The 57,671-nt window shown below is 32.6% G+C and carries 43 protein-coding genes (1 of these 43 running past the window's edge); 42 read left to right on the forward strand and 1 reads right to left on the reverse strand.

Annotated features, from left to right (window positions below):
- Nucleotides 1–805 precede the first annotated feature (805 nt).
- From Q0828_RS16915 to Q0828_RS16930, 4 genes are all read left to right on the forward strand, one after another.
- Complete coding sequence (locus Q0828_RS16915; protein ID WP_298423761.1) at nt 806–1,732, forward strand: hypothetical protein; 927 nt, start codon at nt 806–808, stop codon at nt 1,730–1,732.
- Nucleotides 1,733–2,028: 296 nt separating this feature from the next.
- Nucleotides 2,029–2,205: a hypothetical protein gene (locus Q0828_RS16920; RefSeq protein ID WP_298423764.1), complete on the forward strand. Its 177-nt coding sequence runs from the start codon at nt 2,029–2,031 to the stop codon at nt 2,203–2,205.
- A 429-nt stretch (nt 2,206–2,634) separates the two neighbouring features.
- Nucleotides 2,635–3,306, forward strand: coding sequence for a helix-turn-helix domain-containing protein (locus tag Q0828_RS16925; protein ID WP_298423767.1), 672 nt, complete (start codon nt 2,635–2,637; stop codon nt 3,304–3,306).
- A gap of 553 nt (nt 3,307–3,859) precedes the next feature.
- Entirely contained in the window at nt 3,860–4,039 is a 180-nt protein-coding gene (locus tag Q0828_RS16930; RefSeq protein WP_298423770.1) for a hypothetical protein, read from the forward strand.
- 691 nt (nt 4,040–4,730) lie between these two features.
- Here Q0828_RS16930 and hflX read toward each other — a convergent pair.
- Nucleotides 4,731–5,942, reverse strand: coding sequence for a GTPase HflX (gene hflX, locus Q0828_RS16935; RefSeq protein ID WP_298423773.1), 1,212 nt, complete (start codon nt 5,940–5,942; stop codon nt 4,731–4,733).
- 80 nt (nt 5,943–6,022) lie between these two features.
- Here hflX and Q0828_RS16940 point away from each other — a divergent pair, with 80 nt between their 5' ends.
- From Q0828_RS16940 to vgrG, 38 genes are all read left to right on the forward strand, one after another.
- Nucleotides 6,023–6,988 carry an endonuclease gene (locus Q0828_RS16940; RefSeq protein WP_366523605.1) on the forward strand — a complete coding sequence of 322 codons (966 nt, stop codon included), beginning with the start codon at nt 6,023–6,025 and terminating at the stop codon, nt 6,986–6,988.
- Between the two features lie 91 nt (nt 6,989–7,079).
- The gene (locus Q0828_RS16945) at nt 7,080–11,360 is read left to right on the forward strand and encodes a gliding motility-associated C-terminal domain-containing protein (RefSeq protein WP_298423776.1); all 4,281 of its coding nucleotides are present in this window, start codon (nt 7,080–7,082) and stop codon (nt 11,358–11,360) included.
- A 49-nt stretch (nt 11,361–11,409) separates the two neighbouring features.
- Nucleotides 11,410–12,327, forward strand: a complete 918-nt coding sequence (locus Q0828_RS16950; RefSeq protein WP_298423779.1) for a type IX secretion system membrane protein PorP/SprF — start codon at nt 11,410–11,412, stop codon at nt 12,325–12,327.
- A gap of 18 nt (nt 12,328–12,345) precedes the next feature.
- Nucleotides 12,346–14,223, forward strand: a complete 1,878-nt coding sequence (locus Q0828_RS16955; RefSeq protein WP_298423782.1) for an OmpA family protein — start codon at nt 12,346–12,348, stop codon at nt 14,221–14,223.
- 115 nt (nt 14,224–14,338) lie between these two features.
- Entirely contained in the window at nt 14,339–14,767 is a 429-nt protein-coding gene (locus tag Q0828_RS16960; protein ID WP_298423785.1) for a hypothetical protein, read from the forward strand.
- 6 nt (nt 14,768–14,773) lie between these two features.
- Nucleotides 14,774–15,304 carry a hypothetical protein gene (locus Q0828_RS16965; RefSeq protein WP_298423788.1) on the forward strand — a complete coding sequence of 177 codons (531 nt, stop codon included), beginning with the start codon at nt 14,774–14,776 and terminating at the stop codon, nt 15,302–15,304.
- 163 nt (nt 15,305–15,467) lie between these two features.
- Entirely contained in the window at nt 15,468–15,881 is a 414-nt protein-coding gene (locus Q0828_RS16970) for a hypothetical protein (RefSeq protein ID WP_298423791.1), read from the forward strand.
- Between the two features lie 197 nt (nt 15,882–16,078).
- Nucleotides 16,079–16,660 (forward strand): hypothetical protein, encoded by a 582-nt coding sequence (locus Q0828_RS16975; protein WP_298423794.1) that lies wholly within the window; start codon nt 16,079–16,081, stop codon nt 16,658–16,660.
- Entirely contained in the window at nt 16,644–17,870 is a 1,227-nt protein-coding gene (locus Q0828_RS16980) for a hypothetical protein (RefSeq protein ID WP_298423797.1), read from the forward strand. The genes Q0828_RS16975 and Q0828_RS16980 overlap by 17 nt, the downstream gene beginning before the upstream one ends.
- Complete coding sequence (locus Q0828_RS16985) at nt 17,848–18,213, forward strand: hypothetical protein (RefSeq protein ID WP_298423800.1); 366 nt, start codon at nt 17,848–17,850, stop codon at nt 18,211–18,213. The genes Q0828_RS16980 and Q0828_RS16985 overlap by 23 nt, the downstream gene beginning before the upstream one ends.
- Nucleotides 18,200–18,682: a hypothetical protein gene (locus Q0828_RS16990; RefSeq protein WP_298423803.1), complete on the forward strand. Its 483-nt coding sequence runs from the start codon at nt 18,200–18,202 to the stop codon at nt 18,680–18,682. The genes Q0828_RS16985 and Q0828_RS16990 overlap by 14 nt, the downstream gene beginning before the upstream one ends.
- A complete protein-coding gene (locus Q0828_RS16995) occupies nt 18,666–19,790 on the forward strand; it encodes a type II secretion system F family protein (RefSeq protein ID WP_298423808.1) in 1,125 nt (374 codons plus the stop codon). The genes Q0828_RS16990 and Q0828_RS16995 overlap by 17 nt, the downstream gene beginning before the upstream one ends.
- Before the next feature lie 301 nt (nt 19,791–20,091).
- Nucleotides 20,092–20,520: a type II secretion system protein gene (locus tag Q0828_RS17000; RefSeq protein ID WP_298423811.1), complete on the forward strand. Its 429-nt coding sequence runs from the start codon at nt 20,092–20,094 to the stop codon at nt 20,518–20,520.
- A gap of 4 nt (nt 20,521–20,524) precedes the next feature.
- A complete protein-coding gene (locus tag Q0828_RS17005; RefSeq protein WP_298423814.1) occupies nt 20,525–21,013 on the forward strand; it encodes a hypothetical protein in 489 nt (162 codons plus the stop codon).
- Nucleotides 21,003–22,424 (forward strand): GspE/PulE family protein, encoded by a 1,422-nt coding sequence (locus Q0828_RS17010; RefSeq protein WP_298423816.1) that lies wholly within the window; start codon nt 21,003–21,005, stop codon nt 22,422–22,424. The genes Q0828_RS17005 and Q0828_RS17010 overlap by 11 nt, the downstream gene beginning before the upstream one ends.
- 3 nt (nt 22,425–22,427) lie before the next feature.
- Nucleotides 22,428–24,341, forward strand: a complete 1,914-nt coding sequence (locus Q0828_RS17015; RefSeq protein WP_298423818.1) for a type II secretion system protein GspD — start codon at nt 22,428–22,430, stop codon at nt 24,339–24,341.
- A gap of 1 nt (nt 24,342) precedes the next feature.
- The gene (locus tag Q0828_RS17020; protein ID WP_298423820.1) at nt 24,343–25,533 is read left to right on the forward strand and encodes a hypothetical protein; all 1,191 of its coding nucleotides are present in this window, start codon (nt 24,343–24,345) and stop codon (nt 25,531–25,533) included.
- 50 nt (nt 25,534–25,583) lie between these two features.
- Nucleotides 25,584–26,051 (forward strand): hypothetical protein, encoded by a 468-nt coding sequence (locus tag Q0828_RS17025; protein WP_298423822.1) that lies wholly within the window; start codon nt 25,584–25,586, stop codon nt 26,049–26,051.
- Complete coding sequence (locus tag Q0828_RS17030; RefSeq protein ID WP_298423826.1) at nt 26,041–27,003, forward strand: hypothetical protein; 963 nt, start codon at nt 26,041–26,043, stop codon at nt 27,001–27,003. Before Q0828_RS17025 ends, Q0828_RS17030 begins: the two co-directional genes overlap by 11 nt.
- Before the next feature lie 11 nt (nt 27,004–27,014).
- Nucleotides 27,015–27,503, forward strand: a complete 489-nt coding sequence (locus Q0828_RS17035; RefSeq protein ID WP_298423829.1) for a hypothetical protein — start codon at nt 27,015–27,017, stop codon at nt 27,501–27,503.
- Nucleotides 27,504–27,511: 8 nt separating this feature from the next.
- Nucleotides 27,512–28,009 (forward strand): hypothetical protein, encoded by a 498-nt coding sequence (locus Q0828_RS17040; RefSeq protein ID WP_298423832.1) that lies wholly within the window; start codon nt 27,512–27,514, stop codon nt 28,007–28,009.
- An 11-nt stretch (nt 28,010–28,020) separates the two neighbouring features.
- On the forward strand, nt 28,021–28,608 hold the full coding sequence (locus Q0828_RS17045) for a hypothetical protein (protein WP_298423835.1): 588 nt from the start codon (nt 28,021–28,023) through the stop codon (nt 28,606–28,608).
- A gap of 277 nt (nt 28,609–28,885) precedes the next feature.
- Nucleotides 28,886–34,978 (forward strand): hypothetical protein, encoded by a 6,093-nt coding sequence (locus Q0828_RS17050; protein ID WP_298423838.1) that lies wholly within the window; start codon nt 28,886–28,888, stop codon nt 34,976–34,978.
- Between the two features lie 22 nt (nt 34,979–35,000).
- The gene (locus Q0828_RS17055) at nt 35,001–35,636 is read left to right on the forward strand and encodes a hypothetical protein (protein WP_298423841.1); all 636 of its coding nucleotides are present in this window, start codon (nt 35,001–35,003) and stop codon (nt 35,634–35,636) included.
- A gap of 2 nt (nt 35,637–35,638) precedes the next feature.
- Nucleotides 35,639–36,388, forward strand: coding sequence for a hypothetical protein (locus tag Q0828_RS17060; protein ID WP_298423843.1), 750 nt, complete (start codon nt 35,639–35,641; stop codon nt 36,386–36,388).
- 92 nt (nt 36,389–36,480) lie between these two features.
- The gene (locus Q0828_RS17065) at nt 36,481–48,243 is read left to right on the forward strand and encodes a polymorphic toxin-type HINT domain-containing protein (RefSeq protein ID WP_298424362.1); all 11,763 of its coding nucleotides are present in this window, start codon (nt 36,481–36,483) and stop codon (nt 48,241–48,243) included.
- Nucleotides 48,240–48,641: a hypothetical protein gene (locus Q0828_RS17070; protein ID WP_298423846.1), complete on the forward strand. Its 402-nt coding sequence runs from the start codon at nt 48,240–48,242 to the stop codon at nt 48,639–48,641. Before Q0828_RS17065 ends, Q0828_RS17070 begins: the two co-directional genes overlap by 4 nt.
- A 485-nt stretch (nt 48,642–49,126) precedes the next feature.
- Nucleotides 49,127–49,603: a hypothetical protein gene (locus Q0828_RS17075; protein WP_298423849.1), complete on the forward strand. Its 477-nt coding sequence runs from the start codon at nt 49,127–49,129 to the stop codon at nt 49,601–49,603.
- Nucleotides 49,604–49,915: 312 nt separating this feature from the next.
- Nucleotides 49,916–50,269: a LytTR family DNA-binding domain-containing protein gene (locus Q0828_RS17080; RefSeq protein ID WP_298423851.1), complete on the forward strand. Its 354-nt coding sequence runs from the start codon at nt 49,916–49,918 to the stop codon at nt 50,267–50,269.
- A gap of 222 nt (nt 50,270–50,491) precedes the next feature.
- A complete protein-coding gene (locus Q0828_RS17085; protein ID WP_298423855.1) occupies nt 50,492–51,340 on the forward strand; it encodes a hypothetical protein in 849 nt (282 codons plus the stop codon).
- A 329-nt stretch (nt 51,341–51,669) separates the two neighbouring features.
- Nucleotides 51,670–52,248 carry a DUF4255 domain-containing protein gene (locus Q0828_RS17090; protein WP_298423858.1) on the forward strand — a complete coding sequence of 193 codons (579 nt, stop codon included), beginning with the start codon at nt 51,670–51,672 and terminating at the stop codon, nt 52,246–52,248.
- Nucleotides 52,245–53,054, forward strand: coding sequence for a hypothetical protein (locus Q0828_RS17095; protein ID WP_298423861.1), 810 nt, complete (start codon nt 52,245–52,247; stop codon nt 53,052–53,054). The genes Q0828_RS17090 and Q0828_RS17095 overlap by 4 nt, the downstream gene beginning before the upstream one ends.
- 49 nt (nt 53,055–53,103) lie before the next feature.
- Nucleotides 53,104–54,684, forward strand: coding sequence for a phage tail sheath C-terminal domain-containing protein (locus Q0828_RS17100; RefSeq protein ID WP_298423864.1), 1,581 nt, complete (start codon nt 53,104–53,106; stop codon nt 54,682–54,684).
- A 100-nt stretch (nt 54,685–54,784) separates the two neighbouring features.
- Entirely contained in the window at nt 54,785–55,246 is a 462-nt protein-coding gene (locus tag Q0828_RS17105; protein ID WP_298423867.1) for a phage tail protein, read from the forward strand.
- The gene (locus Q0828_RS17110) at nt 55,239–55,685 is read left to right on the forward strand and encodes a phage tail protein (RefSeq protein ID WP_298423870.1); all 447 of its coding nucleotides are present in this window, start codon (nt 55,239–55,241) and stop codon (nt 55,683–55,685) included. Before Q0828_RS17105 ends, Q0828_RS17110 begins: the two co-directional genes overlap by 8 nt.
- Nucleotides 55,686–55,708: 23 nt before the next feature.
- Nucleotides 55,709–55,879, forward strand: coding sequence for a DUF5908 family protein (locus tag Q0828_RS17115; protein WP_298423874.1), 171 nt, complete (start codon nt 55,709–55,711; stop codon nt 55,877–55,879).
- Between the two features lie 9 nt (nt 55,880–55,888).
- The gene (locus tag Q0828_RS17120; protein ID WP_298423877.1) at nt 55,889–56,560 is read left to right on the forward strand and encodes a hypothetical protein; all 672 of its coding nucleotides are present in this window, start codon (nt 55,889–55,891) and stop codon (nt 56,558–56,560) included.
- Nucleotides 56,561–56,566: 6 nt separating this feature from the next.
- Nucleotides 56,567–57,671, forward strand: the 5' portion of a protein-coding gene (vgrG, locus tag Q0828_RS17125; RefSeq protein ID WP_298423880.1) for a type VI secretion system tip protein VgrG. 692 nt of this gene lie beyond the right edge of the window; only the first 1,105 of its 1,797 coding nucleotides appear in the window; the start codon lies at nt 56,567–56,569; the stop codon falls past the right edge of the window.

Below are 57,671 nucleotides of genomic sequence, written 5' to 3' on the forward strand. Positions count from 1 at the left end.
CTAACCAATGCTTGAAGTTCATTCATCATTAGTTGGGGTTATATAATGAATAATTGGGGTTTGGTAATGGTGCAATGGAGGTTATGTAACCAATAATTGAGGTTCTGTAATGGTTCGACGGGGTTCCAAACCTAAAAAAAGGGGTTCCTTTAGGGGGTAAACCCCTTACAGAACCTACTAAAAAGGGTACTGAAGCACTTGTAATGGGTAAATAACCACATCAAAACAGTTCCTAGAGGGGTAACAAATAGTAATGAACCGCTTCAAACCTATGTAAAACCGAAAAAAGACTGTAAATAACCTAAAAAAAGAGAATATAGAACGTCATTCTGAACTTGATTCAGAATCACACAAAACATAAAACGTACAAACTCCGTTCTGAAATGAAATCATTTTCAACTCAAAACGAGCTAAAATAAAAAAACTCCCACCAGTGGTGAGAGTTCTAAGTAAACAAATAAACATTTGCCTACGATCTGCACATCAAAGATAGGTATTTTTTATGAACTCATCTTGATTTTTAATTTTTAACCGAAATTTAGAAGCAATTTGTTCAGACAAGGCACTTTTTGAAAGTCATAACAGCGATACGGCTAAAAAAAGTTGAGAAGAGTTCAAGATACACATCGCGGCAAATGTTTTTTATAAGGATACTATTCCTTTGGTAGTAGTGAGGTATTAGTATTGAGTGGTGAGACTTAAAAACGATCTCAATACTCATATCTAAATACTAACTACTATGAAACAAACAGTCGTGGATGCCGAAAAACGAATGAGTAGGCGTATTTAAAAAACCAATAAAATTATGAGTAATGTAACGCAAAGAGTAGGAAAAGGAATGTTAGCTATTTTTTTAATAAAACTATCATTAGTAGCTATTGTATTTATATTTCAAGCATGTCAAACAGATAGTACAGATTATAAACAAGAAGACGAAGCTAAAGATAATTTTTTAGCAGCCTTACATGAAAGTAATGCCAGACTTAATGAAATTGTTATTAATCCATCATCTACTAAAGGAAGTATTAAAATTAATGGAATCGCAGAAGAAAATAATAATGAAATTACTACTTTTAAAATGTGTTTATTATTAAATCAAGACGATGAACCATCTAATACAGGTGTTATTGATCCCACTAGTGTGAATACATTGGGAGATGTTATTAATGCAGGGAATCAGTCAGGAGAGCGACCTGTAGTTGTGGATGATGAGACTAATGAACCTATAGATGGTACATCCACTGAATTTGGATTTAGTATGTGTTTTGATATCCCAATCGAACCAACACAAGAAGCATTAGACCCAGCAATTACTGCTGCGAGAAACTTCCTATTGTCAAGAGATTTGACAGAAGCAGATATCATTGAAGCATTAGACGGTGCAGATGAATCAATTATGATTCCATTTGTAAATGCTGTTTTATCTGTAGAAGCGGAAGCGGAAGGAATTGCTATGAATTCTGAGTTAAATTTAATGTCATCATTACTTGGAGCACAAACTGTACATGCTCAAAATTGGAATACAATCGGAGGATGTGCAATAGCTGCTCTTGGACTAGATTCTTTAGGAGCATTAAGAGATGCATTACAGGGTAAAAAAATTAAAGGAAAAGTATTAAAGAAAGCATTCAAAAAAGTAGCAAAGAAATTTATAGCCGGTTTAAGCGGCTGGGGAACAGTTTTATTAGTAGCAGAATTTGGACTTTGCGTAGCACTAAGCAATGCATTTTAAACAAATCATATGGAAAAGTATACAGGAATTATTATTGGAATTATCGGGTTAATCGTTTTTAGGTTTACAATTGGACGTTATTTACGAAAAAAAATAAAAGAGCATAAGGAAAAAAAGAATCAATCATGAAAAAAAATGTACTATATATTCCGTTAGTCTTAATTTTTATCGTTCAATTTTTAGATAAAGAACATAATTATTTTTGGATACAGATCCTATTACTTATTATAACTATTGTATATGCAGGTTACTTGTATTTTGATTCAAAAAAGAAAAAGGATAAACAAAACTAAACCATGGAAACAACCATAGATTCATTCAGTTTTGTATTAGTGCTTTGGCAATTTGTATCCATAGCTATATTAATAACAGTTATTGTTTTTGGAATAAAACTCGTTTTAAAACTATTTAAATTGATGGACTCACAAACACAATTGAATAGAGAAAAACTAAAAAAACTTCAAAGCGAATAACAGACACCATTTTATAATAATGTCTGTTCAACTTACACTAGTGTGTACGCCTTCGGCTTCGCAAGAGTGAGTTTCACTAATTTTTTCATAATTACCCAAAAGCCATGCTTATAAAATAGCATAGCCTGCTATACGCATGGCTTTTTTTAAACCAAAATTGATTGTTATTAATAGCCATTAACACTAATAACATCAATAACAATGGGATTCAATAAAACAATTTTAATATGCGTCATTATCGCAGAAGTAGTACTTATCATTTTTGTTGCTATGCTATTTATACGAATGTTTCTAAAACTGAAAGAGAAACCAACAATTACTAATCAAGTGGATATAGAGCTTGAAAAGGAACTCAGGAATAATTCCTGAGTTATAAGTTAAAGAAATGATGAATTAGATAACAGTATTGAATTTTTTAAATTAAAAAACATGAAAACAACATATATACTATTCGCTATTATTTACCTGTGTATACCTACTAATATGTATGCAACTGCAATACAAATAGATAAAACGCAACAATTAGTTAATAACTTGCTTGAAAAACAACAAGAGTTTGAAATACATGTATATGTACTAGCGGCAATTATTGTAGTATTGATCCTAGTGTTTGGCTTGTTATGTTTTCTGAATAAGAAAGGAGAGATCCGTTTGCAGAAGATAATGCGTTTGTTGGAAAGTCAGCAAGTTACTAGCAAAGAAACTTCAGATACAAATGATCATCAGTTAGATATTGACCCAGCAATTGTAGCAACTATTTTACAAGAATTGAAACAATTTGAAAAGGAAAGAGGTTTTTTACTATCCAAAATCACACTACATGAATTTGCCAAAGAGCTACAAACCAATACCAAATATTTATCTAAAATCATTAATACGCATAAGCTAAAATCGTTTCGAAATTACATCAATGATTTGCGCATTCAATATAGTATTGAAAAATTAAAAGGCAGTTCTAATTTTAAAAAGTATACTGTAAAAGCCATGGCAAAAGAAGCAGGCTTTGCCTCAGCAAATTCATTCTCAAAAGCATTTCAGAAAAAAACGGGCGAAACCGTTTCTAGCTTCTTAAAACAACAAACAGATAGTAAATTGGTATAAGCTAAACCTTGTTAGGCTTAGTTGTAAAACGTTATTTTCTATATAACTCGTTATGATATTTTACAAAACGTCAGATGTTTATGTTTTTCTTACAGATACTATTCATTATTTAGAGCATTATTAATTTTTTTTAATATTTAATCATGTAAATAAGAAACCTTAAAGCTTAACAAAAAATCAATCTCGAACTTTAAAATTAAAGAAGGTACCACCTACTTCTTACAATTGTCTTCCTGTTGAACCAGTGAGTGATGGTTGTGAGCGACCAAGATGGTATAGTATTGGAGAATTTATTTGTTGGAATACATTATTCTAAAGCGAACTTTGGTTCGCTTTTTTATTTTAAATAATTCTTCATATTTATCAAAATCACAAAACTTAATAGGCATGAAAAAGGAACACAGGCAATTTTGACCTGTAAATGATTCTATTCTCATGTAAAAGTGTTTGTTTCATTTTATACTTATAATTTATAAATCTTAAGTAACTATTATTGCCTTCCTTAGCTATTAGCTCTAAATTCAATTATTATTAACATCATAAATTTTATATCATGAAAAAAAAGAGTTTAAAATCATTGAATCTGAACAAAAAGTCTATTTCAAACCTTAGCCAAAAATCTATTAAAGGAGGTACAATCTATACTTTTGGAGCCGTATGTAATATCGTAATTGTAAGTTTAGCTATTTGTACAGATGATTGTTCATCAATTAAATGTCTTCTTGAAGAATAAGAAACTTTTTACGGTACATTATAAAAAATTATAAGCGAACTTCGGTTCGCTTTTTTTCTTCAAATCTTAATTATTCGTATTGACTGGACTGATTTTAAAATACGTTTCAGAAAAAATATATAGAAGACAACTATATTTTTTTAGCTAAAATTCAATCTTATAGCTAGCACTTCTTACTTAACACATTACTTGTTTTAAAAAATTCTTAGTAGAAAAGCGTTCATAATTTTAATACGCATTTCAAAAATTAAGAGTTGACTTTAAATACATATGAATGTTAATGCTTGTAAATATTGGGTAATGTTTCTTCGTTTCTGTCCCTGTAAAGTATAAATCTTAAACATTTAATCATGAAAAAAAGAAATCTAAAATCATTAAAGCTTAACAAAAAATCAATTTCGAACTTAGAAGTGTTAAATGGAGGGCTACCTCCAACAGGTGCTCTCTGTTCTGAACCAGACTGTCCTACTTTACAGCCATGTACAGTTATAAGTGACTGTTTATGTTTACCTATTAGACCTGCCAGTCCAGCCAGTCCAGCCAGTCCTAGTCCTAGTCCTATTAGGGCTGCGAATTAATATTTATAAAGGAAAGAGTTTACGAATCTAATACTCTAGATTCTGATACTGATTAAAAAAATAGCGAATAGTATCAACTATCCGCTATTTTTCACAATATTATATTTTAAAGGTTAACCTAATTCCTCATAATCTGGATACAAGAAATTATTATATGGAAAACGTGTTACATGTATTTCACGTACTACATTATATACTTTACGTTTAAACTCGTCTAAATTTTCTTTATTAATGGCAGAAATAAACAAAGCATTTTCTCCCATGGTATTCATCCATGTACGTTTCCAATCATCTAAAGTGTAATGCGCTTTGGTTTTTTCGGTAACCAAATCATCATTATCAATAGTTTCGTGTGTATAGGCATCAATTTTATTAAACACCATTACCGTTGGTTTGTCTGCACTTTTAATTTCTCCTAAAATTTGATTTACCGAAGCAATATGATCTTCAAAATTCGGATGCGAAATATCTACTACATGTAATAATAAGTCTGCTTCGCGTACTTCGTCCAAAGTGCTTTTGAATGAATCTACTAATTGTGTTGGTAATTTTCTAATAAACCCTACCGTATCACTTAATAAGAAGGGAAGATTTCCAATTACCACTTTACGTACTGTAGTGTCTAAGGTGGCAAAGAGTTTATTTTCGGCAAACACCGCACTTTTACTAACCACATTCATTAAGGTTGATTTTCCAACATTGGTATATCCTACCAACGCCACACGAATTAAAGCACCTCTATTTCCACGTTGTACTGCCATTTGCTTATCAATGGTTTTCATCTTTTTTCGAAGCAATGAAATTTTATCACGTACAATACGTCTATCGGTTTCAATCTCAGTTTCCCCAGGTCCACGCATTCCAATTCCCCCTCGTTGACGTTCCAAGTGAGTCCATAATCCTGTTAATCGTGGTAGTAAATATTGATATTGTGCCAACTCTACTTGTGTACGGGCATAACTAGTTTGTGCACGTTGTGCAAAAATATCTAGAATCAATCCTGTTCTATCAATAATCTTACATTTCAACAAACGTTCAATATTTCGCTGTTGCCCAGGTGATAACTCATCATCAAAAATAACCGAACCTATTTCGTTTGATTTTACAAACTCTTCTACTTCTTCCATTTTTCCTGTTCCAATAAATGTTTTTGGATTTGGAATTTCCATCTTCTGTGTAAATCGCTTTACGACTTCGCCACCTGCAGTATACGTCAAAAATTCAAGCTCGTCCAAATACTCTTTAGATTTGGCTTCATCTTGTACTTTTGTAATTACTCCTATAAGTATCGCGCGTTCGTATGCAATAGTTTTCTTTTCTAACATAATAAAATAAAAAAGCAAAGTTACACAATTCCTTTATTGATTTTAGTACATTTATATCTTATAGAAGACTTTTATATATAATGATGGAGAAAACAACAACAAAACATTCGTATCATACGGTTGCATTTTACAATCTTGAAAACTTATTCGATACGGTTGATGATAAAAATGTATTAGATAATGATTTTTTACCTGAAGCAGATCGTAACTGGACTCCAAAACGATATGAAAAGAAATTATACAAACTTAGTTCGGCAATTGCGAGCTTAGGTGCAGATGAAACAGACAATGCTCCTGTACTTATAGGAGTAGCTGAGGTTGAAAATAAAAAAGTACTTACTGATTTAATAGCAACTGAAAAGTTACAAAAATTTGATTATGACTTTGTACATTATAATTCACCAGATGAAAGAGGAATTGATGTAGGTTTGTTATATCAAAAAGGGCATTTTGAAGTGACACATTCAGAATCTATACCTATCTTATTATATAATGAAGAAGGCGTACGTGATTTTACAAGAGATACTTTATATGTAAAAGGGCTTCTTCATGGTGAAGATGTACATATATTTGTAAACCATTGGTCATCTAGAAGAGATGGTGCTGGCGAAACTGCACACAAACGAATAAAAGCGGCACAAGTTGTCCGAGAAAAGATTGAAGCAATTCAAGACACTGAATTTGATCCACACATTATAGTAATGGGCGATTTCAATGACAACCCAACGGATGAAAGTATTAATAAATACTTAATGAGTGCCGATTTGTATAATCCGATGGAAAAACTACTTACTTTATATAAAGGTAGTCTTAATTATAAAGGTGAATGGAACCTATTTGATCAGGTTATTTTTTCAACAAATTTCTTCAATTATAAAAAGGGAACACACAGTTTTGCATCCGCAGATATTTTTGACGATCATTTCTTAACAAACTGGAAAGGAAGATACGAAGGAACTCCTTTTAGAACCTATGCAGGCAGAAAATATTTAGGCGGTTATAGTGACCACTTCCCAGTATACGTAAAATTGAAATTCAATAAATAAGGTTCATTTTTTGCAACTAAAGTGTTAAAGTAAAGTTAAGTTTACTTTTTTTTATTACTTTTAGGGCTACTAACTATTAACCAACTTTTTTATGAAAAAAATTACCTTGTTGATCATGGTGACATTTTTCAGTGCGTTATCATACTCACAGACCACAGTTGACTGTACGGCAGGGCCCGTAAACAACACTGGATTCTGCTATGACAATAATGATACAACATCTTTCGTTTACACTAGTAATGATGGATCCCCACTGGCAGTCACTTTCAACGCCGGACAAGTAGAGAATAATTGGGATGAACTCATCATCACAAATTCTGATGGCTCTGAAATCTATAATGGATATGGAGCTGGTGGAGACCTAACAGGTCTTTCTTTTGAGTCTACTGGAGACACAATTACTATTGCAATTCAATCTGATGGAGTTTTTGGCTGTCAATCTGAAGGATACACTCCTTGGGATTTTACAGTTACTTGTGTAGATACTACACTACCTCCTTCATGTGTTACTGTAACTTCACCAACTGATGGTGCCGTTGACGTAGATGAGGATGAAGATATTAGCTGGGGAACTGCTACAGGTGGTCCTACAGGATACCTAATAACTATAGGTACAACTCCTGGAGGAAATGATGTTTTAGATGGATTTGATGTAGGTCTTGTAAACACATATGATCCTGGAACATTAGCTTATGCTACAACTTTTTATGTGACAATTACACCTTACAATGCAAATGGAAATACTACTGGATGTACTGAATCTAGTTTTACAACTCGTGATGATCCAAATGTTACTATAGATTGTTCTACTGGTGTACCATTAAATGTAACAGGTTTCTGTTATGACAATAACAACTCAGAAGTATTCAACTATGCAAGTTCAGACGGTTCTACACTACAAATTATATTCAATTCTGGTAATGTAGAAAATAACTGGGATGAATTAATTATTTATGACTCTGATGGAGTTACTGAATTATACAACGGATATGGAGCTGGTGGTGACTTAGCTGGACTTATTTTTGAATCAACTGGTTCTTCATTAAGTCTTACTGTTACTTCTGATGGTTCTATTAGCTGTTTAAGTAGTACTGCTATCAACCCTTGGGATTATACAATATCATGTGTGGATGCATCTGCACCACCTGCATGTGTTACATTAACTTCTCCTTCTGACGGAGACGTTGATGTACTTGAAGAAGCTGATATTTCTTGGACAACTGCTGGAGGTAACCCAACTGGATATTCAATATCTATAGGAACTTCACCTGGAGGAACTGATGTATTACCATTAACTGATGTAGGTCTTGTAAACACATATGACCCAGGAACATTAGCATATAGTACTACACATTATGTAACTGTGATACCATATAATGTAAATGGTAATGCTACTGGTTGTACAGAAGAAAGCTTTACTGTACGTCCTGATCCATTTACTATGGTAGATTGTACTGGTGCTGGAATATCAGATACTTATTGTTATACAAACGGAGACACTACATTCTTTTACTATATGTCTTCTGACCCAGCATCAACATTAGCACTTTCTTTTAACTCAGGTACTGTAGAAAACACATGGGATGAACTTATTATATATGCTGCTGATGGTGTAACTCAATTATACAACGGATATGGAAATGGTGGAGAATTAGCTGGATTTACTTTTGAATCTACTAGTGATAAATTAATTTTCCAAATTACTGCTGATGGTAGTAACAGTTGTGGTACAGGTCAGCAAACTCCTTGGGACTTTACAGTAACATGTGTTGATCCTACTGCACCACCAACATGTGTTGATTTAATTAGCCCAGCAGATGGAGCTACAGCTATTGACATTATTGGAGGTAATATTTCTTGGGGAACTGCTATTGGAAGTCCAGCTGGATATATTGTTACTGTAGGAACTACTCCTGGAGGTAATGATGTTCTTAACGGAGTAGATGTAGGAAACGTAACAAACTACGCTTTAGGAGACTTAACATATAGTACTACATATTATATTACTATTCTTGCTTATAACGGAAATGGATTGGCTAGTGGATGTGCTGAACAAAGCTTCACAACACGTCCTGATCCAAATCAAGTATTCAACTTAGTTTGTGCTAACGGACCTATTAACGTAAGTCACTGTTATACAAACAATGATGACAATACATTCTTATTTACTTCTGACTCTGGATTCCCAGTAAGATTAACATTTACAGCAGGAACAATTGTAGATGATTTTGACACCATTACTGTGTATGATGGATCAGACGCTACTGCTCCTGTTATATTTGAAGGTAACAATGCTGGAGATTTAGTAGGTTTAGTTTTAGAATCTACAGGTGGAAACATTTTTATCGTAGTAAACAGTGGTGGATTCCAAAGTTGTGCTACTGGAGATGGTACTACATGGGAATGGACAGCTGAATGTTTAACATGTTTTAGACCAACTGCTACATACACAATTGTTGAAGATTGTGCGCAAGGAGAGCAATTCTTAGTAGATGTAGAAATTACAGATACTGGAGATGCAATGTCTATAACAATTTCTGATGATTTCGGAAGTGCTGCACAAGTAGTAACAACTGCTGGTATTTATACTTTTGGACCTTATCCAAATACGACGCCAGTAGTATTTACAGTAGCTGATACTGATGATACAAACTGTGTATTGACAAGTACACCACAAACACAGGCATTCTGTCCTGATCAAGCATGTGGAATTATCAATGCCGGATACGATCAATTACAGACATGTGATGTAACTTCAACAGATTTATCTGCTACATTCATGGCCAGTTCTATCACATCTGATACAAGTACATATTCAATCTCAGACTTACAATGTCCTCCTGATAACTTAACAGGAGAACCAACTTCTATTACTTTAGATGATAGATACTCATCTGCTATTAACATAGGATTTGAATTTGAATACTTTGGAACTTCATATACTCAACTTTCTATTGGAGCAAACGGATTAATTTCTTTTGATCCTGCAGATCCTAGTGCATTCTGTCCTTGGAACTTTGCACCAGGAGATTTACTTCCTACGCCAAGTGTTCCTGATAATGCAATTCATGGAGCATTCCATGATATTGATCCTGGAGTAGCAGGAGACCACTATATTGAATATGCAGTAGTAGGAACAGCGCCTTCACGTCAATTTAAGGCTACTTTCTTCCAAGTACCACATTTTGGATGTAATGACATTATGACAACACAACAGATCATCTTATATGAATCTTCTAATGTTATTGATGTTATACTAATTGAAAAACCAATCTGTCCAACATGGAATGATGGCGGTATTGCTATTGTTGGTATTCAAAATGCTGGCGGAACTGTAGGATATGCACCTCCAACAAGAAACAATGGTGTATGGGAAGTTACTGAACAAGAACTATGGAGATTTGTTCCAGACGGTAACCCTAACTATACATTTGAGTGGCTTGATCAAGATGGTAACGTAATTAGTAATAATACAGATATTACAGTATCTCCAACAGAAGATACTACGTATACAGCATCCATCACATATGCTTTAGCAGATGGTTCATTAGTTACATTAACTGATGATGTAACAGTAACAGTTCAGAGAAATCCTGAAATTGTAGCAACTGAAACATTAGAGTTCTGTGATGATGATTATGATGGAATTACAGAATTTGATCTTACACAACAAGATGCAAATGTAATAGGAACGCAAACAGGAGTTTCAGTTACTTACTATGAAACACTTGCCGATGCCGATGCAGGAACTGGAATGCTTGCAGATCCTACAACATATATAAATACAACACCTAATGCACAAACATTATACTTACGTATTCAAGATGATGTAACTGGATGTTTCACATCTGGTCCATTTGATATTGCAGTACTTGAAATTATTGATCCTGAAAATATTGCTATCGAAGGAGAATGTATCAATGACGAATATACAATTACTGTATCACCATTAAATGGTTCTTACGATCCTGCTACAGTATCGTACGAATGGTCTGGAGGATCTTCAACGAATAACACAGGTTCTCAATTCATTGCTACAGAGGATGGAGAATACACAGTTGAGATTACAACTCCTGACGGATGTGTAAGTATGAAATCATTTAGTGTAGTGAACTCAATGTGTTCATTCCCTAATGGAATTTCACCAAATGGAGACGGATTAAATGACATTTGGAACTTGGCTGCATTTAGAGTTCAAGAAGTAGAAATCTTTAGTTCGCATGGTCGTTCTTTATATAAGAAAGTAAACTATGTAGACGAATGGCATGGTCAGACAAATGATAATGATGAATTACCAGTAGGAACTTATTTTTATGTATTGAAGCTTGAAGATGGGCAAACTAAACACGGATGGATATATTTAAATAAATAAGATCTGCTACGTAAAAATTAACATTCTATATTATAAATAATATCATATCATGAAGAACATATATATCGCACTATTTATATTACTTTTCACACTGCCGTCTTTTGCACAACAAGATCCACAGTACACTCAGTACATGTACAATATGGCAGTTATAAACCCTGCGTATGCAGGTTCTAAAGAAGGAATATCTTTAGGTGCATTATACAGAAATCAATGGACCGGATTTGACGGTGCCCCAAAAACACTTACGTTTTTTGGGCACTCGCCAGTCGGTAAAAATGTTGGTTTAGGGTTATCATTAATCTCTGACCAAATAGGACCTGTAAAAGAAACCAACACGTATGCTGATTTTGCATACACTCTAAATTTAGGAGGCGCACACAAACTAGCTTTTGGATTAAAAGGAGGATTAACATTCCATGATATTGGATTACTATCCGAAGTAAATCCAACATTAATTGATGCTGGTGATGAAGCGTTTTCCAGCAATGTAAATAAAACAACATTCAACTTAGGAGCTGGTTTATTTTATTACACAGACAATTACTACCTAGCATTATCGGTGCCAAACTTCCTCAAAGGAAAACACTTAGATGTCAATGGTAGAGCTTTTGGTTCTGAGGTATCACATTACTTCCTAACGGGTGGTTATGTATTCCAAGTAAGTCCAAACACTAAAATCAAACCTTCATTCTTAGTAAAGTCTGCATTTGATGCGCCAACATCGTTTGATATCAATGCAAATGCTTTATTCTATGAAAAATTTGAAATTGGAGCTTCTTATCGTTTAGATGACTCCTTTAGTGGAATGGTCAACTTTGCGATTAACCCGAGATTACGTATAGGTTATGCCTATGATGCAGTTACTTCAGAAATTTCTTCTGTTGCTAGCTCTTCTCACGAAGTATTCTTATTATTTGATTTATACTTCCCAAGAAAAGTTTCTCGTTCGCCAAGATATTTCTAACCTAATACGCCAAAACAAATGAAAAAATTACTAATATTAATTCTCGTTCTAGCGACATCAAATGTTTTTGCACAGAGCGATAGAACTAAAAAAGCTGACAAGCTATATGAGCGATTTGCCTATGTAAAAGCGGCAGAGAAATATCTTGAAATCGCTATTGATGATGCAGATGCTTATGTATATGAGCAACTTGCAAATTGTTACTACAATTTATTTAAAACAAAAGATGCTGAACGCTGGTATTATCAAGCAATATCAGAAGGAAGTAGTAGCCCAGGTGTGTATTACAAATATGCACAAATGTTAAAAGCTAATGGAAAGTATAAAGAACACAATGAATACATGTCTAAATTTGCTGCTGCAAAACCAAGAGACAAAAGAGCTATTGCGTTCAATAAAAATCCAAACTACATTCCTCAAATTTTAGCAAAAGTAACAAAGTTTGAAGTAAAGAATTCTGAAATCAACACTCAAAATTCTGACTTTGGAGCTGTTGCTGCTGGTGGTGTAGTATACTTTACATCTACTCGTGATGGTGGAAGAAAATATGGCTGGAATGACCAACCATACTTAGATATCTACATGGCTTCCTATGATGGAGACGGTAATTTATCTAGTGCAGAAGCATTATCAAAAGACATCAACACAAAGTTTCACGAAGGAACATTAAGCTTTTCTCCTGATAAGAAAACAATGTACTTTACACGTGAAAACTACTATGAAGGTAAGTTTAAGAAAAATGAAGAAGGTATTGGAACTTTAAATTTATACAAAGCGACAATGTCTAATGGAGAATGGACAAATGTTCAACCACTTCCTTTTAACAATGATGAATATTCTGTAGGACATCCAACAGTGAGTGCAGATGGTAAAACATTATATTTTGCTTCTGATATGCCAGGTGGACTTGGACAATCAGATATTTATAAAGTTGCTATCAATGATGACGGTTCTTTTGGTGAGCCAGAAAACTTAGGTGCTGATATTAATACCGAAGGAAGAGAATTTTTCCCATTCATCAGTAAAAACAACACATTATACTTCTCATCTGACGGACACTTAGGTATTGGAGGATTAGATGTATTTGCTTCAAAAATTAAAGGAAATACTTTTGGTGCAGTTCGTAACTTAGGAACTCCATTAAACAGTAACGCTGATGATTTCTCATTTACTTTTGATGAAGAAGCAAAAAAAGGATTTGTAGCCTCTAACCGTGATGGCGGAAAAGGTGATGATGATATTTATGAAACAACTCTTATCAATCCAATCTGTGATGTTGATTACGTAATTACAGTAACTGATAAAGAAACTGGAACTGTATTAAGCGGTGCCAATGTTGTATTAGCAGATGATAAAGGAAATAGTGTTGGATCTAAAACAACAGATTCTGAAGGAAAAGTAACGTTCAAAGTTGAATGTGATAAATCTTCTATCTTAGAAGCAACAATTCAAGGATATGTTCCTCAAAAAATTGATGTGAATAGTGGTGATACTCCTGAAAGAAGAGTTGATATAGCATTAGCTCCAATTGAAGAAATCATTGAAGATGTAATTGTATTAAATCCAATCTATTTTGATTTTGACAAGCACAACATCAGACAAGATGCTGCTTTCGAATTAGATAAAGTTGTGAATGTAATGACTAAGTATCCTAATATGGTGATTAAAGTGGAAACACACACAGATGTTAGAGGACCTGCTTCTTACAATCAAAAATTATCTGATAGAAGAGCTAAGTCTACTGTTCAGTATATCATTTCTAGAGGAATTGACGCTGCTCGTTTAAGTAGTGAAGGTAAAGGTGAATCATCTCCATTAATAAATTGCACTAAGTGTACAGATGAAGAACACCAACAAAACCGTCGTTCTGACTTTATTATTGTAAGCAAAGATTAAGTACAACAAATACTTAACTAACGATTATAAAAAGAAGCCTGTAATTTAAAAATTACAGGCTTCTTTTATAGCTATATATTAAGTACATTTAGGTAGCTTAATTCACCTAGCCAAAATGAGATTTCTATTAGATGCGACTACGAGTCCTTATATTGTTTACCATATTACTGATGATTATATACTAAATAATTATAAACGAGAACCTAGTAAAAATTCCTCTTTAGTTAATTATATGACTAAAAACGAAGCATTTTCTATCTTACTTGATACAACAAAATGTATTATAACAAATGAACCAATAGAACATTATGAGTCGTTATCAACCGATGGATATTGGATTTGGAGTGCCGATTTAGAACATTATATTAAAAAGTTCAATATAAAAATGCCTGATCATTTTATGTATTATTTAGAAAGTATTCAATATCTAATTAAACCAATCCCAAGAAAAAACTTGGAAACCTTATACTTCAAAAAATTTACAACTGTTTGTGATGAAGACGGAAAAATTGATTCTAAAACAATAAAATTGATAGAATTATAGTAAAAGATGAAAAAACTACGATATCTAATTCTGTGTTTATCTTTAACTGCATGTGTTAATACTAAAAACTCAGATACTAAAATCATTGAAACTATCTTTAAAGAAATTATTAAAACTGAGCTCAAACAAGATAGCACACTTGGTGTATTAGATAAATCTCGAAACAATACATTTCTTGATTTCCCAGAGTTTACATCATTCTTTGGTGAAAAAGACACCATCATTCAACTTTCAAAAAAAACATTTAAAAATGTAAAACTATACAGTATCGATAGCTTAGTTGCTTATATGAAACCAAGTAAAGAAAGTAATAAACAACTTTCAGAATTTATACCCGCATATAGTAACGAAAGCGTTATCAACCTATCCATTCCATATGGAAATAGTGATAAAAGCAAAATTATATGTGAAGCAACTTTTTTAAAATTTACCAATGAATCTTTCTACACTCGTTTTTATAGTTTAGAAAAGACAGTGTCTGGTTATAAAATACTCAATACAAAAACATTGGATCAAACAGGAAATCCCATGGAATAACTAAAAGTATTTGTTAAACACAATCCTTTTCAAAGACAAGCTAAGCACATATACTACGCTTATACATTTATCACTACGCTTACAAAATTCGTGTGTACATTTTTGAAATGAAAACCTACTTTTGAAGTATTAATAAAATTAATAATTAACAAAGCGTACGATCATGAATTTCAAAAACATTTTAAAACTAACATGCTGCATTTTTATATTCACACTCACAAGTTGTAGTAGTGATGATGACCAAATAGTAGTAAATGATACATCTTCCATAACGGACAAATGGTATTATGATACGAATGAATTTGCCGCTGACATCTATTTTAATAGCAACGGAACCTATCAACAACGAACAGAAGCCATAGGAATGGTATTTGAATCATTTGGAGATTGGTCTTGGCTAGATGAAGAAAATGGTTTAATGAAAATAGATAATGTAACGGGACAATCACAAGTAGCTTCAGAATTATGGTTTCAGTTTACCAATATTCAAGAAAACACAGTAACCATTGAACAATCGCTAGATGGTAATACATACTTTGCTCCTGTTGATTATCAAGATACAGATCCAGCAAATTAAAGGTAACAATTACAAATAAAGAATAAGAGTTTAAAAAAAGAGAAACACTAAAAGTTTCTCTTTTTTTTATACAAAAACCTCAAAAAGACAACGCTTATACATTTATTGCTACGCTTATAAAAAACTATTGGTATTTCTGAGACTTCTATCGTAATATGCAATAAAATCACGTTACAAATCCCCATAACATTCAGGTAATGAAATTTATACTCACTGCATTTCTCATTCTTATCATAACGCCACAAAAGCGAATTATAAATCATCAAAACTTTGATTACGAATTTTATATTTCTCAGGAAACTGTTAAAAATCCAAAAGAAAATAAAATGTATTATTGGTATCGTTCAGGAGAAATTCATCAATCGAGTGCTGGTATTGGTGGTGCAGTTTTAGTAGACAGTTATCAGAAATTTTATAAGTCGAAACAACTTGCCGAAAAAGGAAACTTTAAAAATGGTTTAAAGCATGGCGTTTGGCACGAATGGTTAGAAAGTGGAGCACTTGAAAAAGTAATACATTGGAAAAAAGGTGTGCTGCATGGAAAATTTATTAGCTATAATAAAAAAGGTGAGAAAATAGAAGAAGGAAATTATCGAAATGGTCAAAAACAAGGCGCTTGGATCAATTATGATAAAAAAGATACATTATCATATAAATCAGGAAAAATCATTCCTGAAAAGGCAAACGACACGATAAAACGCGAATCGTTCTTCAAACGAATATTTAAACGAAAAAAGGAGACGTCTAAAAAAGGTAAAAAAGATGCGAAAGCGGTATAAAGCATCTTCTCTACTCCATGCAGTTTTTGCATGCCTTCTTATTGCATTGGTATGTTTTGGCATGCTATTATTAGTAAGCTACAATACATTATTTCAGCAACAAACTCTAGAAAAAACACAATTACAACTTACCAATAACGCAGCTATTGAATGGCAGCTTTCCAAAGTAAATTTAGATCAGACAGAAACAACACAACAATCCATTTTTGACGATCATATTAAGACAACAATTCAAACAATCAATTGGGGGTTTTACAAAGTAATTCACGCAAAAACATATTACAATCAAGATACAATACATAAATCTGTTTTGGTTGGTAGTATGAAAACGGACAATACAGCACTATTTGTGACTGACTACGATAAAATTCAAAGTGTAGCTGGAAAAGTTAAAATTATTGGTGATATCGCCATTCCAAAAGCGCGATGGAATGAAAAAAATATGCAAGGTGAAAAAACTGAAATTCATATAAACGGAGTGACATCTCCTTCAAAAAATAAACTACCTGCAATCAATAAAAAACAACAACAATTGCCCAAGGTATTTGATTATGAAGTTACATTAGAAAACCTTGAAGAAAATAGTGTCTATGTACATTCATTTGATAAAGAAACTGCATTACTTAAAGTTCATAATAGTCACTCACTAAGAGGAAAAAAGCTCAAAGGGAATATCATTATTGAAAAATCAGGAACTTTTCTAATTAATAAACATATGGAATTGGAAGATGTAATTATAAAAGCTGACGACGTAAAAATTGAAGCTGGTTTTGTGGGAAACATTCAAGTCATCGCAAAAAATACTGTTTTCATTGAAGATGATGTGCAACTCCTATACCCTTCAAGCATTTTCATTGATAAACCAAACAAACTAGGCACTATTACTATTGGAGAAAATAGTGTTGTCATGGGTAGTATTATTTTATCAGGCATACCCAGAAAAAAGGCTTCTAAATCATTTATCAAGATTAAAAAAAATGCCATAATCGTTGGAGACTTGTATTGTGAAGGGAATTTAGAAATAACTGGAAAAGTATATGGAAGTGTCTATACAAATTATCTCACAACAACTATTGAAAAAAACACATATAAAAATATGCTGATGAACGTTGAAATTAATCGTTCAAAACTTCCTAAACAATTTGCAGGTATTCCATTAATGAAGACAGGTACAAAAAAATCAACATATGAAGTCATTAAAGAACTTTAAAAAGTTACGAGCTTCATCACTGCTGGAATCAGTTATGGCAACCGCCATTATTGCTATTTGCGTAATTATGGCCACCATTGTATTTGTCAACGTTTTCAAAACGGCACATTCAACCGCATTTTTTGAAGGTTCGCAACAAATTCAAACAATAATAACAGAGTTACAGAAAAAACAAAAAATAACAGAAAAAACATACAGTTATCCTAATTATACCATTGAACAAAAAGTAAGTGTTTATGATAAATCAACAAACATAAAACATGTACAACTTGAATTGATCACAAATCAAGAACGAAAAACATTTCAGTATTTACTAAAAGTACGCACAGATGAATTTGACTAAGAAATATAAAGCATTTACACTTACAGAAACCATTTTTGGGTTAATTATAACGAGTGCTTTAATTGGTGTTATTTATATGATATTCACAACATTTAACAAGCAATTCATCATGTTTCAACAACAGCAATTACAAAGCAATGCATATGTTTTATTTGATGCAACTTTTAAACAAGACTTATACGATGCAACTGTAGTTTCTTATCAAAATGAGCAACTCATCATTAAAAATTATAAAGAAGAAATAAAAATATACACAACTCAAAACGATAGTTTAATACGAACCTTTGACAAACAATCAACTCCACTACTTACCAATGTGGTTTCGCTTCGCTATACAAAACAAGAAAAGTATCATACGATAGACATGCAAGTGAAATTATATGATGAAATCATCAACCTAAAGTATCAAAAAAAGGAACATCCTACGAATGTGATCAACGAAACTTTTGCGCATGAAACTAGATATTAAAAAACATACCGTTAAGACGACAGCCGAGTCAAAAAAAGAAGGGAAATCTAAAGGTTTACAGTTTGATTTTTTTTCAAAATTCTCTAATAAAGATAAAGAAGCTTTCTACAGAGAATTTGCTGTATTAATAAAATCAGGCGTAGATTTCAATCAATCATTACAACTCTTAGCAGCACAGCAAAAGTCTGAAAAAACGAAAAACATTCTAACAACTATTAATAAAGACGTCGTTGCGGGAAGTACTCTATTTGATGCATTGCAAAAACACAAGACATTTTCTCCGTATGAATATTACAGTATTAAAATTGGAGAGGAAACCCGAAAACTAGCAGACGTACTAACGGAATTGCAACGGTTTTTTGCGCGTAAAATAAAAATGAAACGTCAAATTGTTTCTGTGATAACATACCCAGCTTTTGTCTTAGGAATTACATTTATTGTACTCTATTTCATGCTCAATTACATCGTTCCTATGTTTACATCAGTGTTCAAACAATTTGGAAGCGAATTACCTGCAATTACAAAATTTGTTATTCGATTATCTGAGAACTTCAATACAATCATGCTTGTCATTTCAGGAATAGTAATTTCTATTATGGTACTACATAAACTGAATAAGAAAAACGATCGTTATCGTAATATATTAGGTGAAATAATATTGAAAATTCCATTTTTAGGACCATTCTTAAAAAAGATTTATGTTACACAATTTTGTCAATCATTAAGTCTATTACTAAGCGCAAAAACGCCTTTAATCACTTCCTTAGATTTAACCAAAGAAATGATCACATTTTACCCAATGCAGAAGGCAATTCAGCAGGTAAAATTTGACATTCTAAAAGGACATACACTTTCCAAAAGTTTAGAAAAACACACCATTTTTCCTAAAAAACTTGTTTCATTAGTTAGTATTGGCGAACAAACCAATGCACTTGACAGTATGTTTAGCAAATTGAACGATCAATACAATGACGAAATAGAACATACCACAAAAATGGTTGGAACCATACTAGAACCGCTAATCATTATTGTTATTGGCGCATTGGTTGGGTTTATCTTAATTTCCATGTACACACCTATGTTTGACTTGAGTAAAGTAATTGGTTAAACTAACAGGAATTCATCATCTATTGTTTTGATTATTAACCTCATTTTCTTTACGCATGCAACATTTTGACTGCGTTCAATATGACAAGTACAAAACAAAAGAGATACTACTAATAAAGAAAAAAACGTTTCTCAAAGTATTGGATGTGAGTAATTTGAAATGTAATATTTTTCTTCAAAATTGTTGTTTTTATTAAAAAAACGCAACGCTTATCAACTATTCCTTACGCTTATTAATTCCACTATTCTAAAACTACATTTTTTATATACTTTAGTTTCAGAATAATAAAAATCGAATACAAATGAAGAAGAAAAAACCCATCCCAAAAAAGCAGTCTTTATGGCTAAAAGGATATTCTTTGACAGAAATTCTTATTGTATTGTGCATAATTGGAATCTTGATTTATTTGGTATTACCAAATCAAACACAAGCCGTTGTACAAGCACGTGCAATTGAAGCAAAATCAACACTAAATTCATTATACTCGTATCAACGAAACTACTTCTTTACACATGCTAAATACGCTGATAATTTTGAAGATATTGGCTTTGAAAGAGAAATTACAATTGATAAAGGTGGACAAGCCGTATATCGCATTGAAATTATAGAAGCTAGCATTAACAGTTTCAAAGCAAGAGCACAATCCATTCAAGATTTTGATGGAGACGGAAATTACAATACTTGGGAAATAGATCACAAACGAAATCTAAAAGAAGTCGTCAAAGATTGATCTTTTGAAAACTATTATAACCATCGTATTACTGAGTGTATTTGTCATTATCTTAATTCAAGATTTCAAATACAGAGCCATTCATGCAGTTACCATTATTGGTATCGGTATTATCGCCATTATTCTAAACTACCTCGAACCACAACTCACATTTTTTGACATGCTAAAAAACATTGGTTTTTTAGTCATTACAAGTAGTGCATTTATGATTTATCTAACAATAAAAAATAAAACCTTTCAAAATCCTATTGATCAATCAATTGGATTAGGCGACTTGCTATTTTTAATAGTGATTACACCACTATTTCAAGTACAGCAATACATCTTGTTTTTTATCATTGGATTAATGATTTCTGTGGTGGTTTTTATACTCTCAAAATCAATTTTAAAAGAACAAACAATTCCATTAGCGGGTTATTTGTCCTTCATACTAATCATTTGTTTTGGTTTAAAAATGTTGAACATCGTAAATCCTTTTTACATTGAATTCTAACAATCAACATATCATCATATCTATAACACAGCAGCAAATTGTAAGTGCTGAACTGGCAAATCACTATCGAATTATTCCATTTGATGAAAATGCTAACAGTATTTCTTTTTACACAGACAAAAACGAAGCAGACAGTGAAAAACTCATTCAAGAATTACAATTATTATTGGATAAAAAAATCACGATTGCTTTTGCGTCTACAGAAGTTATTCAAAAAGCATTAGCTACGTATTATAGAACTAGCGATACTGAAGCAACAACTTCAAATGAATTACAGCAGCTAAGCACTGATTTTTTAGATGAATTATTGCATGAAGCGAAAGGAATTAGGGCAAGTGATATACACGTAGAAATATTTGAAGAAGAAGCACGTGTTCGGTTTCGAATTGATGGTTTATTGATTGAAAAATATAAAATTCAAACAGAAAACTACCTGGAACTCATCAACAAAATAAAAATTCGTTCCAACTTAGATATTACAGAAAAACGCTTGCCGCAAGATGGTCGCATTACTATTGAAACTTTTGACATTCGTGTTTCTATTTTGCCAACTCATTATGGAGAAAAAGTAGTCATGCGTTTGTTAGGACGTGATGCTTCTCACCTAAACTTAAACGCTTTAGGTATGAACTCGCAAGAACAAGAACGTTATCGTACTGCCGTAAAAAAAACCAATGGCATTGTGTTAATTAGTGGCCCTACAGGTTCTGGAAAAACAACTACATTATATGCAACATTGAAACATCTAAATCATTCCAAAACAAATATTGTTACGGTAGAAGATCCAATAGAATATACACTAAAAGGGATCAATCAAGTACAATTGAAAGAAGATATCGGTTTAACATTTACAGCTGCATTGCGTTCGTTTTTACGCCAAGACCCTGATGTGATTATGTTAGGAGAAATTAGAGATGCACAAACAGCGCAGATGGCTATTAGAGCTTCACTCACAGGGCATTTGGTGCTTTCTACTATCCACACAAACTCAGCTTTAGGAACCATTTCACGATTAATTGATATGGGCGTGCCTGCATTTTTAATTGCGGAAACACTCAATATTTCTATTGCACAACGCTTAATTCGTAAACTGTGTGAACATTGTAAAACCGAAACAATACTCAATGTAGAAGATTTACCAAAATCATTACGAACAAACAATACAATAACACATCAACATACTGCAAAAGGTTGCAATCATTGCTACTACACAGGATATAAAGACAGAACTGCAATCTATGAAATGATTGCCATTACGGAAGATATTGCCGAAATCATAAAACAAGAACGCATACAAGAAGCCAAAAAACTCATTAACAAAGAAGAAAGTTTGGCATACAAAGCATTACAACTATTCAAAGACGGAATTACCTCTTTGGAGGAAGTATATCCAATATTATTAAACTCCTAAAACATGTACAAGCACTATATATTTATACTTCTATTTCTATTTTCTGGATGGGCATTTGCGCAACAGAATACAGCATATCGTGAAAAGTTAGAAACATTATCGACTGAAGTCAAAGCATATAACAAAACGATGCAAGTAGAAATTTCGGGCATTACATTATATGATTTTATTTCTGCAATCGCCGATGAACACAAACTTAGTATTGATGTTGACACCGAATTAGACCAACTAATTTCTAGTAATTTCTATGATGTTCCAGTGAAAGATGTTTTGCTTTTTTTGGTAGGAAAGCATGATTTGGACATGGATGTAAAGGGCAAAATACTAGTTATCCGTAAGAAAGAAATTGTTCCTGAAATTCCAAAACCAATTCCGCCTAAAAAAATAGACGTTCGTTACAATAAAGAAAATGATTTCCTTTCTGTAAAATTGAAAAACGATTCCATTTCGAGAGTTACACGAGCAATTATTGATGCTTCTCAGAAAAATATCATTCTAGCGCCAGCTATAAAAAAACAAACTGTTTCATCCTACATTCTCAACCGTCCATTTGATCAAGTATTGGAAATGATGGCAAAGTCAAACGGCTTAATGATTACAAAAGATGAAAATGATTTTTACTATATAGATAAGAGTGATATTGTTATAAAAGACAATCCAACCACAGCAAAATCGAATCGTAAAAGAAGTGTTCAAAAGAAAAAAGGTACCAATACAAACAATGGTGAATATACACTTGCAGTTGACAAAAAAGGCTTTCTATCTATCAACGCTTTTGAAGCAGATGTACTAAGCATTTTAGTAGAAGCTGCCGAAAAATTGAACATCAATTATTTCATGTATGACAAACCTGAAAAATTAACGACCACATTACTAGCAACAGGAATTACTTATGAAGAATTATTAGGACATGTACTAAAGGGAAAAGAATACACATATAAAAAAGATGATGAAGTATTCCTTATTGGGAAACACGACACGGACGGTATTAGAAGAACCACTTTAATTCAAATGGAAAACAGAACTATTGAATCTGTAAAAGCAACATTTCCAAAAGCATTGGTTCAAAAAATGGACATTGTAGAATTTATAGAACTCAACGGTTTTGTAGTAACAGGTTCAGAAATTCAAGTAAGAGCCATGCGCGAATATTTGAAAGAAATTGACAAAGTTGTTCCTAATGTTGAAATTGAAATTATGATTGTTCAATATCAAAAAGGCTATGAAATACAAACAGGTTTACAAGCCGGATTAGATGATAACAAACGTACAACTTCAGGTGTATTATTCCCTACGGGCGATGTACAAGTGAATGCAAATTCGGTAAATGGACTCATTGATGCCTTTAACGGACTTGGTATTGTGAATCTTGGGAAAGTTACAGAACGGTTTTATCTGAGTTTAAAAGCACTTGAAAACAATTCATACATCAAAGTAGAATCGACGCCTAAATTAGTCACCCTAAATGGTCATGAAGCTACAACTTCTATTGGAGAAACAAGCTACTATTTTGAACAACGAAATGAACTGATACAAACTGGTGTAAACAATAATGTATTACAATCAGGACAATGGAAATCTACGGAGGCAAATTTGAGTGTTCGCATCAAGCCATTTGTGTCTAAAGACGAACATGTAACGCTTGAAGTTTCGGTAGAACAAAGCTCCTTTTTAGGAAGAGCTGGTGAAAATGCTCCTCCTGGAAAAGCTACTCGAAAATTTGAATCTATGATTCGTGTAAAGAATAATGAGATGATTTTACTTGGAGGATTGGATGAATTAGAGAATGAAAATTCAGGTACAGGAACGCCTTTCTTTTCTAGAATTCCCATAATCAAATGGTTTTTTAGTAGTAGAAAAAAGAAGAAAGAAAAATCGAAACTTCACATATTAATCAAACCAACAGTTACGTATTAAAATGTTTGAAAAACTAGCACATATCATTCCATTAAAAAATACTTTTCAAGTAGTAGGAATTCATTTTTTGAATGAAGATGAAGTACAATTTTGCGTGCTGACTATTCATAAAAAGCAAAATGAGTTTTCAGTTGGAAAACGATTTGAAACCAATCAGTTTGTTGAAGTTTTCAAAGAAATTGAAACCAAACATCCTGTATTTCTACATTTCTCAGGAGTTGGCATTTTGAATAAAAAATTGGAACGTGCTGTAAATTACAGACAAAAGTTGCTTTTTAAATCAAATCCAGATGATTTCTACTTTTATGAAGTACATCAAGAAAAGGCAATTTTTGTATCGATGTGTCGAAAAAAAATCATCGATAGGTATTTGACACAATTGGAAGCTAAAAAATATCATGTATTAGACATTGCTATTGGTCCTTTTGTAAATTATGTGTTGCGTTCATTCATATCGAACCAAAATATAACATCTAATCTTTCAAATATTACATTATCGCAACATGCCATTATTGATTTTGAAATATTAGATACTGTTTCTAAAAGTACTAAATATCAAATTGAAGATTTACATTTTTCACACAAAGAAATTGCGCTTTTTGCAATGATCATACAATATCATATTCAAGAAGAAGTCATACAATTTGAAACGTTTTTTTTACAAGAAAACAAAACAGCCTTCAGCTATTACAAAGCCACAAAAACTACGCTAATTTCGGGTATTGTCATACTATTATTTGGCATCATTACTGGTCATTTTTTACTGAATACATATCGCACAGAAACTTCCGAAAAACAAGCTATTGTAGCCGGAGTAAAAGATATACAAGAAAAACTAGTAGTGCTCAAGCAACAAAAACAAGATAAAGAGGAAATTATTGCAACTTCAGGTTTATTCAACCCGAAGTTTTTGACCCATTATTTTTATGAAATTGGAAATTCAGTTCCTCAAAATATCAAGTTATCAAATATGAATATTACACCTGTGACTAAGAAAATGCGAGCTGATAAAGAAGTGCGTTTTTTCAAAAAACAAATTCATGTAGCAGGACATACCATTAACGATGATCATTTTCAACAATGGGTTGCAAAATTGAACACAAAATCGTGGGTAAAAAAGACCGAAATAGAAGCGTACACACAATTGAGACGATCGAAACAAAAATCATTTTTAATACATATCTATTTCTAATGATGCTTCAACTTTCACATAAACGCCGTTTTTACTTAACATTGATTGCAATGATTTTACTGATTTTTGCTTTATACAAAAAGACATACAGTCCAATTTTTGAATTGAAAAATGAGCTTCAAACTTCTGAAAATTTAATGACAAATTCGGAAGCTTCTTTTCGAGAAGTTCAAGAATTACAACAGGAGTTAAATGGTTTAGATAAGATTATTGGGGATTCACAAAATCATGCTTTAGTTCAACAAAAAATATTGCAATTCATTACAAATAATTCATTGAACGTTAGTGTTATTTCTATGGAAGACACCCATGTTTTTGGAGAAAAGATTTTTACCGTTTTCACGAATAAAATCGTGCTAAAAGGAACTTATGAAAACTTACTAAAACTTATGTATACTATGGAAAAAGAATTTGCAGCGTCAAAAATCGCAAGTGCAAAATTTATTTCAAAAAAAGATTACAACACACATAAAACAAATTTATTACTAGAACTATATTTTCAAAACTATGGGAAATAACATTAAACTTTTAAGCCTATTAAGCCTTCTCCTTTTTATGTCTTGCGACGATATTTTAGAGGAAAATATTTCTGACGATTTAATTACGCCAATTACACCAACTGCGGAAAGTGTAATTACGAACAACTTAATTAATTTTTCGTGGAATGCTGCAGATGGTGCGGACGATTATCGATTGCAAATATTGGATAACAACCAAAACAATTTGATTGTACTAGATTCAGTAGTTTCATCTACATCATTTCAACACCCATTAGATCCTGGTAATTATCAATGGCGTATACGAGGAGAAAATTTCGCTTATGAAACAGCGTACTCCTTCCCTATTTCGTTTAGCGTAGTTGCCTCTTCCGATTTAACAAATCAGAGTGTGATTTTGAATACACCAACAGACAATTTATATACTAACTCTACCAATATATTATTTACTTGGAACGATTTACAATTTGCAGATTCATATACGTTTGAATTGGTTAAAAACCTCAACGGGCAGACAACTGTTTCTCAACAAACAGGAATTACAGCTACAAATTACAGTGTAAATGCAAGTGTTTTTGATGTTGACGCAGCATACATCTGGAAAGTAAAAGCTATCAATACAACAACCGAAACTACGTTTGCAACTCGTTCTATTCTTTTAGACCGTGAAGCTCCAAATCAACCTTCATTAGTTTCTCCAACAGATGGAGAAACGATTACAACCATAGACATTGATTTTAATTGGACACTTGGACAGGATAGTGGAAACATACAATCGACAGTAGAGAGTGTTTTAGAGATTGCACAAGATGCTAATTTCAATACTATTGTAGAAACAATTACGGTTAGTAATGGAACTTCTCAGCAAGTTTCTATTGAAAATATTGGCACTTATTATTGGCGTGTTCGTGCAAAAGATGCGGCACAAAATGTGAGTTCTTATAGTATTCAAAGATCATTTACAACAGAATAATTAAGTACAGTTTGAAAACAAAAAAATATATAAACATTGGATTAACTCTATTGACCATTTTCATTTGGGGAACTATTGGCTATACGTATTTCTATCAACAGGAAGCACCAAAAAATGTAGCATATTCACCTGTAATGACAGCCAATATAGATTTTTCTATTCGGAAAGATACTTTTGATTTAATAGCTGTTAAAAATCCTTTTTCAAATACCATGCGAACTCCTAAAAAAAGTTCTCAGACTAAGATTAAAAAAAGTTCAAAAAAACAACAAAAATCACGCATTCCAATAGCCGTAAAATGGCCTACTATTTCCTATCACGGATATGTGGTTCAGGAGGGAAATTCAAAAAAATTAGGCATTCTAAAAGTCAATGGAAAAATTACACGAAAGAAAATACAAGAAGTCATTCTAAACGAATTTAAAATCAAGAATATATACGAAGATTCTATTCAATTAACATATAAAAACACCATTAAAACTTTTAAAAAACAAAAATAAACAAGCAAATGAAAACTTTAAAATTTCTTCCCCTAGTCAATATATGTGTGCTAATTGCCGCAATTATTTTTATGACGATAAAACTCAATGACAATCCAAAGAAATATGCGTATGTAGATAATATTTCATTATTCAACAAATTCAATATGTCAAAAGATTTGCACGCTATGGGTTTGCCACAACTAAATGCACAAAAAAAGAAAGTAGATAGTCTTTATCAGTTAGCTCAACAACAAAATGATCCGAAGTTGATTAAAGAGTTACAACAGCGTGTGTATATTCAAAATAATCACCTTCAAAAAATGGATACTGAACTAAAACAAGAAGTAAATAGAAAAGCTTGGGAACGGTTAAATGGATATTTAGAAGAATTTGGAAAGCAACAAAATGTAGATCTCATTTTTGGTATTCAAGGTACTGGAAACGTAATGTATGCAGATAAAGCTTTTGATTTGACACAAGAAGCTATTGAATTTGCCAATTCAAAATATGAAGGTAACAAGTAAAAAAAGAACAGATGAAAAAAATAATTTTACTTCTTAGCATGACACTATTTTGTGTTTTATCATGTACAAAAAACAAACAGGAAGCAGTTATTACAGAAAATTACAAATTTTTCAATTTAGCCGTTGATGGCTGGAAGTCGAAAAAAATTAATCAATATGTAAATTCGATTAATTACACGGCTACGGAAGTTCCGTTGCATTATTACATCTTAAAAGACAATCAAAACATTGAACCAAAAGCAGTCGATTCTATTTTCAAATTACATGAAAAAGAACGTGTTGTCGAAATTGAATTTCATCATGATGAAGAACAAGATTTATTACAACAAGAGTTTACCAATTTGTCATATGATAAAGCCGTAAAATATATGGCTTTTAAAATTCAAAAGGATTTTAAAGTAGTTACAAGTTCAAATGATACCATTGTATGTTCAGGTGTTTTATTTGAACGAAATTTTAAAGTTGCTCCTTTTAAAAGAGCATTACTATACTTTGGAGATGTAAATCCAAACGAAGAAATACAATTGATATACGATGATCAATTATTTGGAAATGGTTTAATGAAATTTAACTTTAAAGCAAAACCATTAAAACTGTAAGTAAATACAGTGATATTGTCTATTCTTTTAACGCTTATACAATAATTACTACGCTTATGAAATATCTAACGATTGATACAACGTAAATATATACTTTAGTACCCGTAGAATAATTCCCTTCTTAGTTACTTCCCCAAAAGCAACTAATTTAACTCACAAAAACACACTCATTGATCTGCAACTTAGCATTGGACATTTCCTAGCCGAGCTTGTATTCTATTCCCCACATTTATTTATAAAAACAAAAATTTAAGTTTAAAATAAAACTTAGTGATCAATGATGATACAGCATATTAGAACTGGAAAATTTTCTAAGGTTCTGTCTTGCTATTTGGCAATTCAGTTGGTATTAACAACCATTCAACCTTCACAATTATTTGCACTGACGGGCGGTCCGTCTCAACCTGAATTTAATGCATTTACACCTATTGGGACTTCTGATATGGTAAATATAAGTACAGGTAGTTTCAATTATAACATTCCTATTATGGATGTTGGTGGCTACCCATTAAACTTAGCATACGATGCAGGAATTACAATGGATCAAGAATCTTCTTGGGTTGGACTTGGCTGGAACTTAAACGTTGGACAAGTAAATCGTAATGTTCGTGGAATTCCTGACGATTTCAAAGGCGATAAAATCACCTATGAAAACAGTATGAAAAAGAATAAAACTGTTGGAATGACACTTTCTATAAATCCACAAATTTCTGGAAGTGAGTTTAGTTTTTCAGGTAGTTCAACGCTAACACATAATAACTATGAAGGATTTAGTTTTACACCTTCTTTTGGTGTTTCCTATAAATTTTCTAGCGGAACTAGTGTCGGAATGAATTTATCACCTTCTGTAGAAAATGGAGCTTCTGTAACACCTACTGCAACACAAAGCTTTTCTGGAAAAAATCAAAAAACTGAAAAAACTAGTGTTTCAGGGATAAGTCATAATATAGGAATAGGTACAAGCTTCAATAGTAGGCAAGGATTAAGCTCATTCAACATTAATACTTCTACAAGTGGAAGAGTAATGAAAAATCAATATGGTTTATGGAAATATACTGGACGATCTTCAAATAGTGGAAATCTAGGAAGTTTATCATTCATTGATAATACATTTACACCATCCAAACGAACAGCCTATCACAATGAAAACTATACATTTAACGCATCTCTTGGAGGGCAAGCTGCCGCATTTAGTTTTGAAGGCGGTGTTTCTGCTTTTTATTCTGTACAACGTCTAAAAGATCAAGTAAAAGAAGAAAAAGCATATGGATATGAATTTACGGAGAATGCAACACATGACGATGTATTAGATTTCAACCGAGAGAACGAACGTATGGTTACTAAAAATACCACGACACTTCCTGTTGTAAACTATACGCATGATATCTATCATATACAAGGGCAAGGAATTGCTGGACAGTTTCGTCCTTTTAAAAGTCAATCTGGATATGTTTTCAACCAACGTGTAGATGACTCAGGAGATAGTTTTAGTCTTGGAGGCGAAATCGAAGGTGGTTGGGGATTTAGAGGTGGTGTTGATATCCACTATTCTCCAACTAGAAGTCATACAGGTGTTTGGGATACGCCAGGACGTTACAGGTTCCAATCTGTTCAAGATACAAATTTAGATTATGAACAAACATATTTTAAAACCATTGGAGATTTAAGTATTGACAAGGATCAACAACTTTATGAATCTGTATTATCTGGAGAAAAACCAATGTCACTAGTATTATCTCCTTCGGGAAGAGCCTACAGTAAAGAAGCTATGAATACTTTTAATGTAAAGGAATATAATACTGATAACACGATAGATAATTCATTAGTTCAAATTACAGCACCTATAAAAAGAGCACATCGTGAAAAAAGGAATCAAGCCATTTTAAAGGTGAATAAAAATGAAGCATTAGTAGATCCTTTTATAAATGCGCATGATAATTTACAATCACATCATACAAACGGACTTAAAATTGTACAACCTAGCGGCGCAACCTATGTATATGGAGAAGCGGCTGTAAACAGTTCAAAAGAAGAAGTAACATTTGCTGCAAATGGCACTCCAAATCTAGAAAATGGAACTATTGGAGTTCTAGGTCAAGATAATAGAGGAAATACAAGTGGCGTTGATAATTATTTCAATAAAATTACTACACCTGATTATGCACATACGTATTTATTAACTACTGTACTTTCTAATGATTATGAAGACCTTACTGGTGATGGAGCAACAGATGATGATTTAGGCGCTTATACAAAAATGCACTACAACAATTTTACAAATGATGAAGGAACGGCAGGAACCACTGAAAAAGTGACATCAGTTGTTACTGATTATAAATGGAGAGTTCCATTTGATAACGATGATGCTTCATACAACCCTGGGTTGTATACAAAAAAGAACGATCAAAAAGGAAGTTATGTTCGTGGAGAAAAAGAGTTGAAATATGTTTCAATGATTGAAACAAAAACACATGTTGCAATTTTTGATTTTAGTCCTCGTGAAGATGGTCAAGATGCTGATGGAAGAAAAGCTTCAATGAAAATTGAAACAATCAAACTATACTCAAAACCAGAAGCAATAGCTGCAAACTTATTAGATGATGATGCTTCAAACAATGAATTTGTAGCACCTATTAAAACAGCTCATTTTGAATATGATTATTCTTTAATGGACAATACGCCTAATAGTACTTCAGGTAAGTTAACCTTAAAAAAAGTATACTTTACATATCGTAGTTCTAACATGGGGAAATATACTCCTTATGTATTTAACTATGATAATTACAATCCAGACTATCAATTAAAATCATATGATGTTTGGGGAAATTACAAGCCTTTGTTTGAAAGAGAAGAACAAATAGAAGGAACTACATATACTACAGATGCTAATGGTGAAATTAACGGAATTACACTTTCAAATGGAAATGTAAATACATCTTGTGAAATTGCATCTGATATTACTGCGCAAGAATTTCCGTTTGTGCAACAGAAAAGAAAAGATTTTCAAGATTTTTATGTTTCCGCTTGGACACTATCTTCTGTAGATTTACCATCTGGTGGGCGTATTGAATTAGAATATGAATCTGATGATTATCAATATGTTCAAGACAAACCTGCAATGGAAATGTTTAAAGTAGTTGGTGTAAGTGAACATGCACCAAATAGCTTGAACGATCTTACCGAAAACCTATATACAAATGGACAACATACTAGATTCTTGACAGTTAAATTATCTGAAAGTTCACAAATAACTCCAGATAAATTTAGAGAAAAATATTTAGGCCAATACATAGATAAACCTCTGTTTTTTAGATTCTTAGTAAACATGGAGAAGAATAGTAATTGTAGCTATGATTATGTAGAAGGATATTGCACTATTGACCAAACAGGAAACTTCTCAGTATTTCAAGGTTCTGACGGTGAATTTTATGGCGCTATACCTATTCAGCTAGAAGCACAAGAAGGTGGTGCCGATGCAAGTGCTACGGTAAATTTAGGCACTAATACTGTACAATTAGGAACAACAAATCCAATAACTAAATCTGGATGGTTTTTTGCAAGAAAACATTTAAATCGTTACGCATATGGAACTGGTGATGATGAACCAGGTTCTCCAGATATTAGAGACATTGCAAATGCTATTTGGAGTAGTTTACCTGTTTTGTTAGAAATTTTTATCGGACCTAATGGATACCTAGAGCAACGTGGAATCGCACGTAAGTTTAAACCTGAAAAATCATGGATTCGTTTAAAGCATCCATCACAAGCAAAACTTGGAGGCGGATTGCGCGTTAAAAAAGTAATAATGCACGACAATTGGGATGTAATGGTTGGTAGTGAACAAACAAATCCTGTAAATGAATATAGTAATTTCTACGGTCAAGAATATGACTATACTTTAGGAGAAGGTAAAGGATCAAGTGGTGTTGCTACTTGGGAACCAAATATGAGTAAGGAAAACCCACTCATACAACCATTCTATGATAGTCCTGAAAAATTACAAGCTAGAGAATATGTAGAAAAGCCTTTTGGAAAATCATTTTATCCATCGGCTTCTGTTACATATAGTAAGGTAACAGTTAAGAATATAGATAGAACTGCAAATATTAACAGTGTATCAAAAGTCGTAAAAAGACATGCGACAGGAAAAGTAGTAAGTGAATTTTTTACTTCAAAAAATTTCCCTACAAAATCCGATCATACTGTTATTGATGGAATGAATAATTATAACACTAATCAAGCAAACATACTCGATAATGTATTGCGACTAGCCGTACGAACAGAGTTAGCACTTTCTCAAGGTTTTTCAATCGTCACAAACGATATGAACGGAAAATCTAAATCTCAGAAAATATATGATGAAAATGAAAACCTAATTTCTGGTGTTGATTATGAATACAATGTTACCGAAAATGGAGAATTAGACAATAAACTTCCAGTAATACTATCTGACGGAAGTATCGATAAAACAAAAGAAATTGGAGTGCATTATGATGTAATTACAGATTTCAATGAAAATTATAACCTATCTGAAAGTTTCGGAGTAAACACAAATCTTACATTCTTCAATGCTGGTTTTATTCCAATTCTTTTAGGACAACTTCCTTTTGAATATAAACGAAATGAATCTATACTACATACAACGACGACGACAAAAGTAATTCACAAAACAGGAATTTTGGTAGAGAAAGTTGCTCATGATCTAGGGGCAAGTGTTAGCACAAAAAATCTTGCATGGGACGCATTAAGCGGACAAGTATTGCTTACTGAAACTTCCAATGCATATGAAGATGAGTATTATAATTTCTCATATCCTGCACATTGGGCATACAAAGGTATGGGACAAGCTGTAAAAAATTTAGGAATTGAATGTCGTTTAACTTCTCTTCATGAAAACCTTTCTAATGATTATGATGGCGATGTTTCAGGAAATTCAACTTGGTATAGAATCCAAGGAACAACATCTGCAAATAGTAGTTTGGATGAAATATTTTCTCCTGGTGATCAAGTAATCGTTTTTAATGATAATGGTGAATCGATTTCAGATGATAATGCCTATTGGATAAGTCAAATTGAAAACATTGATGATAACAATACAGCTTTAGGAAAGAAAATGGTGCTCATTGATAGAAATGGAGAATACTTAAATGCTTGTGGAGAAGATATAAGCTTAGGTGACATTACAATCAAAATTATAAAATCGAATTATCGAAACTTTCAAAGTGCTGCAATGGCTTCCGTTACTTCAATGACCAATCCTGCTCTAAATGATGTCATTAATGCTAATGATTTTACTTTTGATGACACTGTTTCTGATACTGACAATCCTCGAATCATCAATGCTTCTGCTATTGAGTACAAAGATTTTTGGAATAACCCAGAAGAAAATATTGGTGTAAAGAGGTATCCTTCTTTAACCTATCAAGGTTCAGAGAATTATTTAGTAAAGTATCCTAGTTTTTACCAAACCAATCCATTTGTATACAATATAAAAGGTGATTGGCGCGCTGTAAAATCCTATGCATATTTAACAACACGTTCATCAACAAATACAAAACGTAATAGTGGATTCTTTGAAAAATTCTCTCCTTTCTACACCTACGATTCAAATACTAAAAAATGGGTTAAAAATGATACCGATTGGACATATGCTAGTGAGGTTACTCAATATTCTCCTTATGGAGCAGAACTCGAAAACAGAGATGCGCTTGGAAGGCATTCATCTGCTCAATATGGATATAATTACAAATTACCCGTTGCAGTTGCTTCCAATAGTGAATATAGACAAATGGGCTACGAAGGTTTTGAAGATAGAGATGCTGAATCAGCAGTAAACACTCACTTTAGAATCTCAAGTTTATCATCTACTGATAACGAAATCATCATCACTGATGAAGAATCTCATACAGGTAAATACAGTCTAAAAGTAGAAGGAGGTAGACACGCTTCCATCGCTAAACGATTATATAACAATTGTATTGAAAGAGGAACCAGATTAGATTGTGCTCCACCTGGACCTGGACCGGAACCCGGAATTCCTAGCTGTAGTTATGAAGGTATCGGAGTAGTTTCTAATAATGAAATAGCAATCCCAATACTATTAAATTATGGTTCTGATGGTCCATTAACTCCTGGTCCTTCTTTAGTCTTTACTTATTCTTCAGGCTCAATTAGTGAAGTCTCTTATAATAGCCAAACAGGAACATATTTATATGAATGGATAATTCCTAATACAGGAGAACATATAATTACTTATGTAATAAAAGATAATAATGGAAACGATCAATGTAATGAAACCATTATGATTACCAATGGACAGTTCGCATTTAACAATGCAGATGATTCATTAATAATGAACATAAGTCATTAAAACAGTTATTAAAAAACATATTATGAAAATATATAATACATACAAACTTCTAATTACAATAGTGTTTTTATTAGTTCTGACAAGTACTTGGGGACAAACTACCTCTGGTGACTTTCAATCTGGAACTGCAAATGGTACTTGCTCCTCTTTTTATCCATTACCTGGTGAAAAATACATCGTTAGTGGCTGGGTTAAAGAGAGTAACAATCAAAATAAAAAAACATACACAAATGGCGTGTTAGAAATTAACTTCTACGACGGAAGTAATTTGAATCCAGCATTACCTACAGTTACAATGTATCCAAGTGGAAAAATCATTGAAGGTTGGCAAAGAATCATAGGAATTGTATCAATTCCGAAGCCAGAAGCTAATACCAACGAAGAAGCACTCAAAGTAATTGGAATAAGTTTATCATGCCTTAATGCTGGCACTGACTGCTATTTTGATGATATCCGAATCTTCCCGTTCAACGGAAGTATGAAAAGTTTTGTATACGATAAAGACACACAACGTTTGATGGCAGAATTAGATGAAAACAACTACGCTACTTATTATGAATATGATCAAGAAGGCGGGTTGGTAAGAGTCAAAAAAGAAACAGAAAAAGGTGTGTATACTATTCAAGAAACACGATCAAAAAGTAAAAAACAACAATAGTTATGAAACGTATAAAAAATATATCAATCTACAGAAAATTAGTACTAGCAATACTCTTTTTAGTATGCTTTCAGACCTATAGTTTTGCACAAGAAAGAACAGTCGATGACATCTTAAAGGAGACACAAAATGCAATGGAACAGAACCAAAATATGCGTTTTGATATGAATTATAAATGGTTTGGCACATATACAGCTAAAAAACCATCTATTTCATACTTAGGCAACCTTATAAAGTCTAAAGAAATAATTTATTCAAAAATCAATAACACCTTTTTCATTACAGATCCAACATCAAAAACATCTATTAAATGTAATGAAGCAGAAAAAGCATTGATTATTCAAAGTAATATAACTATAAACAATGATCAGTCACCTGTAGCATTATTAAGCACCTTTATTAAGCTATTCAAAATAAAAAAAGTTAAGGATAATGGAAGTCAATGGATATGTACATTAACTACAGATGTTATTACACAACTTCCTTATGGAAAAGTAGAAATCTACATTAATAAAGAAACTGCTTTAGTTGAAAAAGAAGTACTCTATTTCTTAACAAAAGCTCCTTATAAAAATGAAGAAGGTCAAGAAAAAATAGACAATCCAAGAATGGAAATTACGCTTTCCAACTACAAAACAAGTTTATCCAAACAGGAAAAAAATATCGCTAAAATAGATTCTTACATACTTAGAAATGGAAAAAGAATAACTCCAACTACTGCATATAAAGAATTTAAAATAAGTCAATATTAAAATACTGGAACCATTTCAAATCATAGCTAATCGCAGATATAACAATTCGTTCCATTTGATATCCAACAAATAAAAATTAACACATGAAAGTGATGAAATCAACATATTTATTCAAAACAATCCTATGGATAAGTGCTTTTTGTTCTTTTACCTTAGGTCATGCTCAAGGAGAAATCCCTAGAGTTCATGAAAGTAATGAATATACGCATCAACAAATAACCGATGCATATAACAACTCTCCTAACAATTACATTTCATTTCTAGAATCTGGGAATAATGCAACAAATAGTACTACATACAATCCAGAAGCATATATACTGCTACAAATCGATAATGATTCACCACCATTTGTTGAATATAGTTTTGAATTACAACTAAGAATTCATCCTGCTTTATCAGACGGAACTTTTGATACTACTGGATATAATGAACTTTTAACCGTAGAGTACAAACCTTTTGCGAATATTGGTAATAGTTTAGACCAAGTATATCATAATATACAAAATAGATATGGAGCAAAAATTTATATAGAAAACATCACAACTACATATGCTGCAACTAATACAACTGCTACTGAAGTTCCTGCTAATGTAAAATTAAATATTGGGTTCAATGCAATTCGTGTTTTAGGAGTTTCTAATAATAATTATACGAATAATTTAACATTTGTTCAAGGCACAGGCTCTCAATTATCTTATGAAGGTCAAAAGTTAAAAGTAAGCTTAAGTCGAAACTTTAGATATGCATATTTATATCCAAACCTAGAAGCTGGAAAAACATACCAAGTCAGCTTCGGGTTGGAAATGGAAGAGCCAAGCAGATTTTATGCCCTAGCAAGAAAAAATAGTGCTGGTACTCCATGGTTACACCATAGTGCTGGTGATATAAATAATAGCACCGATTATAGCTATACCATCACACCGACTGAAACTGCCCAACATGTTCTATACTTTGGAGGAATCACTATTCCTGGACACCCTAACAGTGTCGATTTTCCTTCACCTAAAGTCTTCTATTTAAACAATGTAAGTATTACAGAAGTTGGAGGTTCAAATGAGGTAATATATCAAAACAATTTTGCTTCATCAGAAACAATAAGTGTTAATCCGTTTACTGCAAACCCAGATAACGCAAGTGAGTACTTACTCTCTTGGAACAATTTAGAAGGTGCAGTATCATACGATTTAGAATGGACTTGGATAGATAGCTATGATAAAACACCTAGTGAAATTTCATTAACAGAAAAAGAATTTCAAAGAAATAATACACGTGTAAATACAAAGAACTTACATTATGAAATTCCTAATATATATGACAAAGGGTATATCGTATGGAGAGTCAGAGCTGTTGGTCGATTCGCTGATGACTATCAAACAAATTACTATGGTGCATGGAATCAAACAGGAACTGATAATTCTACACTTTCAAATTGGACATATAGTATAGTTAGCGGGCATGAAGACAATAAAAATTGGCAGTTTCAAGCTAGTTACGCTGAAGAAGGTAAAAAGAAAGAAGTTGTAAGTTATTTTGATGGAACACTAAGAAACAGGCAAACAGTCACAAAAATAAACACTGATGACAATGCAATTATTGGAGAAGTAATTTATGACAACCAAGGACGTCCCGGAATTGAAATACTTCCTGCTCCGACAACAAATAATGAATTAAAATACTACAATAATCATAACATAAATACGAATGATAAAAAATACTCACATTTAGATTTTGATTGGGATATAGTTACAAACGCAAACAATGCGCAAAATTGCGACGTTCCAGCTGATGGGATGAAAAACACATCTGGAACTAGTAAATATTATTCAGCAAATTATGATGGAACGAGTGAATTCCATAATGCTGTTCCTGATGCTCAAAACTATCCTTTCTCTCAAATTGAATACACGCCCGACAACACAGGACGTATTAAACGTAAAAGCGGTGTTGGACTTACACATCAATTAGGCGAAGGACATGAAATGAAATATTTTTATGCAAAACCTGTTCAAAAAGAATTAGATCGTCTTTTTGGTTCTGATATTGGATGGGATTCATACTACAAAAAAAATACTGTTGTTGATCCTAATGGACAAGTAAGTGTAAGCTATGTCGATCCACAAGGAAGAACAATTGCGACTGCTTTAGCAGCAGATAATCCTAAAAATTTAGATGGATCTGATCGATTAGATAGCTTAGAAGATGAAGAAAACAGTAATTTACACAGTAATACTACTGAAGACTTACTAAATAAAGTAAATCCAACTGATATTGATACTGATATTGATAATAATATTCTTATAAATACAGGACGTTTTCCAAATCTAAACGTAAATGATGGATTACGTTATAATGGATTCAGAACAGTAATTAAATCAGGTATCGAACACAAACTTGAATACGATCTTCAATTCGTAAGTGAAGAATTCAGTAATAATTGTGCTGTTGGTCCATATCCGTTTGCGTATGATTTATCAATAACCATAAAAGACGAATGTGGAAATAGTTTACTCTCAGAAAATATTGAAGGTTTTACAGGGCCTGAAAATAGTTCATTTATAATAACTCCTCCATTAGGTGATTTAGCAATTGAAAAAACATTACAAATCAATGAAGACAAGTTAAATGAATACGTAGATCAATATATTGAAGATGCACAAGCAGCTGATTGTATTTTGGAGTTAGATGATTTTAACGTTTCTGCTGACATTGAAGACTGTTTTAGTACTTGTGAGGAATGTGTAGATTCCATTGCCACTGATAAAAACACGTACGTAAACACATTACTTTCGCCATATGGATTAGACGCTAATGATCCTACTAGAGATGCTCTTATTGCACGATTTGAAAGAGAATATGACTTATTAGTTGAAGCATGTATGGCTCCATGTACAGAAGACGGTCTTCTACTAAATACTGGTACAAACTCACCTGCAGATGCAACAAACTCAATATCATGTACGGTAACTATGCAAACATTAGTGAACGACATGAAAAAAGTGGGCCAATATGGAATGCAGATTAGTGAATTAAATCAAGATGGAGAATATGAATTGGTAGATATTACCGAAGAATTAAGCATTTTTAGTCAAAATAATCTTTTAAAAAACTCATTCATTGATGATTTGTATGCTGCTCATGGACAAACAGTTCCTTCTGTATATTCATGGCTAACACCTTTCAATTTAAATCACAATGATCCATACCACTACTATAATAGTAATGGAGATATTGTAAAAATATTAATTCCATTAGAAGGCAACACATATGGTTTAACAGATGAAGATCCTCTAAACCCAGGGTTTGGATCAATAGAACCTCAAAATTTAACTTTTGAAGACTTTCAAAGTTTTTGGCAAGATCAATGGGCGGAGTCATTAGTCGCATTTCACCCAGAATATAGTTACTTATTCTTTGCTAATGAACTATGTCAACTTACAGTAGGGCTCACCATGTCTTCTACTGATAATTACTATGTGAATGTTGACGGATATGAAAACTATCTAAACCAATTATCATTTACTCTTGCAAGACAACGTTATTTAGACCCTGCTACTCTTGAAAACATCATTAATCATGACCCTTTATTCATCAATGATCTACCTTCATCTCTAGGGTTTTCAGATCCTGATTTTCATAAAGACATGATGTTATCTGTTGTAAATTCAGATTATCAAGCTACTAGTGAACCAATGCTTCATACAGCACTTTTAACAATTGCTTGTAATAGTATTAGTAGTGTTTGTCCTGCTGATATCAACAACATGACTGCCGAGCAGGAAGCTGAAGTTTGGCCTATATATAGAAACTTATATCTATCCTTTAGAGATCGTGTAAAAAGTGTATTGGCAAATATGTTTGCTTTTTCACAAGGAACTTACAATAGTTGTATTGGACCAGATGCAGATAACCCAGGAGATTTATTCTTAAACTTAGGAAACTATGCTGGCTTTACATTACCTACTCCTCCAAGTGGAAGTGATGGAAATGTTTGTGGTGGTAATACCAACTTTTATGCTAATAAAATAAAACGTATCGTTTCAGAAGACGTAAACTATGATTCAAGTCAAACTGTTGAACAAACAGGTCAGCAATTAGAAGAATTAACAGATTATCAACACTATGTACAATCTGGGCAATGTCCAATGGGACGCGATTTAGAAACCTTTATAAAAGGTCTTGTAACAGATAGTAATGCTCATAATTCAGGATTTGCAAATTTTGACTTTCAAGGAAATTACTTAAGCATGGATTTATTTGAGGAACTTGGAGGAACACCAACAAGTAGTACTGTTTCAAATACTGGAATGCAAATAACTTCAACTCCAACAAATCAATTCTTACCAATTACAATTACTGTTGATGATCCAAATACAGTGCTATCTTCAATTAATTTGGTGTTAACTAATACGAATTTAGACTGGAGTGATTATGGAACTACATGGGAAATCAGCGAAACTGGTCAATTAGCATATATGGCTCATAATGATCTATCTCCTGTTAGATTTTTCTTTTTAATGACCGCAAAAATAGTAGCTCCTGGAACTACGCAAGTCATTGATGAAGTAATCATTAATGGAAATACTTTAGCTAGAATAGGAGAATGTAGTGTTGATGGACAAGAAAATGTTGCTACAGATGCTAATGGTGTAGCTATTGGAGAAGACTTAGGTGACGGAGGTATCATGAATGATGATGGAGAATGTGAAGACAAAGATGATTTTGCATTAAGTTTAAAAAATGTATTAAACGCTATAATACCTATTAACTCTTCAACTATAAATTTACAAACTATAGCAGACTACAATAATGATGATTTCCTTCCTGAATTCTTAGGAGACAATCCGCAGAATATTAATGGAATTTGGAACAGCAATCCAAATGGAAGTTATAGTATAACACTTAATGGAAATACAATATTAGAGCTTTCAGATTTTTCAGATTTTGAATACGGAGGACAAACACATAGTTTCACTTCTTTAGCAAGTGGAAATGTTCCTTCTCAAAATGGAATCATTGCTTTTACTGACATTACTTTTAATAGTCCAACTAATATTAGCATAGAAGCTTTTGTGAATTCTACAACGACATTACTGGCAGTTCGTTATACATTCACTGCTACAGTAAGCGCTTTACCTTACGACTGTTGTTCTTATGTTTCTGGTGATGATGATACAACCATAGATGATTGTGGAACAGTAGATACTGATGGTGATGGAATTGGAGATCTATGTGATGATACTCCTTGTGGAGATGTTACAACCAACAATGATACTGACGGTGATGGAATTCCAAATGCTTGTGATAATTGTATCAAATTTGCAAATCCAGATCAATTAGACTCAGATGGTGATGGAATTGGAGATACTTGTGATAATTGTAAAGATACATACAACCCAGATCAAGCAGATGCTGATAATGATGGAATTGGAGATACTTGTGATGATGATACAAATAGTACTGCTTGTGTAGAAGAGATAAATGCAAATAGTACAACTTTTAATCAAGGCATGACACAACTCTTGAATAGTGTATTAACTACAAACAATTTTTACACTTCACAAGATGTTACACAATATATTTCTCCAGAGTTAATGGAGTTCTTTACTGCCAATGCTCGTGTTCTTTTGAACAATGGGAATATCTCTTTTTCATCTGTATCTTGGGAAGCTCCTATTGCTATATATCAGTCATTAAATAATGCTGTACAACTGGAGTTCTCTGGATTATTAGGCAATTATTACATTGCTATTGAACTAACAGATGCGCTAATGCAAAATGGAATTGCAAACAATGCTAGTTTCACTGCGGTAACTCCTTATGGTTTGCCTTCAAACACATTACCAACTGAATTTGGAATTGCGTATAACGCTACTTTAAACCCAAATGCTGTCGCTATTAGTAATATCTATCAATCAATATATAATATTAGAAGAGACGTCCTCTCTCCACTAAATTTTACGTGTGATTTAGAGAATGTAAGAACTATTAGTGGACGCTATACTGCTTTCAAAAATGCTGAAACAGCATTGCAAATCAACACCAACACATCAGAATACGAACCATGTGTTACATGTATTCCACAAACAGTTACACCAGTTGATAGAGAAGAAATGTGGGCATTATATACTGGTGCCGTTAGCGACATACCAAATTATAGTATGCCTAATAATTATAACTTGGAACACTTTGATAATATGAATTATCAATACATCACTCAAGGTTATATTGAATATCTAAATGCATTTGCGGGTAGTACTACTAATGTAGACCTGACAGCTGTATACTTTTTAACAATTGCGGAGTTTGGTGCAACACCATTAAACTATGGTTTTAATGATTATGCAACTATAATCGAAGCATATAAAAATTATAGCACTGTAAGTGCCAATCCAATAACGTACTTAACTCCTGATAATACGAATTATAAAACTTGGAGAGATTTTGTAATGGGGTATTTAGAAGAACATCCTAGAGTTTGTCCTCCTGCTCCAATGTTCCCTACAATTGACTTGCAAATCGATGACCCTGTAAGTGATTGTCAAGAATTTGCAATTAATATTGCCGAAGCATACGGTTTAGATAATTATAATTCATACATCGAACGTATAAAACATGAGTTCAGAGTAAACTACACACAACAAGCTATGAATAATGTTGTGGAAAACTTAGAGCTTACTTACAACGATAAAGAATACCAATATACGTTATATTATTATGATCAAGCTGGAAACCTAACACAAACGGTTCCTCCAGAAGGTGTAAAAAGAGCTGTACATAGTCCTCAGGATATTACATCAATAAATAATAATAGAGATACAAATACAGGAATTGAAGTCCTTCCTGAACATACATTAAAAACTGAATACAAGTACAACTCATTGAATCAGTTAGTATGGCAAAAAACACCTGATGGAGGTATTACTGTATTTGCTTATGATGATTTAGGGCGAATTATTGCCTCACAAAACAGTAAACAAGTAAAAGAAGATCCTCATAAAGATTTTAGTTATACACGCTATGACGGTTTAGGGAGAATCTTAGAAGCAGGGGAAATTGAAGATAATTCTCTTACCTATTCTATTTCAAATAAAGGAAAGCTTTTATTCAATGGAAATCCTGTAAATAGCTTTGAAGACTCATATGATGCATTTAATAAAAAAGAAGTAACTCGCACTACATATGATGACAGAATTATCGTTGAAAGCGCTGCAAATTCTGTTGTATACTCTTCAGACTTATTTACGGCTCCATACACTGCCTTCAATAGTATCAATAGAGTAACTGCTGTCACCTATTATGATAAAATAAAAGCAGGAAAAGCTCCATATTTTGACAATGCACTATTCTACAATTATGACGTACATGGAAATGTAAAAGAATTAGTTACATACATTACTGAACTTAAAATTCCAGATTGTGAAATACAACCAGAAGTTTTAGATTGCGAAACACACCTAAAACGGGTTCACTATGAATATGATTTAATTAGTGGGAATGTAAAAAATGTAACATTTCAACCTCGAAAACCAGATCAATTCATTCATAAATATGAATATGATGCTGATAATAGAATTGTTGCTGCGCATACTTCTAAAAATGGATATGTTTGGGAAGAAGATGCTGAATATAAATACTACGAACACGGACCATTAGCAAGAGTTGAGATTGGAGACAAAAAAGTACAAGGAACTGACTATATATATACACTTCAAGGCTGGTTAAAAACCGTAAATGGGGAAAGTTTAGCATCAACAACAAATGATCTTGGACATGATGGGCAAGGAAATAGAAGTCATATGGCAAGAGATGTTTTTGGATATGCTTTACATTATTTCAGTGGAGATTACTTAGCATCAGACACATCTGTAAATAGTACTGTTTTCAAACTCTCTAATACTGGAGTCGTTACTGCTAATCCTAAAAATCTATACAATGGAAACATCAAAACAATGACAACTTCATTGAGAGATCAAAATGAAAAAATATTAACTACACAAGTTAATAATTATACATACGATCAATTAAATCGTATCAAAGCAATGAGTTCTTTGGCAGTAACCGATAAACCATTCAATAATATACAGACACAAAACAGTTATTCCTCTTCATATTCCTTTGACAGAAATGGAAACTTGCAAACACTACAACGATATGTTCCACAAGATGGAGTGTTAAAAACAATGGACAACTTTAGTTATAAGTATATCACAGAAAATGGAAACCCAACAAATAAATTGGCCATCGTAAGTGATATAATTGAAGAAAACCAATATGAAACAAATGCTGATATTGATGATCAAATAGCCACATTAGCAAGTGTTGGATATGATTACAATGCGAATCCAAACGACACCAATAATCATAATTATATCTATGATGAAATTGGGCAACTTATTGAAGACAAAACCGAAGGGTTAAAAATATTCTGGAGAGTCGATGGAAAAGTAAAAGAAGTACATAAACTGCCTTTCCAAGCTCAGGGAATTCCAGATATAATTGCTTTTCAATATGACGGTTTAGGAAATCGTCTCGGAAAATCAACATACAAACTTGGTAATAGTAATGATAAGGAGTCTACAGTATATGCTCGTGACGCACAAGGAAATGTATTAGGTGTATATGATGTCAACACCTCTAGACATACAACTGAGTTCGACCTAGAAATGATTTTAAAGGAAAACCATGTATTTGGAAGTTCTAGACTAGGAATTGAAAATAGAAATATTAAAATAGTAGATGAAAATTTCCTAACACCGTTAACCATAGATCCAACAAATGATGGGTCAGGAATTCCAATCATATTAGGTAATTTCAATAAAAGTGGGTTAAGAACCACTAGCGAAACATATTTCCATTGGGATCATCCTGCAACAACTTCAGGTGAAAATTCAGAGTTTAGAGGCCTGAATCTACAAACACAATTTAAAATTACAACAACTGATAAATACAGTCCTGTTGTCATTTTAAGGCATAGCAATATAAATCAGCAAAGTCTGAAGCAATATTACGAAGCAGTAGTGTACGTAATCAAAAACGAAACAACAGGTAAACATGCCGTAAGATTTTCTATTCGTGAAGAAAATGAAGATCCAAAAAAAGATGGAACTGGAGATTATACTATAAAGTATTACATCACACCTTATGAGTTTACAGCCGATCTTCTGACTACAAAAGGACTTAAAGTTAATTTCAACTTCTTTGGAGAAAATGCAAATGTTGTAATCAATGGGAAAACGTATGATACTAAAAATGCAACCAATAAATTAATCATTTTAAATCCGGTTTCTGGAGAGCTTACAACAATCAATACACAAAGTAAAGGGTTTGTATACAGAAACGCAGGTTTAGAAACGTTAGATGTAGCGTATGTAAATTATCATTTTGATATTTCTGATAGTGATACGCAAGCGATCAGTTTTCCAATGCTAGATACCGATTTCCTAAAAAATAATTTAGGAGCTGAAATGAAAGCAGTGACAACAACAACCTTAGCAACTGATGACTATATCATTCCAGACGTATTCTATTTAGATACTGACAATGATGGTGTAGATGATTATCTAGAAGATATCAATGCAGATGGAGATCTTGATAATGATGATACAGATGGTGACGGAACACCAAACTATCTAGATACGGATGACGACAATGATACCATTCTAACAGTTAACGAATATCTGTTAGCAGACACGGATAATGATGGAACGCCAAACTATTTAGATACGGATGATGATAACGATGAATGGCTTACAGCTGCTGAAGGACAAGCAGATGACGACAATGATGGTATCCCAAATCATTTAGACAATACACATTATCAAAATGCTGTAAACGGACCATTAACACATCAAAATTATGCAAATCATATTGGTGACAAAGCCTATGAATTATCAAACCATTTAGGAAATGTACTAAGTGTTATATCTGATAAAAAAATACTCGCTTTTGGAACTCAAATAGCACAAATATATGAAGGTGTAAAAGGTTTTAAAGAAGACAGTGAAAATGTAAGTTTGGCATTGGTTGATAATGAAACTGTTTTACAGTGCGCTACAATCGACCCTAATACAGGAGCATTCCATGAAGAAAAATTAGAAGAAAATATAGAATACTATATAGAAGCAAATATTGAAAAAGAAAACTACGGTGCCGACATAAAAGTATCCATAGAAGATCTTGAAGGAAACAGTATATACACAGCAATAATCACAGAGTCAGGTGATTTCGGGTGTACGTTTACTGTACCTCAAACTGCTGATTATCGTATTCGTTTCTTAAAACATACGCAAAATTTAGAACACAATGATGAAGAAGCATTCTATATTAGAAAATTCGTTATATTTACCCTTGAGGAAACCCAAAATGTAGAAGGGTTCCTTGCAGACGTTCTTTCTTATAATGATTACTACCCGTATGGGATGCTTTTACCTAAAAGACATGCAAGTGATGAAAGTTATAGATACGGCTTCCAAGGACAAGAAAAAGATGATGAACTAAAAGGAGAAGGGAACTCGCATAACTTCAAATACAGAATGCATGATCCTAGATTAGGTAGGTTCTTTGCAGAAGATCCTTTAAGAGGTCGTTTCCCATGGAATAGTCCATATGCTTTTAGTGAAAATAAACTAGGAATAGGTATAGAACTGGAAGGAGCTGAAATTTTAGCCTTTGATATACTTAAAATTTTACTTGATGAATATACTGCTTTAAAACAGAAAACTAAAAAAGATGTTGAGAATCTAGTTGAATCTGCTACTACTGAAAAGTACAACAATCAGATTAGGTATAATACAGGTCAAATGTCAGAAGTTGAATATGAACTTTCTGAAAGACAAAGAATTAGTAAATTTTTAGAAGCAGGAAGTAATTTAGCAGATCTAACAAGTCAAGGTATACATTTAGGTTTAGATATTGTAGGGATGGTGCCAATAGCAGGTGAATTAGCTGATGGCACTAATGCATTGTTTTATTATGCTGAAGGAGATTATGAAAATGCTGCCTATTCAATAGTAGCTGTAGTCCCTATAGTTGGTGAAGGAGGAAAAATTGTAAAGTATGCAACTAAATATGGTGATGAAGCTGTAAATCTTTTTAAGAAGGCAAAAAAACTAAGCCCTTGCGGCTGCTTTACTTCTGGCACGCAAGTGTTGACTTCTGATGGATATAAAAACATTGAAACCATTAAGAAGGGAGATTTAGTTTGGGCTTTTGATGATAAAACTCAAAAACTTAAACTCAAACCAGTCATCAATACGTTTATAAAGGTTAGAGATCATATCTATAAAATTTATGCTGATGATGAAGTAATTGAAGCAACAGATGATCACCCATTTTTTATTGGCGGTAAATGGATAAAAGTAAAGAATTTAAAAGTTGGTGACGAGTTAACACTTTATGATGGTAGTAAAATTATTATTGATAATATTACCTATCATAAAGGAGAGTATAAAGTATATAATTTTGAAGTAGCTGATTTTCATACATACTATATTTCTAAAGAAAATATTTTAGTACATAATAGTGGTCCTTGTGATTGGGTAAAAAACGCTCGCAAAATAAAAAAAATGAAAGAAGCAACGAATTTACCTTTAGTAAAGAATACTGAGTGGGGAAATAAAATTGACGGATTAATTCCTGATGGAGTACCTAAGAATTGGTCAAAAGAAGATATATTAGTTGCTTTAAAAGATTATAAGGCAAGTGTGGTTAGCAGACTTAAAGAAGCAGAACATTTTAAATCTATAGGTGAAGGTGCAAAAAGTATCCCTATAGCTAAGGCTCATTATGTACGTATTGCTGATGAGAAGGCATTTATTCAATCTCTTGAAAAGGCTTTAAATAATATTAAATTATGATTATAAAACAATTACTAGAAATAATTGACAAGGATGTCGATGGCGAACTCTTAAATGCTTTTACTGATGAGTTTAGAGGTGGTAGAAATCCTAAAGATATTATAGAGCTATTGCAATCTCAAAATGATGAATTAATCTCTTTTGGTATTTATGTAGTTGGAGAAATAAATATAGAGGATTCAAAAATAAAGAAAGCTATTAAAGAAGAATTATATAAACTCATTGAAATTGGAAGTTCTTATATTCGAATACTATCTTTGACTTCTATTAGTTCTATAATATTAGAAGAATCGGACTTAAATAAAGCTAAAAGTTTTTATGCGAGAATATTTGAGGAAAATGATGACGAGGGAGTTAAGGCGTTAGCAAAAAAATTATATAATAAGGGTAATGGATAATGTAGTAAAATAGGTCATGAATTAAAATATAGTTTTAAAATACTGAAAACCAATAGTTAAATTAAAAATTTGCTATTGATTTTAATCGTTCATTGATATATTGATAGAAAGTTAAATCCCACGCTAGCGCTAGTTTTCTTGTGCTGAGTTTACCGAAGCATAACTAGTGCCGAGTATGAATAAATACATATAATAATATATAAAACTTCCAAGCTGTTATAGTTTGGGAGTTTTTTTATGGGTTAAAGTGAGTATGCTTTTTTGGCATTGTAGTCGCATAAAAAAGCATCCAATATAAGTAATAAAGCTTCTCTTTCTTTGGTCAGTAATGTATTAATCTCAGTAAGTCTTTTTTAACATCAGTGGATCTTGTAATACATTATTATCTTCACTTTGTCCAAGTAAATATCCAACATTAACAAAAGCTATACTAAAAAGTTAGTATAGCTTTTCATATATTACAATACTACTCAACAAAAAACAAAATGCAATACCTAAAATCTACTTGTATTATTTTACTATTCGTATTTCTTATTTCATGTGAAAAAAACATACCGCTTTTTAATCCATTGCATGAACTTGAAATAGGCATGAACAAGTCTAGTAGTGAAGAAGTTATTAAACACTATAGAGATGATACTATAATTGTTAATGACAGAATACTAATCAATGACATTGAAGCTGATATATCCTTTTTATATTGTAAAACATGTTTTAACATGTCGTTAAGTGGAGTTATATTAAAAACTGATGAACCTGATAAATTAATCGACTTTTTAAAAATGGATTATGAGCATATCAATAACATTGTAATAGCAGAATATTCATTAAGAAGTTCTTTAGATCTTTTCGTTCATTTCAGTGATGCTGTATGTATTTATGATAAAACGAAGGTTCATTATTTAGATGAAATGTCTATAATTAAATGTAAAAAAAGTAAAGCTGATCCTTGTTGGGAATAATAAATAACTTTAAAATTGTATCTACATAAAATAAACATGTATTTTCTTCTCTAAACACACTATTTTTTAAGACTTTTCGTTATCTTTAGTGTAAGAATAATATTTTTCAAGTTGCTACTTGAAAACCTACCTCTTCCCTACAGTAAAATACATATAGAAACGTGAACCAAAGAGAAAATCTTTTTGGGAATATTGTTATGAATTAAAATTGTTTATCATGTATGAAATAAATCTTTAAAACCTCCTCCAGTTCCTAAAAACCATTATTGACAATAGCCTGTAAGCATCTTTAAATAAAAAATACCATCAATAATGAATGAAAAGCTCAAAAAAAGATTACTAATTCCGTTACACGGAGATAAATATGTATTAATAAAATTATCTCAACTTGTATACTGTGAAGCTGATGGAAACTACACGTATTATTACATGTCCGATGGCACTCGCTATATAAGTAGTAAAAATTTAAAAATTACCGCAGATCTATTAAAAGATGAAGTTTTTTATAGAATCAGTCGTTCATTGCTCATAAACCTCAATCATGTAGAAAGTTATGATAAAACAAACAACGTCGTTCTTACAGGAAATATAAGTTTTCCTGTTTCCTATAGAAATCAAGCTTCATTTCATAAACTATTAAAAAGAATTCATTATACACTCTGCTAATTTTAGCATATATTAATGAAAAAATCGAAAGCCTGTAATATGAAAATTACAGGTTTTTTCTATTTAGAAAGGTCATTTGTCGTAAAAATTAACACTAAAACGTCAAAAACCAAGTATTTCTACCGTGTTTTACAAAACTTTTTTAAACTACATTTGAAACCCTATTAGCATATGTTCCCTTAAGCATAATACTAACTAACGTATTGATATAATTATATTAGAATGATGACAACGCATAAAAATATACTTATTGGGAGCGATACTTCTTCGTCATTAGCAGCGATTATAAAAAGCTTGCAGGATGTAGATCAATATAGTTTTATTACAGCTACGCGCATAGCAGATATTGTGCAAATTTCAAAATCACTACAGCCACTTTTAATCATTCTAAGTTTTCGAAACAATCAACACATTCTCAATTCTCTACAATCTTACTTTTCAGAATTTACAATTCCTATTGTGTGCCTTCGACAAAGAAATGAACAAGAAAATTTACAACTAAAAGAACAAACTATTCTATTTACCTATTCCTATGAATATGGCGTAGAAAGAAACAACTTAAGCAATAACATAAAAGGAATTATAAAACTTCTCAAGCTTACTGATACACATAAACAACAAAGAAAAAATACATTTAGTCCAGAAAATAATGATCTAACTCGTTACACGTTAGAATTAGATCAAAAAAAACAAATGCTTGACAAAATAAAAGAACGCATCAAGCAACTATATGCCAATGTAGATGATACTACCAAAACAAAGTTGATGTCAATTGTAAATACTATCAAAATGACACACAATAATCAAAAACATTGGGACGATTTCAAACTCTATTTTGAAAACATAAACCCTAATTTCCTAAAACGACTTACCTCACAATTTCCATGTCTTACGGCAAAAGATTTAAAATACTGTTGCTACTTAAAAATGAACATGTCCAATGAAGACATTCGTTTCATTCTTGGAATCAATCAAGAAAGTGTCCGTACACATAAATATCGTCTAAAAAAGAAAATGGTATTAAACAAAGATCAAGATCTTAGGATGTACATTCAATCATTTGCAAGCTAATATAGAACTTCTTCAAAAAGACTAGTAAATTTATAAACTTAAGCATTATATACGCAAAAAACATACGCTCCTATTTTCGTATCTTTCTACTGTGTGAAGTATTGCTGTCTTCAACAAGCACAAATTAAAAAAGTATAAACCAAAAAATCGATGCACATTTCCCTATGTGTAAATGGTTTCTGATGCGCAAAAAGCATTTGTCTACGTTTTGTCTACGGAAATATGTCTGTAACCATAAAATGTGCATAAATAGTATACGCGCGTTTCATCCATTTGCAAAGTGATATAGCTAATTTTAGCATGCTCGATTTTCTAACCAACCACTAATTATGATTGAAAAAGCATTTCAATTTACCGCGCAAACTCTCAACCAATTCATTAAAAACAAATTTGGATTGGATGATGATGCCGTATTAATCAATAGAATTATTGAACAAAACGGGAAGGTTCCTGAAAAAAACAAAAACCATATTGTACTGTCTTTAATTCATGTAGAAGAAGAAACTACAAAACAGTTTTTCAACAGAATGCAACCTGTTTCTGATGGGAATTATGCCAAAAAACCATTGGCAAATCGTTACAATCTTTTCATGTTAGTTACACCAAATTTTGATGATTATAGTGAAGCATTAAAATTTTTAAGTGCTACGATGCAATTTTTCCAAACAAACGAACTAATTGATGCAACAAAGTATGCGAACATTCCTGAAGAAATTGGAAAACTAGAATATGAATTCCAAAAAGGTGATGGCTACATGCAAATGCAAAATCTTTGGACAGCATTAGGAGCCAAATACCAACCATCAATCATCTATAAAATACGAATGATTACAATTGCTTCTGATGAAATAGAAGGATTTGAACCTAAAATTGATAATATCGGCACAAACGCAAATCCAACATCATGAATACTACCTATACATCCTTATTTAGCATTGCTATTCTGCATACATACTTTGTATCAGGTATTTGTGAAAGTTTAGTATTCAATCCCAGTTCAGAGAGTAAAAAGATTATTGATACATATGGTTTAATCATTCGCAAAATGCCAGATGGTTTTCAAGTGTATACCTCAACAAATCAACCAATTAAAGATTACTTAAACTATATAAAACAAGTAACAGGAGCAGATACTTTTGAATTTAACGGAGTTGTTACAGATCAAAATTTCTACAACTACACCGCAGAAATTCCTGTAAATGAAATTGGAATACTTTCCTATGAAAACAATGGAAAAACCAGCGTTCCTACTATACTAGAAAAAGCATTCTCTCCGCAAAGTGATACAGAAGACATTGTGTTGATAAAAATAAAGTTTGAAGACATTATTAATGTACAAGAAAACAATACAAACCTAACTTTTCAAGTTCAGTTAACTGCACGAAAAACACAATGGCAGTATTACATCATCAATAATTCAAATCAAAACTATCATAAAATAGCTATTCAAAGTAATACTGAAGAAGTACAATTTTCAAATGAAGGGGAAGTCACGTTGCAAAACGGGCAAAAAGCAGTATTATTTTCTTCTGGAACAACTACAATACCATTAAAAAATAAATCACAATACAGTTTTGAAATCATCAATACAAAACAAACGATAGCTGGTAATCGAAAAGAAACCATTTTCAAAGGCTTACCAATACCAAATACATCAAATTTGAAAATATTAGAAGACAATAACATTGCATCACCAATGTATGTCTATATCTAATCATTATATAGCAACCATAAAAATTAATACGAATTAATATCTATGTTTTATGAATTTATCAACCATTAAATCTCCAGGGGTTTATATCAATGAAATAAACGGGTTTGGAAATTCAGTTGTTCCAGTAGCAACTGCCGTTCCCGCTTTCATTGGATATACTCCGCAAGCCATGTACGAAGGGAAATCGTATACTAATGTACCTACAAAGATCACATCATTTAGTGATTTTCAGGCAATCTTTTGTTATCCAGATCCTGCACCACCTGCGGATCCTGCAAAACAATACAGTCCACAGTACTATTTAGTAGCTGAAAAAAGCCAACCAGAAAAAGGTGATTACATGCTTATTGCCGGCACCTACTACTCTATTGTTCCAGATCCAAATACAGTATATTACTTGTATAACAGCATTCGTTTATTCTATGAAAACGGTGGTGGAGACGCATACATCGTTTCTGTTGGAACATACGGAGCAGGTTCAGGTGTAGGAATGACACCAGGCGATCAAATTGTAAATCCTAATGTGCAACTTGGTGATCTTACAGATGGACTAGCCTTATTGAAAAACGAGCAAGAACCAACCATGTATATCTGTCCTGAAGCAACTTTACTTTCAGTAGCAAACAATGGAACACTTATGGCTTCGATGCTTTTACAAGCAGAAACAATGCAAACTTCTGTAGCTATTTTAGATATCATTGGAGGAAGAAATCCAGATCCAATTATGTGGATGAATGATATTACAACATTTAGAGACAATACTGGAGCTAACGGATTGAACTATGGAACGGCTTACTACCCATTTGTGGGAACAACAATAATGCAAAGTACTGACATTGACTATACCAATTTATTTGGTGGAGATGTGAAGCAATTACAACCTTTACTAAGTCCTGCATCAGATCCAAATCCTACGGTAGAAACAATTCTATCTAATATTGAGAATCCTCCAGGAACACCACTAACAACAAGTCAGTACAACAACTCTTTAATTACGGCAAGTAAAACGTATAGCACCATCATTAATCATGTATTAAGTGATGCAAATATGTTACCTCCAAGTGGTGGAATGGCCGGAGTAATTACGGTAACAGACAACGAAGTTGGACCGTGGCAAGCACCAGCAAATACCTCAATGGTAGGCGCTTCTTCACTTCCAATAAAACTATCAGAGTCACAACAAGGTGACTTAAACGTGGATGCGGTTTCTGGTAAATCAATCAATGCCATTCGTTTTTTCAATGGATTGGGAATCCTTATTTGGGGAGCAAGAACCTTAGACGGAAACAGCCAAGATTGGCGTTATTTATCAGTAAGAAGAACCATGAACTTCCTAGAACAATCATGTAAGCTAGCAGCACAAGCATATGTATTTGCACCAAACGACAAAAATACGTGGGAAGGTGTAAAATCTATGATTGGAAGCTTCTTAACAGGAATCTGGAAACAAGGAGGTTTACAGGGAGCAACTGCTGCAAGTGCATTTTCTGTTGAATGCGGACTAGGTGCCACAATGACTTCAGACGATATCTTAAACGGATTTATGAATGTTACAGTTAAAGTAGCTGTTGTACGTCCTGCAGAATTTATTGTATTAACATTCCAACAACAACAAGCTACATCAAGCTAAAAATTAAGAATGCATACAACATAATTCGACACAAACGTCGGAGTATATAAATCTCGATGATCGAGCAAAAATTAATTAACAAAACTAAAAATATAACATTATGGCAGATGACGGAAGTAAACAAGGCGCAACATGGCCCATGCCAAAGTTCCGATTCGAAGTTGATTTAGGAACTGAACTTAAAGGTGTTGCATTTCAGGAAGTATCTGGAATGGACGTAGAAAACCAAATCATTGAATATCGTAAAAGCAATAGTCCATTATTCTCTACTGAAAAAATGCCGGGTATTGTAAAATATGGAAATATAACAATGAAACGTGGTGTTTTTGTAAATGACAATACTTTTTGGGATTGGCATGCTGAAATTTCAATGAATACAATTAAAAGAAGAACTGTACTTATCAAACTATTAGATGAAAACGGAAAAGTAACAATGCAATGGCAACTAAACAATGCGTGGCCAACAAAAATTACCAGTACCGATTTAAAATCTGATGGAAACGAAGTAGCAGTTGATACACTAGAAATAGCACACGAACAACTAATCATTACGAATGGCTAATACTGATTATCCTGTTGGATTTTACTTTTCACTTTCGTTTGAAGGTGAAGATGCAGCTTTTAAAGAAGTATCAGGAATCAGTAAAGATCTTGGTATAGAAGAAATTACAAGTGGTGGCGAAAATCGATTCAAATATCGATTACCCAATGTAAGTTCAAGCCAAAATCTTGTGCTTAAAAGAGCAATTGTTCCAACAGGATCAAAATTAATAACATGGTGTTCCGATACAATGGACAACGGTTTAGCAACAGCTATTGAAACCAAAGATGTTTCGGTGAATTTACTTGACAACGAAGGAAAAGTGCTAAAGAAATGGACATTTTACAATGCATATCCTGTAAAATATGAAGTGTCTGATTTAAAATCTCAGGAAAGCGAAATTTTAATCGAAACCATTGAATTAGCATATACCTATTTCGATGTTGGTTCAAGTACATAAACTGGTCTATAAACAAACAATTTATGCCGATAGAAATTAGAGAATTAGTGATTAAAACAGAAATTCAATCTGTAACTAGAAGTTCAACAACAAGTCATCAAAAACAAGACTTGTCACGATTAAAAAATGAACTACTAGAAACGTGTAAGCGTATGATTTCTGAAAGTCACAAAAAAGAAAAGTATAAACGATAAATTACGATTATGGCATTGGAATATATGAAAATAACAGGTTATCAAGATGAGGATTTCACAAAACCTGTTTCTGGTGATCCATATAATCTAATGATCAATCCAGAATCGATAAAGTGGAATCGAACCATTGAATACAATGAACAACAACCGATAGATACAAGTTCCACATCTCAAAAATACAAAAGTACACCAAGTGACAATCTCAGTTTTGACATTGTTATTGATTGTACTGGAGTTGTAGACAACAAACGAACCGATCTATCAAAAGAGATTCAAACTTTAGAGGACATTGTTTATACCTATAACGGCGAAATTCACAGACCAAATTTTGTAAAAATTCAATGGGGAAGTGATCTTGTATTTTATAGTGTTCTCAAATCATTTGACACTACATATACACTATTCAAACCAGATGGAAGTCCGCTAAGAGCTAAAATTTCCTTGAGTTTTGGAAAATACATCTCTGCGGACAAACGAACCAAAGAAGACAGCGAAAGTTCACCAGACATTACCCACATGGTAGAAGTTATACAAGGTGAAAGCTTGCCACAACTATCCGAAAAAGTTTGGAATACACCTTACTACTATGTGCAAGTAGCGCAATACAACGATTTAAACAAGTTTAGACAGTTAAAAGGAGGACAACAGCTATTGTTTCCTCCAATAATAAAACCAACATAAGCATATATGAGTACAACAGAAATCACAAGTGGCGGATTGGTCACATTTACGATTAAATCTGCAGGAAGTGCTATTCCTGATACAATGGACGTACAATCAATTGATGTAGAAAAAGGTATCAACCGAATTTCAATGGCAAATATTGTTATCATTGATGGAAGTCCCGCTACAGAAACATTTGAAGCGAGCTCATCTTCCACATTTGTCCCTGGAACTAAAATTACAATTGAAGCTGGTTATGATTCAACAAACGAAACCATTTTTGAAGGAATAGTAACCAAACAAAGTATCCGAATTCACGGTGCTGAAGGTTCTGTTTTAGTCGTAGAATGCCGTGATGAAGCTGTAAAAATGATTGTTGGGCGTAAAAGTATCACCTATGCTAAAAAGAAAGACAGTGACATTATGAGTTCCATTATTGGAAACTACAGTGGGTTGTCGGCTGATGTGACAGCAACAACAACTGAATGGCCAGAACAAGTACAATACTATACAACGGACTGGGATTTTCTATTGGCACGTGCGGAAACAAATGGAATGATTGTAACTGCGTTAAACGGAAAAGTATCAGTTGCAGCACCTGATGCTGATACATCTTCAGTGTTGACAATTACGTATGGAGATAATTTATTAGAGTTTAATGCTTCGCTAGATGCTGTAACACAATTAGGGTCGGCAAAAGCAACTTCTTGGGATTATACACAACAACAAACCGCTTCTGGAGAAGCGTCAAATAGTTATGCAGGACCAGGAAATTTATCTTCTAAAACGCTCTCTGAAGTTGTTGGTTTATCAGATTATGAATTGCAAAGTACAGCGCCAATTCAAAGTTCGGACTTAACAAATTGGTCAAAAGCAGCGTTGGTAAAAAGCGCGTATTCTAAAATTCAAGGTGATGTAAAATTTCAAGGAAGCAACTTAGTTGATCCTGCAAAATACATTACGCTTGCTGGCTTGGGCGATCGTTTCAACGGTGATCATATCATTTCAAATGTACATCATGCCATTGCACATGGAAATTGGATAACAGAAGTTTCAGTTGGCTTATCTCCTATTTGGTTTACAGAAGAACCTGATGTAATGGCACCACCAGCTTCAGGATTGTTACCAG

Origin of the sequence: uncultured Kordia sp. (assembly GCF_947496985.1) — a bacterium.
GTDB lineage: Bacteria > Bacteroidota > Bacteroidia > Flavobacteriales > Flavobacteriaceae > Kordia.

Bases quoted from the DNA above. Each gene is read 5' to 3' on its own strand.
- Q0828_RS16915 (WP_298423761.1), top strand. From the start codon at position 806: ATGAGTAATGTAACGCAAAGAGTAGGAAAAGGAATGTTAGCTATTTTT.
- Q0828_RS16920 (WP_298423764.1), top strand. From the start codon at position 2,029: ATGGAAACAACCATAGATTCATTCAGTTTTGTATTAGTGCTTTGGCAA.
- Q0828_RS16925 (WP_298423767.1), top strand. From the start codon at position 2,635: ATGAAAACAACATATATACTATTCGCTATTATTTACCTGTGTATACCT.
- Q0828_RS16930 (WP_298423770.1), top strand. From the start codon at position 3,860: ATGAAAAAAAAGAGTTTAAAATCATTGAATCTGAACAAAAAGTCTATT.
- hflX (WP_298423773.1), bottom strand. From the start codon at position 5,942: ATGTTAGAAAAGAAAACTATTGCATACGAACGCGCGATACTTATAGGA.
- Q0828_RS16940 (WP_366523605.1), top strand. From the start codon at position 6,023: ATGATGGAGAAAACAACAACAAAACATTCGTATCATACGGTTGCATTT.
- Q0828_RS16945 (WP_298423776.1), top strand. From the start codon at position 7,080: ATGAAAAAAATTACCTTGTTGATCATGGTGACATTTTTCAGTGCGTTA.
- Q0828_RS16950 (WP_298423779.1), top strand. From the start codon at position 11,410: ATGAAGAACATATATATCGCACTATTTATATTACTTTTCACACTGCCG.
- Q0828_RS16955 (WP_298423782.1), top strand. From the start codon at position 12,346: ATGAAAAAATTACTAATATTAATTCTCGTTCTAGCGACATCAAATGTT.
- Q0828_RS16960 (WP_298423785.1), top strand. From the start codon at position 14,339: ATGAGATTTCTATTAGATGCGACTACGAGTCCTTATATTGTTTACCAT.
- Q0828_RS16965 (WP_298423788.1), top strand. From the start codon at position 14,774: ATGAAAAAACTACGATATCTAATTCTGTGTTTATCTTTAACTGCATGT.
- Q0828_RS16970 (WP_298423791.1), top strand. From the start codon at position 15,468: ATGAATTTCAAAAACATTTTAAAACTAACATGCTGCATTTTTATATTC.
- Q0828_RS16975 (WP_298423794.1), top strand. From the start codon at position 16,079: ATGAAATTTATACTCACTGCATTTCTCATTCTTATCATAACGCCACAA.
- Q0828_RS16980 (WP_298423797.1), top strand. From the start codon at position 16,644: ATGCGAAAGCGGTATAAAGCATCTTCTCTACTCCATGCAGTTTTTGCA.
- Q0828_RS16985 (WP_298423800.1), top strand. From the start codon at position 17,848: ATGAAGTCATTAAAGAACTTTAAAAAGTTACGAGCTTCATCACTGCTG.
- Q0828_RS16990 (WP_298423803.1), top strand. From the start codon at position 18,200: ATGAATTTGACTAAGAAATATAAAGCATTTACACTTACAGAAACCATT.
- Q0828_RS16995 (WP_298423808.1), top strand. From the start codon at position 18,666: ATGAAACTAGATATTAAAAAACATACCGTTAAGACGACAGCCGAGTCA.
- Q0828_RS17000 (WP_298423811.1), top strand. From the start codon at position 20,092: ATGAAGAAGAAAAAACCCATCCCAAAAAAGCAGTCTTTATGGCTAAAA.
- Q0828_RS17015 (WP_298423818.1), top strand. From the start codon at position 22,428: ATGTACAAGCACTATATATTTATACTTCTATTTCTATTTTCTGGATGG.
- Q0828_RS17020 (WP_298423820.1), top strand. From the start codon at position 24,343: ATGTTTGAAAAACTAGCACATATCATTCCATTAAAAAATACTTTTCAA.
- Q0828_RS17025 (WP_298423822.1), top strand. From the start codon at position 25,584: ATGATTTTACTGATTTTTGCTTTATACAAAAAGACATACAGTCCAATT.
- Q0828_RS17030 (WP_298423826.1), top strand. From the start codon at position 26,041: ATGGGAAATAACATTAAACTTTTAAGCCTATTAAGCCTTCTCCTTTTT.
- Q0828_RS17040 (WP_298423832.1), top strand. From the start codon at position 27,512: ATGAAAACTTTAAAATTTCTTCCCCTAGTCAATATATGTGTGCTAATT.
- Q0828_RS17045 (WP_298423835.1), top strand. From the start codon at position 28,021: ATGAAAAAAATAATTTTACTTCTTAGCATGACACTATTTTGTGTTTTA.
- Q0828_RS17050 (WP_298423838.1), top strand. From the start codon at position 28,886: ATGATGATACAGCATATTAGAACTGGAAAATTTTCTAAGGTTCTGTCT.
- Q0828_RS17055 (WP_298423841.1), top strand. From the start codon at position 35,001: ATGAAAATATATAATACATACAAACTTCTAATTACAATAGTGTTTTTA.
- Q0828_RS17060 (WP_298423843.1), top strand. From the start codon at position 35,639: ATGAAACGTATAAAAAATATATCAATCTACAGAAAATTAGTACTAGCA.
- Q0828_RS17065 (WP_298424362.1), top strand. From the start codon at position 36,481: ATGAAATCAACATATTTATTCAAAACAATCCTATGGATAAGTGCTTTT.
- Q0828_RS17070 (WP_298423846.1), top strand. From the start codon at position 48,240: ATGATTATAAAACAATTACTAGAAATAATTGACAAGGATGTCGATGGC.
- Q0828_RS17075 (WP_298423849.1), top strand. From the start codon at position 49,127: ATGCAATACCTAAAATCTACTTGTATTATTTTACTATTCGTATTTCTT.
- Q0828_RS17080 (WP_298423851.1), top strand. From the start codon at position 49,916: ATGAATGAAAAGCTCAAAAAAAGATTACTAATTCCGTTACACGGAGAT.
- Q0828_RS17085 (WP_298423855.1), top strand. From the start codon at position 50,492: ATGATGACAACGCATAAAAATATACTTATTGGGAGCGATACTTCTTCG.
- Q0828_RS17090 (WP_298423858.1), top strand. From the start codon at position 51,670: ATGATTGAAAAAGCATTTCAATTTACCGCGCAAACTCTCAACCAATTC.
- Q0828_RS17095 (WP_298423861.1), top strand. From the start codon at position 52,245: ATGAATACTACCTATACATCCTTATTTAGCATTGCTATTCTGCATACA.
- Q0828_RS17100 (WP_298423864.1), top strand. From the start codon at position 53,104: ATGAATTTATCAACCATTAAATCTCCAGGGGTTTATATCAATGAAATA.
- Q0828_RS17105 (WP_298423867.1), top strand. From the start codon at position 54,785: ATGGCAGATGACGGAAGTAAACAAGGCGCAACATGGCCCATGCCAAAG.
- Q0828_RS17110 (WP_298423870.1), top strand. From the start codon at position 55,239: ATGGCTAATACTGATTATCCTGTTGGATTTTACTTTTCACTTTCGTTT.
- Q0828_RS17115 (WP_298423874.1), top strand. From the start codon at position 55,709: ATGCCGATAGAAATTAGAGAATTAGTGATTAAAACAGAAATTCAATCT.
- Q0828_RS17120 (WP_298423877.1), top strand. From the start codon at position 55,889: ATGGCATTGGAATATATGAAAATAACAGGTTATCAAGATGAGGATTTC.